This is a genomic window from Pumilibacter muris, from assembly GCF_943193045.1.
In the GTDB taxonomy this organism is placed as follows: Bacteria; Bacillota; Clostridia; order Christensenellales; family Pumilibacteraceae; genus Pumilibacter; species Pumilibacter muris.
Genome location: NZ_CALPCN010000010.1, coordinates 1 through 57,363, shown reverse-complemented (window position 1 = coordinate 57,363; position 57,363 = coordinate 1). Strand labels below are relative to the sequence as shown.

Here is a 57,363-nt window from a genome sequence, read left to right as displayed (position 1 = left end):
TTTTCCGTTTTTTTAAATTGACTGTTTTTTGTTTTGTGTTTTTAATCTTTCTTGCTTATTTTCCGTTGTCAATGTGCGCTTTTAATGCCGCCCTCAAACAGACAGCTTACTAAGAATATCATATCTATATGTTTTTGTCAACCGTTTTTTAAAATGTTTTCAAACTATTTTTCGTTTTTTTGTCTTTTTTTGCATTTTCCGCGCTCGGAACCGAACGCTATTATGCGAACTGAGTTTAAAACGGCTATAACGGTTACGCCCACGTCGGCAAATATGGCGAGCCACATGCTTGTTATGCCGAGCGCCGAGAGCACGAGCACAACGGCTTTAACGAGCAAAGCGAATACGATGTTTTCGAAAGCTATTCTCATTGTTTTTTTCGCAACCTCTTTCGCTTTCGCAATGGAGCCCAAATTATCGTGCATAAGCACCACGTCGGCGGCTTCGATTGCCGAATCGCTTCCGAGCGCGCCCATTGCAATGCCTACGTCGGCGCGGGAAAGCACGGGAGCGTCGTTTATTCCGTCGCCGACGAACGCGACAACAGATTTTTTACTTTTGCCCGCAATGATGGTTTCCAGCTTTTCCACTTTGTCGGCGGGCAAAAGAGACGCGGCGTATTCGCCTACCCCCGTTTGTTCGGCAACCGCTTTCGCGGCGCGCTCATTGTCGCCCGTAAGCATTACGGTGCGCACGTTGTCGCGTCGGAAAGAGTCTATCACGCTCTTTGCATCTTCTTTAACGGTGTCGGATATAACGACCGTTCCGAGAAATTTTCCGTTTTCGGCAACGTATACATGCGTGCCGAACAGCTCGCACGGAACGTATTCCACACAAAATTCCCGCATAAGTTCGGCGTTGCCCGCAAGCACAACCGTATTGCCGCGAGTAGCCTCAACTCCTTTTCCCGCTATTTCGCGGATTGACGCGCCGCTTACTTCGGCTATTCCTTCGGCTTTCGCCGCCGCAAGCACCGACTGCGCTACGGGGTGATTGCTTCCGCTCTCGGCAAGCGCCGCCGCGTTTAAGATATGCTCGCGCTCACTTTCGGGCACAACGTCTGTAACCGAGAATTTGCCGTAAGTTAAAGTTCCCGTTTTATCGAAAACCACAGTATCGAGACGTGCGAGAAGTTCAAGGTAATTACCGCCCTTAACAAGCACGCCGCGAGCCGAAGCCGCCCCTATCCCGCCGAAAAACGCAAGCGGAACGCTTATAACGAGCGCGCAAGGGCAAGACACAACCAAGAACATAAGCGCACGATGCACCCATTCTTGCCACTCGCCTGTGATAATCGACGGCACTACGGCAAGAATAACGGCAAACCCTACAACTGCGGGAGTATAGAACTTTGCGAACCTCGTAATAAAATTTTCCGCCTTAGCCTTTTTGGAAGAAGCGTTTTCCACAAGGTCAAGAATTTTGCTCGCTGTAGACTCGGAAAACGGCTTTGTTGCCGTAATTTCCATAACGCTGTTTGTGTTTATGCTTCCGCTTTTAACCTCGTCGCCTTCTTTAACGAATACGGGTGCGGATTCACCTGTGAGCGCCGCCGTATTGAGCATTCCCGAGCCGCGCGAAACAATTCCGTCGAGCGCTATTTTCTCTCCCGCGCGAACTTCCATAACTTCGCCCACTTCCACTTCGTCGGGCGACACGGTTAAGCGTTCGCCGCCTCTCAGCACGGTGGCAGTATCGGGGCGAATATCCATGAGCGACGAAATAGACTTGCGCGATTTCCCTACGGCAATCGACTGAAACAGTTCGCCCACTTGATAGAACAGCATAACCGCCGCCGCTTCGGGATATTCGCGCACGCAAAACGCGCCCACCGTTGCAACAGTCATCAAAAAATTCTCGTCGAAAACTTGCCCGCCGAAAATACCACGCGCCGCTTTAACGATTACGTCGTATGCCGCAACAAGGTAAATAGCGATATAAACGCTAAGCTCTATGTACCACAGCTTTTCGGGCACGTCTACCGTTGCGAAAACCGCATAAGCCGCAGCGAACAAAGCCGCCGCAATTATAATCCTTGCAAGTCTGCTCTTTTGCCGCGCGTTCATAATTTTATACGGCAGTCCGGCTCTATTTTGCGGCAAACTTTAACCATTTGTTTCTCTATGCCGCTCAAAGCGCTTTCCTCCGCCTCCAACACTATCTTTTGCGCCACAAAACTTACCGACGCCGATTGCACGCCGTTTATTTTTTGAATTGCGCTTTCCATTTTCGCCGCGCAGTTGGCGCAGTCGAGGTCTTCCACTTTATATACTTTTTTCATGATTTTTTCTCCTTTTAAGCGGCAATTTATTTTTCTTTTTCGCAAAGATGTTCGAGCGCTATTTTATACAGCTCGGAAATATGTTCGTCGTCGAGCGAGTAAAGTATTTCTTTTCCGCTTCTGCGCGATTTAACAATCTTCGTTTGGCGCAAAATGCGCAGTTGGTGCGACACAGCCGACATAGACATATTTAAAAGCGCGGATATATCGCACACGCAAAGTTCCTCTATGCTGAGCGCGCTCAAAATTCTTGTTCGAGTGGAATCGCCGAATACTTTGAAAAGTTCGGCAACGTTCAATAAAGTGTCTTCGTCGGGCATTTTCCCGCGCACATTATCGAGCACGTCGAGGTGCACCACTCTCGATTCGCAACCGTTTTCAACCGTGCGTTCGTCGTCCATATTATGTAGTCTCCTTAGTTTTATTTTCTTGAACACTTGAATAATTGTTCAACTGTAATATTATTATATACCGCTTTTTTAAGTTTGTCAACGGTTTTTTATAAATTTTTCGCAATAAAAAAGCTTGCCGCAAAAGCAAGCTTTCTTCCGTTTCCCCATTTATAAATGTCGTAAAACCGAAGCGCAGTTCCGTGTTGCGTTTGGGCGACAGTTCCGCCGAAATACAAACCCGACTTTCTCGGGTTGCCCGAGAAAGGACGCCGAATTAAGTTCGCCCAACACGGATTAAGCAAGGAAGCGGGCGCTTACGCACGCGCGCCGTAGCGCCGTGTTGCGTTTGGGCGACAGTTCCGCCGAAATACAAACCCGACTTTCTCGGGTTGCCCGAGAAAGGACTCCCAATTAAGTTCGCCCAAGTCGGATTAAGCAAGGAAGTGTGCGTTTTCGCACACGCGCCGTAGCGCCGACTTGCGTTTGGGCGACAATTTATGTTTGTATTATAACCTTAGTTTCTATGTTTACAATAACCGAGCTAAGGTCGAAGTTCTCCGCTCCTTTGCGGCAAAATTTATGGAACCACTCGCGTATTCCCAAAAAGTCGATACCCGTTTCTTTCGAAGTTTGAACCGCAAAAGCAAGATTGTTGCGTATCACGCTTTCGAACTCGTCTTCGAGTTTATCTTTAAGCAAGCCGAAAAATCCGGGATTTGCGCATATATGCGAATCGTCGAGTTTGAGTTTTACTTTAATTTTATAGGTGAGAACGTTTTCACCTTTAACAATTTTCGCACTCTTTTTCACGCTTTTGCCCGATAATCGAGCCGCAACCGACGGCACCGTTTGCCCGTCTATAAGCACGTTTCGCAGTTCCACAAGCCCGTAATTAGAGTGAGTGTCTTGCCACACTACGCCGCGCGTCGCAAGAGCGTTGAGCACAGTGGGTTCTTCTCTGTCGCCGCCGTATACGGCAATAGAATCGGCGGCTACGAGTTTTTTCTTTTCCGCAGTTCCCGTTTCTTTCCCCGACTTTTTTCCGTCCGACGATTTGCCGCTTCCGCCGCTCTCTTGTTGCGAACCGTTTTCGGAATTACCGCCGCTTTCCGACTTTGCCTGCGACTCGTTTTCAGATTCCCCTTTGCTTCCGTCGCTCTTTTCCGCCTCTTCGCTTTTTTGCTCTTCCTGCTTTTTTTCGGACTCGGTAGGCAAACCGCCCGCTCCGCTTTGCGACTTTTCGGACGCGGCGCCGCCTCGCCCTTCGCCCACGCTCGAATCGCCCGGATTAGACTCGCTGTTTTCGTCTTCGAGTTGGACGCAAGGCAAACACGCGGCTCCCGAAGTGGAATGAAGCGTTTGCAAAAATTTAAGCGCGGTAGCGGTTGTCACATGATTTCCGCTCTTGTTATATGCAATAAAATTGCCGAGCTCGGCATCCGAACTTTCGCCCATTTTTTGAGCCTGTTCTATAAATTCGGAGGCGGTGGAATGCGAACAGTACACAAGGTAGGCGCCGGGTCCAACCTTTCCCGACGACATAAGATAACTTACAAATTCCTTTATGTCGGAAAGCAGCATGCCCTTTCCCGCCGCGACTGTGGATAGGTGTCCGAAATTAACTCTTCGCCCCATGCCTATTTCAAGGTTTTCGAGCGCTTCGCTTATGCTTCCGCCCGTAGCTTTCGCAACGGTGCTCGCTTTGCCGTCGCCGCTTTGAGCCACAGGCACGGCAAGTTGCGCCGCGACCGTAACGTTGCCGCCCGTGCCGTCTATTCCGAGCACTGTTGCAAGCACTTGAATGTCTGACTGCGGCAAGGCGCGTTGAGGCAACAGCAACAAAACTATTGCGAACAGAAAACAACTCAATTTATAAATGAGAATTTTTTTACTCCGCTTCACATTCCGCTCCTTCACTCTTTACGTCGCACTGCGTATTTGCCGTTTCGGTTTGTAAAGTTCGGTATTCGCCGCATGTTTTACCGCGTTTTTTCTTTTCGCGCCTGCGCGCCACAGCGGTAACGATAATCGCGAAAACGGGCACCGCTATTTGAAACACTGCGGCGGGCACCGAAAAATAATTTATCGCAAACGCTTGCAAATCGCTTGTGGATTGCCAAAGCAGCAAAACCGCAAACAGCAAAACGCCCGCCGACAACGACAGCAACTCTTTTTTTACGGGTATAACTTTTTCAAGACAGCTTACTGTGGTAAACGAATAGAACCCCGCTTCCACCAAAACCGAAACAATCCACATGCAAAACAACATAACGTCGAGCCGCCCTTGCATTACGTCGCCGAGCGCATAGTGAGACATTCCCGTAACGTTTTGCCCGAAACGCAACAAATAGCAAACGTTCGAAAACGAAGCCGTTAGCCCGAGCATATAAAATATAACGGTAAGCGACGCAATAATTCCCGCGATAACTCCCGCAGTAGCGGTGTGTTTTGTGCGCCTAACCGAACCTATAACCGCCACGAGCGAAGAATAATCGCCGAACCACATGGAGTGCTTGAAAGAATTCGTAAACGTGCTTTTAAAGCCGTAATCGCCGAGCGGAAAAATTTCGGAATAATCGACGCCCATGCCTATAAACACAAACAGACACAACATTGCAACCGCGATAAACGGAAAAAGAAACTGCGAAGTTCTTCCTATGGCTCTCAGCGTTCCCATACCCATAACCACGCAAAGCCCGCATAGCGGCAACGAATAAACTGTGCTCGAAAAGTTTTGCAACAGGTTTTCGCTGAAAAACACCCGCACTTCGCCAACCAAAAGCAACAACTTAAAAAAGAAGAACGCGGATAAAAAAGCGAATATAATTTTCGCCGCCGCTTTGCCCACAAGCTCAACCGTCATATCGAAAAAGCTCTTTTCGGGACTTAGCATAACGGCTGCAAGCATTGCCCCCAAACACAAAAGCTCGAGAACGCCCATTCCCGCCAACCCGAGCACCGAATCGCGCCCCACAACTTTAAGCATGAGCACCGGTAGCATGAGTATTTTAAGCCCCATGCCCAAAATAAATATAACTGTAAAAAGCTGAGCGGTGCTTATCCGTTTTTCCGTTTCTACCACCGTAACCTCCTTTTATTCGGCGAACCGAGCGCTTCCGGTCTTGTGCCGAGCGACAAAAGTTGCCGACGAACAATTCCGTCTTTTAAATCGTTTTTAATTAGAGGCGCAAACGGTGCAAGGCAAGGCGCGCCCATGCTGTTTAACGAGCTCAAATAGAATATTAAAACAGTAACGCCTAAAATAAGCCCGTAAAGTCCGCCGAGCCCGCCTATAAGCGTGAACAGCACCCGCAAAAGGCTGCTCGTTCCCACAAGCGCGGGCGCGGTGTACAGCGCTATGGAAGATAGCGCTATAATCATAACGCCGGGCGACGATATAATCCCCGCCTTAACCGCAGTGTCGCCGAGCACGAGCGCCCCCACTATGCTCATTGCCGTACCCAAACTTTTGGGCATTCGTATGCTTGCCTCGCGTATTATTTCGAACAACAAAAGTATGAACAGTATTTCCCACATGGGCGGCAAAGGTATTCCTTTTAGAGCGTTTAAAACGGTAATCAAAAGTTTTAAAGGCACAACCTCGTAATGATAAGTTAAATCCGCCACATATAAACCGGGCAAAAATATAGCGAGCGAAATAGCTATAATACGCAACACGCGCAAAAAAGTGGCGAAGCTCGCGCGTTCGTAGTAGTCCTCGCCCGAATGAAAATTTTCTATCAAAAGAAAAGGCACGGTAAGCGCAATGGGCGAACCGTCAACAATCACAGCCACACGTCCCTCTAAAAGTTTAGACGCCACAACGTCGGGCTTTTCGGCGGTGCCCACTTGCGGAAATATAGAATTAGGGCGCCCTTCGAGGCATGGCACAAGATAGTGGCTGTCGGAAATCGCGTCTATATCGAGCGCTTTTATTTTGCTTATAACGTCTTTAACAAGCTCTTTTTTCGCAATGCCGCCCACATATAGAACGGCAACCGCCGTATTGCCCTCGCGCCCTATATTCAATTTTTCAACCGCAAGCTTTCTTGTGCGCAAACGTTTTTCTATTAAAGTAACGTTCGTTTTGAAATCTTCCACAAAGCCTTCGCGCGGACCGCGCACAACAGTTTCGGTAGGCGGCTCCATAACCGCGCGCTTATCCCACTTTTTGGCGTTCACAACAATGCAGCCGCTCGCGCCGTCTAAAAATATAACCGCGTCGCCCGAAAGAATCTTTTGCGCGGCTTTGGAATCGTCCGAAATTTCGGCTTCCGACACCGCGAGTATTTCGCGCAAAAGTTCTTCGTACCCCGAACACTTATTCGCCGCGACGCACGCTCTCAGCACAGAACGCAAAATAAGCTCGTCGGTCATGTCGGGATGAAACAGCATTGCCGCTTTTTTCTTTCCGACGCCGAACTCCCTCGCTACAAGTGTGCTCGGAAGTTCGAAAGATTCGGTTATGGCTTTTACTCTATCCATAAGTTTTAGTGTGCGGAAAAGGCGTAAAAAAATACCGAAAACACAGCTATCGCATAAAAGCTTTTTTAGCCGCTCGGAATGCCCCGCAATAAAAACTTTGCAATTTAGTGTAGAACGGCGCAAAGTATTCGCTAATTTCGCAAACGTGTCGAAACACTCGCAATACTCGCGTTTTCTTTCAAAAACCGACAAAATAAAAGCAAGCGCCTATTTCGACAAAAACGCTTGCCTTAAAATAAAGTTATTCTCTCGATTTTTTTATTCCACCGAAGTGGAATCTTTCCAAAACACGGGGGCGCCCATGTTGCCCGTATGGTACCCTACGGTAAGCCTAACCATGAGGTCGCTTAAATATTCCACCGTATAGCCGCCCACAACAGGCTCTTCGTGGGAATCGCCTATTCCCGAATCGTCGGTTAAAAAGGCATAAGTGCCGCCCGTTAAAATCGCCGCGCTACGCATAATATACTGCCCGAGAAAATCGAGCCCGCTTGCCGCCACAGGAATTATCCGTATTCCTTTTTGAGCCGCCGAAAGAACCGCAGTTGCAAACCGCTTTTGATATTCCGATTCGTCGTGATACGACGCGTCGAGCACATGAAACAGTATTTTGGTAGAGTCTTGACTCCACTGCAATTTAAGAGCGGCTTCGAGCCCCGCTTCCACCGCTTCGGGAATGTCGCCGCCACCGCCTGCCGATTGGGCGTTTATGTTAGAAAGCGCTGAGAGCATTCCCGCGTCGGAGGTAACTTCGGTAAAGTCGAACGAACGCACAAGGTAAGCCTCTTCTTGATTTATGTTGTAATCGCGGTAAAACACAGTTCCCAAACGCAAAGAATCCGCAAGCGTCGCGTTCGCTACTCGGCGAACAACTCCGCTTATTTCTTTTTTAAGAAATTTGAGTTCGTCGCCCATAGAACCTGTGGTGTCGGTAACAACGGCAAGTTCTATGCGGTTAGGTTGCGGAGCGAAGCCGTCGAGCTGAATTTCGATTTTGCCGCTTTCGGCGGGAACTTCGGCGAAAAACTCGCCGCTTTTCGCCGTAATGCGCGTACCGTCTTGCCCGAACACATAAGCTTTGCCCGCGCCGTCGGTTACCGCAGAATATATAACGGTTTTTCCAAAATACAGTTTTACCGTTGCTCCCGCAACTGCCGACGAACCGCTTTTAACCGTTATTTCGCGCATATAGCGGGTGTCGAGCCCTCTGTTGTCGCGCGCGTATTCTTCGAAAATTCCCGCCTCTCCTTGCTCGGAAGAACTTTGAAAAAGGCTGTTCCAAAATTCGTAGTTCGAAATGTCGTTCCATTCCGCCGCAGTAAGCTGTTTTTTAATAGACTCTTGCAACATTCCGTCGGGCGACGCGCTCGCGTCGGAATCGGATTCGTCGGAATCTCCGCCCGTCGGCGGTCCCATATAGTCGCCGCTCGGCGATTCGCCGTCGTAAGCGGCGCAAGCGGCAACAGAAAAAGCCATAAAAAGCGCAAAAAGTAATAGCAATAAGTTCGCAAATTTTTTCATGAGTTTTCGCCTCCTTTTGCTTATATAACAATCTTCGCCGCGTCGCCGTCCCACAAAATTGTAAAAATTCAGTATTTTTTTTTGTATTTAGTTTACAGCAACGAAAAAAAAATGTATACTGTTAATCAAAAGGCAATATTTTTTAGGGGAATCTTAAAGTGGAAAAAGGCACCGTATACTGCGTTGAATTTGCCATAGCTGACGGAAAAGCGTTCGATAAAATTACCGAACTTCTTTTTTCCGTATCGGACACGGTGTGTCTGCATTCCGAGCCGAGCGAATTAGACGACAAAACGGGCGGATTTGCCGATTTGTCGGGCGTGGTAAACGAAGCCGTAAAGTCGGAAGAACTCTCTATAAAAGGAAAAAAAACGCTTCGACTGTATTTTAATCCGACAGATTCGCTGAAAGATTATTTCCTTTCGCTGAGAACGTTTTGCGCCAACTTAAAAGATTCGTCGCTTACTTACGCGCCGTATATTTATTTTACGGACACGCTTTTTTTGAAAGACGGCAACCCCGTAGTAACATTCAATCTTCGCAACAACACGATAGACACCGACCCCGAAGTGGCGGAAAAAGTCGCGGCAATTTACAGCGACTGTATGTACGACGACCCCAGATATATAAAGATAAAAGAAAACTTTATAGCTATGCCCGAATCGCGCAAACGCTATTTTATAAACACCGGCATTCGTTTGATTAAAAATCTTTACATTTATTTAGAGCGCGAGAAAATAGCGAGCCGCAACACGCGCGACGACGAAAAACTGAAAGCGATTAGCGCCTTTCTTCCCAAAAGAGAATGGCTGAACGCCGCCGCCTACAAAAGTCTTATAAACGAGCTGTTCCCCAACGAATTTACCGACGAACTCGCGTTCGCCGAAGATTTTCTCGACGTGTTCAAACTTCAAATCCGCATAGAAAGGCTTATGCGCAAACTTGAATTTTATCTTGTGAACGAAGCGGGCACACCGCCGAAAGAGCGAAGCTACGTCAGCTGAAAACGCAAATAGCCAAACAAAACGCAACTAAACGCATTTATATCGTTTTTCCTTTTCCGCTTTCTATTTTTGAACCGCACGAAGCGCGAAGTCGCGCACAATTTCGTAAATTTCAAGCTTGTTGGTTTCGTTCACAAGCTCGTGGCGCGCTCCCTCTATTAGCTTTAATTCGGGTTTTAATCCGAAACCCTCGTAGCGCTTACACAGCTTTTTAACAAGCTTGCCGTAGCCGCCCACGCCGTCGCGGTTGCCGGATATTATAAGAAGGGGCAAATCTTTGCGAATATTTTCCCCTTTGTTTGCCGCAATAGACTGCATACCGCCGAAAAAGTAGTAGTAAAAACCGTTGCTGCAAGTAAAATTACACTGCGGGTCAACGTTGAACTTTCCCACTTCGGCACGGTCGCGGCACAGCCAACCGTTTATTCCGTCTTTTATTTTTTTATCGTATTTAACAAAAGTTTGAGCCGCAAAAAAATTGCCGCGAGCGTCTTTTTCGCCCTTTTTCAATTTTTTGGCGGCTATTTTTCTGCCCATGTTCACAACAAAACCTTCCATTGCCGCCGAGCCCATTAAAACGCAACCCGCAATGTCGGAAGTGCCGAGAGTTAAGTAGCGCTGCGTTAAAAAAGAACCGTAGCTGTGCCCGAGCACAACGACGGGCAGATTATAGCGCTCTTTAACAAGCGCCGTTATTCCCTTTTCGTCGGCAACCGTGTTTTCGAACAAGTCGCCCTCGCCCGCAAGCCCGAGCGCGTCGGGGTCGGTGTCGCCGTGAGCGCGGTGGTCGTCGCCCACAACTATAAAACCTTTGGCGTTGAGCCATTCGGCAAACTCGTTGTAGCGCGAAATATGCTCCGCCATGCCGTGAATAAGCTGTATTACTCCTATGGGCGACTCTACCGAATCCCACACTTTGAGCGAAATTTGCTTTCCGTCGTGCGCCGTAAACTGTTCGATTTTCATGATTAAACCCCTCCCGTCGGTTTTATTTTTAAACGCTATTTTATAATTTTCGCAGTTTGGCAAACATATACATATAAAATGATTGCCGCAACGAAAACATTATAATGCAAATCGCGGAGTTTGTCAACCGCGTTTGATTGCAGCCTCTACGATTTGAGCGCGCAATTTATGCGCCGTTGCGGCGAGGAGGTTACACACACAGCCATGACTAACACTATTATTCTTACGGGAGGCGGCACGGCGGGACACATTGCCCCCAACATTGCCCTTCTGCCGTTTTTAAAAAATTATAAAGTGCACTATTGCGGAGAAGCGGGCGGCATGGAAGAAAAAATGCTCGCTCCGTTTAAAGACGTAACGTTTCACGCTTTGCCCTGCATAAAATTCAGGCGTTCGCTTTCGCCCAAAAACTTTAAAGTTCCGTTCGTTTTGGCGAGCGGAATAAGAGAAGCGAAAAAGCTTTTACGCGAGCTTGAACCGCGCGTCGTGTTTTCAAAAGGCGGCTATGCGGCTCTTCCCGTAGCGCTTGCGGCAAACAAGCTTAAAGTGCCGCTCGTTATACACGAATCGGATACCGGAATGGGGCTCAGCAACCGCCTTGTGGCAAAAAAGTGCCGCCACGTTTGCGCGTCGTTCCCGTCGGTTGCCGACAAATACGAAAACGGATTTTTAACAGGCGCTCCCATACGTCAAGAACTTTACGACGGAAAAAAAGAGAACATACAACTGAGGCACAATTTTGCGCCCAACGGAAAACCCAACTTGCTTGTTTTCGGCGGAAGTCAGGGCGCGCTCACAGTGAACAAAACGCTCGAAGGAACTTTGAAAGAACTTTGCGTATATTTCAACGTTTTGCACATAGCCGGCAAACACCCGTTCGACGGCGGCGCCGAAAATTACCGCCGACTTGAATTTTGCGATTATATGGCGGACTGTTACGCATGGGCAGACTACGTTGTGTGCCGCGCGGGAGCGGGCACGCTCGCCGAAATAACCGCCCTGAAAAAGCCCGCGCTCGTAATTCCCCTCCCCAAAAGCGACACGAGCAGAGGCGACCAACAGCAAAACGCCGAATACTACCGCAGTTTGGGCACAATCGAAGTTTTGGAGCAAGAAAATTTAACTTGCGGCACTCTTATGTCCGAAACGTTAGGGCTTTTTAAAAAACGCGACGCGCTTGTTGCCGCAATGAAAGCCGCGCCGTGCTCCGACGGAACGCGGCGCATAGCCGACTTACTCAATTCGTTCGCTTTAAAAGCTTAGCCTGCGGGTGTAGCTTTTCGGGATTAAAAAACGAATTTTGTCTTTATTTGCTCGCGCGTTCAAAACGCGGGTATGCCGTGTTATACTCTTTTATATGAAAAAGATATTACAAAAACGGCAACTTCAAACGGTGATGCTGCTTTTTGCAGTTATATTCATACTGCTGTGCGGCGTTGCCTACACTATTTCAACCCGCGATTCGGGCTCGGCGAGTATTCCCACAGTTTCGGAAAAACCTCCGCACGAAATTTTAAGAGAAGCGCGGGCAAGCGCCAACGAGCGCATAATGTGGGAAACCAACTTGGGCGGCACCGAAAACGAGTCGCCAGTGTCGGTATTTACCAAAAACAACGAAATTTACATATTCGGCAACACAAATTCGAGCGACCTCGATTTTGCCGCAAACTCGCAAGGTAAAACTCGCGGTTTCGGCGCACGGCTGAGCGCGAGCGGACGCACTCTCGGCTTTACGGTGTTCGATTTTACTGTGGCGAAAGCGATTCCCACCCTTTCGGGGTTTGCGGTTGCGGGCAACGAGGGTTCGGTTGCGGGGCTGTATCTTTTATCCGACACACTGTCGGTAACCGCTAAGGTTATGATGCCTCCCACCCACGCGCTGACGGCGTGCGGGCTTTACGTTTTCGACAACAGATATTTTTTGGTTGCGGAGTCGTTCAACGAAATAACTCAAAAGAAAACCCTATTGTTGCACGTTTACACAACGGGGCTGTCGCTCGAGCGCGAAAAAGTTTTTTCGCACACTTACAGCCTTGAACTGCTCGATATTTTGCCGTATAAAGACGGCTATATTCTTGCCGCCGCCGCAGACTTTCAAGAGCTCGGCTACCTTACGCTCGCGCGGTTCACAACAATAAGCGAACCTGCGTATACCGACTTGAATTTAGGCTACGCCTACACCCCCGCCGCGTTTTTGCCGCTCGGCGCCGGCTACGCCTCGATTAGCGACAGAGACGGAAACTGCGAGCTTCTGCTTTTAGACGAAAATCTTACAAAAACGGACGTTAAATTTTTAACCAAAACGCCGAACGCAAATAAAAAGACTTTATTTTACGCCGCAGGAACATTCGCCTACACCGGCGAAAAGCTAATCGAACTTTCAGCCGACGGCAGAAGCGTGGGTTCCGTAGAGTTCGCACCCAAAGAAATCGCCGCATTCGCGAGCAACGGAACGGCGGCGTTCGTAGCGGGAATAGGTAGCGGAAAACTCGATATTGCGTATATAGGAAAACAGTCTACCGAGTTATACTCGCTAAGCGTGGAATCCCCCTCTTGCGGCGCGATTTGCGCCGGCGGAACATCTCTTTTAATAGCTGCCGACACCCGCGCGAAAACCGACGACTGCGCCGACTTTTTCGGCGAAAGCGACGTTTGGCTTGCAAAACTTCCGCTCTTGTAAACGGTGCGGTTTAACCCGCTCGGCAGGGGTATATTCGCACTGTTATCGCGGCAGCGTTCACTATTACGAAACGCCTTTAAGCTTAAAATCGGTAATTAGTGCAATAATTCAGCGGTTTTGTGTATTGAATTCCGTATTATATTATACTATACTGTATGAGTATACGGTATAATTAAAAACTAAATTCGGAGAAAATACATGAAACGAAAATTGCTCACCTCTTTTCTTGTAATGGTTATGTCTTTGCTTACCCCGCTTTCGGTGGGCGCCTGTAACAAACAAACCGAATCTCCCGCTTCGAGTTCAAAAGAAAAAGAGCGTTTTCTTATCGGTTCTTGGGTATCGTATTACGACACAAAGCAAGAAGGCTGTCCGTCTATGAGCGAACAAACAAAAGCGCTTTCGAAAGCGGGAATCAATTTTATTCCGGTAGGAAGTTGGATTCTCGACGTGGGAGAACCGATTAAGCACGACGTAACATCGGCGGAATGGTGGAAACATGTTGACGACGTTATGGCGGAAAACGGAATATATTATAATTTTTCGCAAAATTTCGACCCGAACGGCAACGGCAATTCCCACGACGAACTCGTTCGCGCCGTCGAACTGTCCAACGGCAGCGTCAGTAGAGCCAAAACTATTGTGCCGCAATTAAAAAACTGCATCGGCTGTATGCTGAAAGACGAACCCACCTATGGCGCTATGTTAGACGTAGGATTCTGGGGCGAAAAATATCTCAAAGTCGTGCCCGACACAAAAATATACGTTAATATGAATCCCGGATTGATAATAACGGCTTACGGCGACGTATTCGACATTAAAGGTCCAGGCGGCTACAAAGAATTTTTACAGCATTGGGTGGATTGCGGCGGCGCCGAGAATTTGGAATTTTTAAGCCACGACTTTTATCCTTTCAACGCGTCCGACACCATGATGAGCTACTTCAACGACTTGGAAGATATGCGTTATATCGGCTTAAAAAATAACGTTAAAACACATTCTTTCCTGCAAAGTTGCAGTTGGGCGGGCAAACGCATGCCGAATATACATGAACTGCGTTGGAACGCCAACACCTATCTTGCTTACGGATTTAAAGGATTTTCATATTTCAACTGGGTAATGTGGGACGGCGAAGGCTGCAACGACGGCATAATAGACATGAACGGCAATATTCGAAACGAAGCCCTATATAAAGAACTCATAAACATGAACTGGGAAATCCGCGATATGGAAGACATTATTATGAATCTCGACTGCCTGCACGCGTACCACACTTTAAACCACGCCGATTTCAACTCGGTGGAATTGTTGCCGCAAGGTTGGGTGTTGCAACCTAACGATAGCTCCGCCGACTTGATAATATCGCATATGCAAACCAAAGACACAAAAGAGCCGTACCTCGTAATCACCAACAAGTCTTTTACCGAAGCTCAAACGGTAACTTTCAAAATCAGTCCCGACAGCGGTATACAATCGCTTGCGCGCTACAACGCGAAAACTAAGGAATATGACGAGGTTCAGATTATAAACGACTGCTTCACCCTATCGCTCGATATCAGCGAAGCCGCTTGGCTCAAAATAACGGGAACTAATGTGGCGTTTCCCGACTGAGAACGTAGCGCTACACGTCGACTGAATTTATTTTCTACTACTTTAAAAACAAAAAACTTCCCTTTCGTATTTAAAGAGAAGTTTTTTTATTTATTTTTTCGATTTGGGCGGAGCTAAACGCTCTTGCTCGCGTTGCCCCATGTCGCGCAAAACTTTGCTGCAACGCCTCAAATCCACTTCGGGCGGAGTGCGCCACGCGAACGGCAACAAATCTTCGCAGTCGCACACAAAATGCGGCTCGACTATTTTACGAGTTTTTCTCGGTCTTGTCTTTTTGACTTCTTGCATTTTTTATTCGCTCCAAGAGGTTTGCGGATTTAACTTTACAAAGAGAACTTATTTTTGTTTTTGTTGAGAATAAACTTTAATTTGGGAATATCGTTTTTAGCCACTTTAAGCGGCGGAGTGGTGCCCCTAAGCGTAAAAAACGTGTAGCGGTCGGATGAGAGGATAACGTGCCCGCGTTCCTCGTCTATAATGTAATCGTGAACGTGATACCAGTCGAGATACCGCATACCCGAATATATTCCCCTATCCACAACCGCGCTACGGCTTTTCATGAGAACCACCAAAAAAAACTCCACGCAAAGCAACAGCCCCGAAAGCGCGCCGAGCATAACGTTTGTTTGCCAACGCTTCATGCCCATAACCTCGCGCATTAAAACAGCTTCGGGACCTTGCGGGTCTGCCATTTGCGTTACGGCGTAAAAAATGAAAAACGCGATTATGCCCGCAAACACCAAATAATGCCATTTAAAATTTTTGAGTTCCACAAGAGTAATCGAATTATAAAGTTTTATTTGCCGCCGAATTTGACGCACCGCCGCCGTAACCAAAACGGCGCCTACGGCAACGCAAACTATTCCCACGAGCGTAGGAAGCAAAAACGGCTTTATAGAATTTATTACCTTGTTAGCGCACTCCAACATTAAAATTAGTATACCACATAATTTATATAAAGTCAATCCGTTTTTGTTCGACTACTTTTTACGCGCGCAAAGTTAGGCGAAAAAACAAAAAGAGGCGGCAATACGAACCGTCTCTTTTTGCAATAAAAAGTAAGGATGTATGTATGGGCAATTTTATTTGCGGCGGATACTTTTTTCGTTTTCTCCGCCGTTTGCGGGAACGCGGCTCGAACAGCATCCGCCGCACTGCGAGCACTCACCGCCGCAATCGCACCCGCCTTTATGCTTCACTTTCGAATATATCGCAATCGCCAACGCGCACACGAACGCCGCGCAAACAACTGCAAGAATAACTATTTCCCACCAAGTCATGCCGTAACCTCCGAATGTTTCTTGTTCTTGCGCAATTTAAGTTTGCCCTTGTTGTTCAGCACAATAAGCGTTACCGCCAAAGCCGTAGCCGCAACCCAAACGAACGAAGTCCACCACCAACTTCCGATTGTGTAGACGGCGGCGCCCACAATGTAGCTTGCCGCAACCCAGAACAGAACCGTCCATATAAATTTTCCTTTGGGAAGTTCCGCTCTTGCCGTAGCGCAAGCCGCGAAGCAAGGAATAGTAGTCATGTTAAACGCGATAAACGATATAAGCGCGGGAATAGTTATGCCCGTTGCCTGCATCATAGCAATAGCCGAAGTTATGCCCTCTTCGTCGGCAAGAAGCGCGCCCGACGTTACGCCGCCCACGTTCGCGCCCATAGCTATAAGGCAGGCGCCGAGCGTTCCGAAAGTTGCAATAACGTTTTCCTTAGCGACAAGTCCCGTAACGGCGGCAACGGCAAACACCCAACCGAATGCCCCTATTTGCGAACCGAAGCCAAGCGGCGTGAAAAGCGGCTGAATGAACATGCCGAGTTGCGCGAGAATGGATTCGTTCATGCGCGAATCGTCAAGGTAATGCCAACTCGGGCTTAGGTGCGAGAACAGCCAAATTATAACCGTAGACGCGAATATTATTGTGAAAGCCTTTTTAACGAAGTGCTTCGTTTTATCCCACAAATGAAGCGTAAGGTTTTTAAAGCGCGGCCAATGATACGCGGGAAGCTCCATAATAAACGGCGGAACCTCTCCTTTCATTGTGGTGTTTCGCATTATAAGCACGCTTACAACCGCCGCCACTATCCCGAGCAAATACATTCCGTAGGTTATGAGGTCGGCGTTGCCCACTCCGAAGTGTTGAACTATGCCGCCCGCAATCGCGGTGAGAATGGGAAGTTTTGCCCCGCAAGAAAAGAACGGAATAACGCGAACGGTAGCCACCCTCTCGTTTTCGTCGGCAAGCGTGCGCGTGTTTACCATTGCGGGAACGGAACAGCCGAAGCCCATAATCATAGGCATAAACGAACGCCCCGAAAGCCCGAAACGGCGAAAAATTCTATCGAGCACAAACGCTATACGCGCCATGTAGCCGCTGTCTTCCAAAACGGAAAACCACATAAACAGCATAAGAATTTGCGGCAAGAAGCCGAGAACGGCGAACAATCCGCCCAAAACGCCGTCGGCAACAAGCCCCGAAAGCCATTCGGTGCCGATTGCACCGCCGACCGCGTCGATAATAGTGCCGAAAAGAGTGTCGAACGCGTTAAACAGAATCACACCCGGCGAAAACACCGCGCCGTCGTAAAAAATCCCCACGAACGTTTTCATTCCGTCCGAAATATTAAGGTCGTCGAGCGCGGGAAGCCCTTTTCCTAAGCCCGCCCATGCGCCTATGTAAAGAAAATCTTCCGAAAAGGTGACGTGAAACACCGCGAACAAAATCGCTATAAATATGGGAATCGCAAACACGCGGTGTGTAAGCACTCTGTCGATTTTATCCGACTTTGTAAGCTTTTCTTTTTTTGTTTTGGTTTTTGCAACCGATAAGTTTTGCGATATGTATTTGTATCGTTCGTCGGCTATAACCGCTTCAAAATCTTCGCCGCCCGATAGCTTTTCAAACGTTTCTTTCGCACCTTTGCGCCCGAGTTCGAGCTCGTCGTTTTCAAGCAATTTTATTGCATGGAATAAAGGCGACGAAACTTCTTCGGCTTCGAAAAACTTTTTCGCGCCGTCTATTTTAGCTCCGAGCGCTTGTTCGAGCACGGTTTTGCCTTTGCGCTCGCGCGGCATAGCGGCGGCGCGCCGAACAAGTTCTTTTATTCCCGTTCCATTAATCGCCGACACGGGCACAACGGGAACCCCGAGCGCAAGCTCTATTGCTTTCGCGTCAACCTTATCGCCCGCTTTTTCCACCTCGTCCATCATGTTGAGCGCCACTATAACGGGAACGTCCATTTCGAGCAGTTGCGTAGTTAAATACAAGTTGCGCTCTAAGTTGGTTGCGTCTATTATGTTTATTACGCCGTAAGGATTGCCGTCTAAAATATAGTTGCGCGAAATCACCTCTTCGGGCGTGTAAGGCGACAGCGAATATATTCCCGGCAAGTCCACAATATTTATATGTTCGCTTCCCTTTTTGCAAACGCCCTCGCGCTTATCCACCGTAACGCCCGGCCAGTTGCCGACGTGCGCGGCGCTTCCCGTAAGAGCGTTGAAAAGCGTGGTTTTTCCGCAGTTGGGATTTCCGATTAAAGCAAACGTTTTCATTCTTTTTTAACCTCCGTATTTTTTTAAACCGACTAATTCAGCTATTCAACTTCTACGCATGCCGCTTCCGCTTTTCTCAACGTAAGCTCGTAGCCTCTGAGCGTTATTTCCATAGGGTCGCCGAGCGGCGCTTTTTTTCGCATTGTAAGTTCCGCGCCGGGAGTCACGCCCATATCGAAAAGCCGACGACGTATTCGCCCCTCGCCAGTAACGGCTTTAATTTTGCCGCTCTCGCCCGCAACAAAATCGCTTAGTAGTTTGCTCATGTTTTTTCTCCTTTCTTTGTTTTATTTTTATCTACAATATTTTTTCTACGTTATGGCAAATTTGCAAAACGACAAATCATGATACTAAAATTTTTCCCGCAAGCGTTTTATCAAGGCACAGCCTGCCCTCTTTAACAACTAAAATCACATTGCCGCCCGTCTGCGACAAAAGCGTTACTTTACTGCCCTCGCTAATTCCGAGCTCGCGCAAATGTTTTTTTGTTTGCCCGTCGGCTCCCACCTTTCGCACTTCAAGCTCGCATCCGCGAGGCGCAACAGTTATAGGCATAATTTTAACCTCCGCTAACATTTTTAACTTCGATTAACATTATACTCCCAAAAACCGCTTCCGTCAAGCAAATGTTAACCGAAGTTAAAATATTTTTTAAAAATTTTTGTGGCTTTTCCCGAAAATATATGTTATAATGCTTGTATGAACAAATTCGAACAAAAGCTCACCATTTCGGCTGAGGATTATTTGGAAGCGGCTCTCATACTAACGCTTAACGGAGAGCGTATTAAAGTTACGAGCGTTGCCGAGCGTTTGGGAGTATCGAAGCCCGCCGTTACCAACGCACTCAGTGAACTTGCCGAAAAAGGACTGCTTATTAAGCAGCCCTACGGCGACATAAGCCTTACGGAGCAAGGCAAAAAAGAAGCGGAGCGCATATACGGAAAACACAGGCTTTTGCACGACTTTTTGTTGCGTCTCGGAGTTAGCGAGCAAACTGCGGGAATAGACTGTTGCAAAATAGAGCACGACCTCAGCGATGAGACTGTGGAGTGCATAAAAAAGTTTATGGGAATATAACTGCGGCAGGCGCAACGCGAGCCCCGCAATTTAAATCGCAATTATTTTCATTTTAATAAGCGTTATTCGGAGCGGAAAGTCTTTGTTAAAAAATTCCGACCTTTTGCAATCAAAAGGTCGGAAACTTTTTATTTCGTGCCGAAAAGTCTGTCGCCCGCGTCGCCGAGACCGGGAAGAATATAGCCGTTTTCGTTTAAGCAACGGTCGAGCGTGGCGATATATACGTTCACGTCGGGGTGAGCTTCCGCTACTTTTTTCACCCCTTCGGGCGCCCCTATAACGTTCATAAGTTTAATGGATTTACAGCCGCGCTTTTTCAAAAGAGCGATTGCGTCGCATGCGCTGCCGCCCGTTGCAAGCATGGGGTCTAAAAGCACGACTTGCATTTTTTCGATACCGTCGGGAAGTTTGCAATAGTATTCCTGCGGTTCGAGCGTTTCTTCGTTGCGGTACATTCCTATATGCCCCACTTTCGCTGTGGGAAACAGCGTGTGAACGCCGCTCACCATGCCGAGTCCCGCCCGAAGTATGGGAACGATTGCAACGCTCCCCTCCACAACCATTTCCTGCTCGCATTTTTCGAGCGGAGTGGTAACGTTAACCGTTTTGGTGGGAACTTCCTTAAAACTTTCGAAAGCCATTAAAGTGGTTATTTCTTCAACGAGTTCTCTAAATTGTTTCGTGCCTGTGTTTTTATCGCGCAGTATGGCGATTTTGTGCCTTATAAGCGGGTGGTCGAGCACAGTGACGTTTTTATAGTTCTTCATTCCTTTTCTCCTCAGTATTCAATTTATTTATCGTGTGTTCGCTTTCAGCCGCACCCATAAGCGCGGTAGCCGCAGCTTCGGTAGTGGGCGCTTCCCCGTTCGCGCTCTCCTCGCCGTCCGACGAGTCGGCAACCGTTTGCGTTTGCGCACCGTCGGCGCTTGCGGTTTTTTTATTGCCTATATTCACCAAAAGGTTTGTAAGTATGCCCAAAATAAGCGAGCACGCAACCGACGTTATAACGACCTTGCCTATGTTAAGCACCATTCCGCCTACGCCCGCAATGAGAATAACCGACACGGTGAAAAGATTTCTGTTGTCGCCCAAATCTACCTTTTGAATCATCTTTAAGCCAGACACCGCTATAAAGCCGTAGAGAGCTATACAAACGCCGCCCATTACGCATTTGGGAATAGTTGAAAGAAACGTTACGAACGGCGCGACAAACGCCGACACAATAGCCATTATAGCCGTTACGAGAATTGTGCGCACCGACGCGTTGCCCGATATTGCCACACACCCCACCGACTCGCCGTATGTAGTGTTCGGGCAGCCGCCGAAGAACGCGCCCGCAACCGAACCGACGCCGTCGCCCAAAAGAGTGCGGCTAAGACCCGGCTCTTTAAGCAGGTCGTGCTCTATGATAGACGAAATATTCTTGTGGTCGGCAAGGTGTTCGGCAAACACGACGAACGCAACGGGCACATACGCCACCGCGATTGTGCCTATGTACGCGCCCATGCCGCTTCCCGTGTATCCGCCCTTAAACGCGGTTAAGAACGCGAAATCGGGATACCATTGCATATTCTTGAACAGCCCGAAGTTTATTATTTTAAGCGCGTCTATTTTCGCGCCGTAGCCTATTGCCGTAAAAATCGAGGCAAGCCCGTAGCCCGCGAGTATGCCGATAATAAACGGTATCATTTTCAGCATTTTTTTGCCGAAAACAGAGCACACGATTGTAACCGCCAAAGTAACAAGCCCGCAAAGCAGAGCCAAATACGGCGAGCAAATCATAACCTGAACTTCTTTTTGAACGGGAGAGCCGTTTTCGATTAGCCATTGCAAAACAGGCGTAGTAACGCTTCCTTGCATAAGGTCGCCTATCGCGTTGCCGGCAAGCGAAAGCCCTATAATAGCAACTGTGGGTCCTATTACAACCGCAGGCATAATCTTATCTATCCATTTTACGCCCGCAAATTTAACTATAAGCGCAATCACCACATAAACAAGCCCCGCAAAGCCCGCGCCTATCAGTAGCCCCAAGTATCCGAGCGACATCGAAACTCCGCCCGCGAAAGCCGCGCTCATAGAGCCGAGAAACGCGAACGAACTTCCTAAGAACACCGGACTTTTGAATTTTGTGAAGAGCAAATACACAAGCGTGCCCACGCCGGCGCCGAAAAGCGCCGCGCTCGGCGACATTCCGTTGCCGATAATCATAGGCACCGCGATTGTCGCCGCCAAAATCGCCAAAAGCTGTTGAAGCGAAAACAACAGCAGTTTTCCGAAGGGCGGTTTCCCGTCCACACCGTACACCATTTTCATATAGAATTTTCTCCTTTGAGTCGCGTAAGAGCTTTCCGTAAAAAGCGACATGTACGCGCCGCTTTTTGCGCGCTCCCCAAAGAATAATTATATCAAATAAACTCTCGGTTAGTCAAACGGATTGCGCCCGCAAATCAAAGTATGCGCATATTTTCTTATTGTCATATTTTGGAAAGCCTGTCATTGCGAGCGAGTGCAACGAGCGCGGCAATCACTTATGCCGAACGATAAAAGTTGCAACTTTTTCTCCATGCACGGGATTGCTTCGCCTTGCTCGCAAAGACACTACAACGCAGGAACAACGCGGCAATAACCCTACGCCAACTTATACGCGTAGTTCAGCCGTCCCGCAGGGGCGACATCGCCGTAAAGGTAAAAATCCCATGCGTTGCCATAGAGCTCGCTTCTAAACGGCGTGCCGCTTCCGCCCGCAAGCGAACCGCCAACGTTATCGGTAGCTTTAATTTGAATTTGCTTTCCTTCCGCTTGCCCTATTGCCGAAAGCGGAATTTCGAAAGCGATTGCATTGCCGAAAACACAATAGCGCGCGGTTGCAGAGGCGTCACGCACGGGCTTGCCGCTTTTATCGGCGCTAAGCTTTTCCACCGACGTGGTGCCGTCGGCGTTGGGAGCGCCGTTAATAACGTAATTGTAATTTTCCCAACCGTTTTCGTCGCCCGTAGAAATATACAAGTTCATCCAACTTTTGTCGCCCGACTTATATTCGGATATTTTTTCCTTGCAAACAACTTGCACATATAAATTTTCTCCGTCGTTCACAATCTTTAAATACGAAATATCGTTGCGCGCGGTTGTGTCGGTGTAAGTCAAATCGCAACCCGACGCATAAGTTCGCATGTTGCGTTCCCCTATTTCTCCCACCGCGTCAAGATATTTGCGGCTAAACGAATCCCAAGCCGCGCCGTCGGAAATATTAGGCGACGCGCGAAACCCTACCGCCTCCGACTCCGTCAGTCCTTTAAACGCGCGAATATTCATTGCGGTTTGAAAAGCGTAGTTGTCGCCGTAGACACCCGCTACGGGTTCGAGTTCGCGCGAATACGTTAAGTCGAATTCGTCAACAAACGGCGCGTAAAGAGAGTTCGGCTCTTCAGTTTTGTCTATCTTGCGCATAGCCCATTCGTTCCAACCCGTTACGGTGGCTATTTTTACGTCGCCGCCTTTGCCGCTTATGGCATAGTTCCACTGCTGAGCGTAGTTCGCCCCCGCCGCCACCTTTTCGGGCTCGTAGCCCGTAGTCGTGTCGCCGTAAGTCCAACCGCGAGCGCGATAGACAGGGCTGTCGTATTCCAAATACGCTCTGCTCGACCAGCACGCGTCCAAATGTTGCGACGGCGAAATATTCATTATTCCGTTATGGTTATATTGATATTCGTTCCAATCAATCCACGGCATGGCGTCGGGTTCGGGTTCGTCGGTGGGCCATTGCATTTGTTTTAAAAACAGTTTGTCGTCCCACAGTTCGCGCTCCACCTCTTTAAAGTTCCCTACAACCCACGCTTTGCCCGACGGATTAACGGATTCGTCGCCAACGAACCAAACCTTGCGGTATTTTCTTTCGCCGTAGTAACGGGTGTAGCAACCGTTAAGCATAGTTTTTGCGTATTGCGGGAACGTGGGAAGCACAAGCATGGCTTGCGGCACCGTTACGCCTTCGTCGAGCATTTCCACGAGAACGTCGAGCACCGCCGTAACGCTATCTTGAAAATAATACGGATAGTTCGTTAGGTCAATCATTATAAAGTCTACGCCCATTAAGCCGAGAAGCTCCATTTGCTTGCGTATTACCCACTTGTCGCGGTTTGCATAGTAGCCGAACAGCGGTTCGGCATACCAGTGAGTTTTGCCGTTGGGACTAATTTCGTTATCGTCGGCGCGACTGAAAACGGGATTGTACTCGAAGTATTCTTCAAGCGTCTTTCCCTTTGCGAGCCACTCTTGAATAGAATCGTAGCCTTGCATTATTTTGGTAATATCGTAAATTTCGGGCGTTGTCGAATCGGCTTCGGAATTGTTCACGTTGTAGAACATGCCCACATATTTGCCGTTGCTCTTTTTGTTCGTTGGCATAATCACGCGCCCGAGCGCGTCGGTTCCCGCAAGTTGCGACACCGTGAATTCGTAGTCGTTCATGTCGGGATAAGGGTCGGTATAAACTGCGGAGTTATTGCCGTCTCCTTTATTGCCTCCGTCGCCGTTTTCAGAGCCTTTACCGCACGCGAACGCGCCGAAAGCCATTACCGCCGCCATGAGCGCGACGCAAATCTTTTTTAACGCTCCCATCTTTTTAACGCCCTCCTTTTTAAATGCAGTTTTCGTGCAGTCATTCAAACTGTTTAATCCGCCATAACCTCGTTACGGCGCGCTAAAAAACCGAGCGCCGCCACGAGCAAACAGAAACGGAAAAAGCGTCAGTCTTTGAGACCGCCTATTTTTATGCCGCCTATCATGCGTTGCTGGAACACTAAGAATAAAGCTACGGGCGGCAACGACATGCACACCACCATAGCCATCATTTCGTTGTAATGGTCGGAAAGATATGTGCTGTTCGTGTAATCCACATAGAATTTGAGCGCGAGCGTGTAGCTTTTTTCGCTACCCGACGACAAATACATCAAAGGTCCCTGAAAGTCCATCCACTGCGCTATAACGGTGTTTATGCAGATATAAACGAACACGTTGAACACGAGCGGCATAATTATAACCGCGAAAATTCTGAACAGGCTCGCGCCGTCTATAAGAGCGGCTTCGTCGAGTTCTTTCGGAAGAGTGCGCATAAACTGAATAACCAAAAAGATATTTAAAGCGCCGCCGCCGAAAAACGCCTGAATCCACAAAGACGCAAGTTTACCCGTAAGCCCCACAGTTGCATACAAAGTGTAAGTCGGAATTTGCAGAACGCTTGCGGGCACCATAACGGTTGCGAGAATAACTGCGAACGCAATTTTCTTGCCTATGAATTTTGCGCGCGCGAACGGGAAAGCGGTTATGCAAGCAGTAAGCGGAATAAAAAACGCGTTGATTGCCACAACCAAAAGAGTGTTTCCGAGTTGCGAAAGATACCCCGTTATAATCTTGTAGTTAGAGGGCTGAAAGCTGTGCGGAAACAGGTGCATTTCAAGCCCGCTCGACTCCGTATAGGTCATAACGCTTTGAAAAAGCATGAACACCACAGGCAAAAGCACAATGCACAACAAAAGCACGGCGACCGAGTATTTAACAATATAGTCTACCGCAGTTTTGCGCGCTTTGCGGCGAGCGGAAAGCAAAAGTTGCTCGTTGGAATTATATAAAAGCTTAGTCGTCACCGTAATGCACCCACCCGCTGAATTTAAACATGATTATCGATAAAAGTCCCACTATAACGAACAGCAAATACGCTTCGGCGCACGCCAAGCCGTAGTTGTGGTACGAAAAAGCCATGCGGTATATTTCAACAGCCATAAAGTTGAATTCCTCTTCGGGTCCCGTTCCGTATGCCGCGTAAGTTCCGAACGTCTGCAACCCCGCTATAAGCGAAGTTACAAGGTTATAGAAAACTATAGGAGTGGAAAGCGGAATAGTTATGTGGAAAAGCTGTTTAAAGTAGCCCGCGCCGTCAAGCCGCGCCGCCTCGTAAAGAGTGGGCGGAATGTTGGAAAACGCGGCAAGTAGCATAATCATGCCGCCGCCAAGCCCGAACACGCTCGTGAACACAAGCGTCGGAATAGCGGTGCTCTTTGCCGAAAAGAACGTTAGTTGCGGAAGCCCCAAATTGAGCAACCATGTGTTAATGAGTCCCGTAGTGCCCGACGCGCTGTAACGGAATATTGCCATGTAGATAAAGCCCGAAATAAAACCGGGAATCAAACAGGGCAAATAAAACAGCAAACGCACAACCCCTATGCCTTTCATTTTGCGGTGCAGGAAAAGCGCGAGCGCGTAGCTTAGCACCGTGCAAAAAGCCATGTTCGCAATAACGTATATAAACGTTACGCGCATGGAATTTAAAAACCTTTCGCCCGCCACCGAAGAAAAATCGAAAAGGCGTTTAAAATTGAACGCTCCTATTTGCGAAATAAAAGCGCCGTTGTAGTTGGTGAAGCTGAAAAACAGCGACATAAGAATGGGCGTTGCCGCAAACACGACCATTCCCACAGACACGGGAATTAAAAACACCCAACACTGCAAACTTGTGCGCAACATTCTTTTGCTGTATTTGCGCCTCTTTATTTTGCAAGGAAGCGACGACGAAAGAACACCGACGCTTCCCTTGCTCGAATTGTGTTTTATGCCTATACTCAAATTGCGAAATCCTTTAATTTAGGTTAATTGCCCGAAGCTATCTTGATTGCGTTGTTTATGTCTCTGTGATAAGACCTTAAAAATTTGGGAATACCGTTTTTCTCGTCGAGGTAGTCGGACGAAGTGGTGTTTTGAAGCACATACTTAATGCTGTCTTCGAACGCTTTTGAAACCTCTTTTATTGCGGTAATCGGTTTAATAAGCTCGCGGTAGCCCGTTTGAGCGGTAAGCGAAGCGGTGTCGTATTCGTAAATATACGCGTCGTGGTTAAAACTCGCGTCGCCGTTCACGGTAACGTTGCGCCAAACGGCGTTTTCGTCGTCGAACAGTTTTTTGAGCACGGGAATGTTGTTGCCCGTTGCCGAAATAGCGTTTTGCCCTTCCTCGCTCGCAACGTATTTTTGGAACAGCCACGCCGCAGTGGGATTAGCCGCATGACGGTACATAGCGTAGCCGCTGCACCCCGTTCCCACAAAGTAACGGCTTTCGTCGTCGTGCAGGTTAGGCATGGGAACAACGCCTATGTTAGAAACGTTTGCCGCAAGGTCGGTAAGCGTAGCTCTTACGCCGAACAGGAACACCGAAAGCTTGTTTTTAAAACGCCAATAGTTGCCCGTGCCGCCTTCGGTCATGTAGCCTTTATTGTTGAGCTCTTTAATAAACTTATAGGTTTCGAGCGTTTCGGGGCTGTTGAGCGCGCTCGTGGTTACGCCGTTTTCCTCTTTAACCACCGCGCCGCCGTATGCGTGTAGCAACGGCCACAAAAGCGACTCCCAATTCCAAAACGCGTCGAGCGCGCTAACGTCTTTTCCGTCGTCGTTTTTAACGTTTTTGCATTTTTCCATAAGCGCCAAAAATTCGGACTTTGTGAGAGCGCGGTCGGGATGAAGTTCTTCTTCGCTCACTCCCGCCTTTGCAAGGAAATCCTTGTTGTAATACATAACCATGCGGTCGCTGTCGCGCGGCATCAAATAAACGTGCTCGCCCACCTTGCAATCGTCCACCATTATTTTCACCAAATCGGCGAAATCGAACGATTCGTCGCGCCCGTCGAAATAGTCTACGGGCATGAGCATATCGAGCGACTGATATTCGGTTACGTCGGTGTTGCTCGCCCAGAACACGTCGGGGAACGTATCGTACTTGCCGTTAAGCGTGCAAGCCGAATTCATGTTGGTGAGCGTGTCTTTGTAGCCCGCCGACGGATAGTTTTTGTAGTCTACCGTAATCGAGGGATACTTCTTTTTGAACCCGCCCAAAAGCGCGTTCATAATAGTTATTTGGTCGGGCTCTTGGTTGGTTACTATTCTGAGCGTTCCCGCATACGATTCGTCGGCGGTAAAGTCTACCGTATTGAGCACCTCGTTCATAACCTTATCGAGTTCTTCCTCGTCGAACCTGAAAACGTTACTGTTGCACGCTACCGCCGAAAAGCACATAAGAGCGCAACACAACGCGCACAACACTGTGCGAAACGTTTTTTTAATGCCTTGTTTCATATTCGTTCTCCTTCTTTTTTTAGCCTGCGTGGGGAATTTGCTTTTTATAACGTTATTGCTACGGATTGCTTCGCTTGCGCTCGCAATGACAATCAAAACGAATACAGCCGCACGTTGTCCTTAGCCGAGCGCGCGAAGCGTGCGAACGCCACGAGCCGTAGGCGAGTATTGCGAGCGAGTGTAACGAGCGCGGCAATCCCGAACACAGTTTTACGCTTTTACGGCTTCCGCAACGAATTTTCCGAACGGAACCGTTGCTGTTAAAAATTCGCCCTCGCGCGACGCTTCGACTTTTTCGCCGTCAACAAGAATTTCGTACCCCTCGCCCACTCTGAATTTGATTTTCACTTTTTCGTTTTGCACGGTGCCGCGAACTGAGGATATGCCCACCGAATAGCGCGAAGCAACCATGTCGTATTTAATTCCCGCGAACATAAGGTTTTCCACTTCGAAGTACGACATTTGCGACGGAACGTTAGGCGAAACGGTAAGAACGCCGTCGGCGGAGCCGTTAAGCCCCATAAAACCGAGAGGCAACGCGGCAAATAAAATCGCGCTTTCTATGAATTCTTCGTCGAGCCCAAGTCCGCCGTCTTTGCCGCCGCCCTGCAACGCAAAGTCTTTGTCTTCGAACCAAAGTTCGTCGTAGTAGTCGCGGTAAAAGCTTCTTCCGCTTCCGCCCGCCGCCTTAACTTTTTTGTACCACTCGTTTATTTCTTTAAAGCGCGCCCACGCGTCGTTAGCGCCGTACACTTTTAAGCGCGCGGCAATATCGTAATACGACGCCCAAAGCACGCTGCCGCCGTCTTGCACTTGCCGCCCGAACGGTTGGTTACTCGCTATCCACGGCCAAACGTATTGCATGTTGTTCCGAACGGTGGAAGTTCTCGGAGCGAACTCGAATTTGTAAATATCCGCGCCCTTAGAGGTGTCGCTCTCCACAATCCGCTTGCCGCTAATCCAATCCATAACGCTCTTGGCTTTATCGCCCGTTAAAATGTCTTCGGCAATCGCTTCGAGGTTGAACACAACGTAGCCGAAGTCTACGGGGTTATCGTCGCCCATGTTGTAGCCTATGTGAAGTCTGCCCGTTTTTTCGTTCCAAAAATATTCGTTTATTCTGCTTTTAACGAGCTCGGCAAGAGAAGTCAGCGAAGCGGAATCGTGCGTATATTTAACGTCGGCGCTCCAATCGTCCGCCCCTTTAACTTGCGGCTTTTCAATCTTGATATTTTCGCGCTCCGCCATTATTTCGAGGTCGCGCATTGCGCAAACCGCTTTATAAAAATAAATGTTGGAACTCAAATTTATTTGCGGCAACGAAAGAATATCCCAGTAGTTGTCGCCTATGCCGTGCCCGAGCTTGCGTTGGTAATTTTCGTCGAGCACAAGCCCGTCGTGCCCCGCAAAGTAGCCTAAATCGAGCAAACCGCTCTCACCCTTTAAATGGGTAAGCATGAATTGCAACGCGCTACGGTAGCGGTTTAAATTAGTTTTAAGGTCGTCGTAGTCGTGCGTAAAGCCGTAGTAGTTACGCGCCGCAGTAAGAAGCAAAGCCGCGTTGGCGGACTGCCGCGTGTCGTAATTAAACCGCAGATAATTGAGACGCGAACGGATTTTCATCGTTTTGCCCTCTTGCGGACGGAGCACGATTTTTATTGCCGTTATATCGGTGTCGTTGCCCCACATAGGGTGCAAATACATGGGCAAAAACAAAGTGCGCGAAAAGCTTTCTCCGATAGGCTCGCATATTGTGGCGAACTCGCTTTGCTTAACCATTCGCTCTTCCGAATAGTCGGCGTCGCCCTTACGCTTCCAATAAACGTACAAATCGTCTACGTTCGCGGCGTCGGCGCCGCTGCGCTTATTCACCGCTATGGCAAGTTCCAAAAACGGCGAATGCACTGTGTTCACATTTAGCGTCGTGTTCTCGTAAACCGCGTCTTGCGTGAGCTTATTGCTACTGAACGTGTAAACTCCGTTTTGAACGGTAGCTCCCTCCACGTTGCAAGTAAAGCCTTGTAAATCCGAATCGTTAAATTCGAATCCGGGCGCGTTTTCGAGACTTTCTTTATAGGTGGGAAACGGCCAGCCCTGCCTGAAAAACACGGGTCCCGCCGTAAGGTCGCCCACGTTCACGTTGTCGGACGACCACACATATCCGAATTTATCCACAACAACGCGACTGAACCACTGCTTTAACAGGTTCAAATTATTTTTGGGAAGCGATGCGCTGTCGAACCAACTGAGCGCCAACGAATCCCATTCGCGTTCGAACATTACCGAAGCCGCATCGGCAACCGTGAGGTTGCCGACGCTTTCTTCGTCGTAGCGCAAATGTCTGTGCGCAAAATCGTTCAAAAAGTCGTTAAATTCGTTGTCCGAACTGCCGAAATACACAAGCGAGTCGGATTTCTTCGTGGAAAGTAATTCGTTCATCTTCTCAGACTCAAGCACGAGAGCGGGCGGTTCTTCTTCCTTTTTATTAGGCTCCGAACACCCCGCGACGGCTACCGCGCATACGATAGCCGACAGCAACACGGTTAAAACTTGCGAAAGCCTTTTCATTCGGCTTTCTTCCCGCGTTTGCGCGATAAGCTAAGAACGCCCGCCGCCGTGAGCATGAGCATTGCGCCGGCAACCGACACAGCGCCTACGCTCGACTTGCAGCCTTTTTTCTTTCCCTCTTCGGTTGTGTTGTTATTGTCGCCGCTATTGTCGCCGTCGTCGGGCTTGTCGGTTCCGCCGCCCGCTTTGAGTTCGGCTATTTTCTTTTCGGCAGCCGTAAGTTTATCGAGGTTTGTTACAAGAGCTTTAAGTTCGTCGTCGAGTTCTTCGTAGAAATCGCGAGCATCGTTCACGTCGTATTCGTCGTCAAGCGTGAGCGAATCGACTGCGGGCAAAGCGTCGATTGCCTCTATTACGGGGCGCACTCTTTCCGCCTTGATGTCGTCTACGCTCGTGCCTTTATACCATTTGACCGACTCGTAGTCGTAAATAAAGTTCGCGTCTTCTTTAAGCTCGTAGCCTGCGGGAGTACGGAAGCCCGCTTTGATTGTGAGCGTAAAATTCTGCTTTAAGTTTTTAACGCGGAACGGCCAGTTCACTTCTTTCTTTTCGGTTAAGGGGTTGCCCTCTTCGTCTAACACGGGGTTGCCGTTTTCGTCCGTAACGTTAACGATTTTATCTTCGCGGAAGCCGCCGATTGCAATGCGGTTGTCGCCCTTAACAAGGTGAAGAGCTGCAGCATAGGGTCTTTCGAGAATACCCAAATTCGATTCCGTCATCATTTCGGCGATAGACATTGTGCGGAACTCGGTGCTGTCGCCGAACACGCCGCCTAAAATTATGCTGTTGCGGGCAATATCGAACAAGCCGTTTTGCACAAATTTTTCTATTTCTTCGGAAGTATATGCACTATGATGAACAGCATTGCTCGGAAGACTTCTCATATAATTGTTCTGTCCCGTAAAATAAACCCTGTTACCGTCCGACGGGTCTTTATCGAATTGAAGTCTGAAAATAAGCTCGGTGTTTTCAAGCACGGGAGCGTCTATTCCGAGCAACTTGATTTCTTCGAATTCCATTTCTTCGCGCGCGCTGTCGTATTCGCCGTTTTTGGTGTTCAAAGTAAGTTCGTCGCCGTCGGTGAGCTTAATGAGTTTGCCTACAAAGCCGGGAAGAATTTTAACGTTTAAGCTCTCGCTAAGGTCGGGCAATTCCCAACTTATTGTCTTAGTTGCGGGTTGTTCGTTTTCGTCGGTGTAATTATACACAAAGGAATTAGTCTTATTTAAATAAATCTTTATTTTATCGCCTTGAATATAAACGTCGTTGCGTCCGTCGAAATCTTTTAAGGCTGTTGCAAAACCGTGAAGTTGTGCGTCGGTAGTAAGTCCCGCTTCGTAAGCCGCTTGAAGCGGAAGAGTCATCCAATCGGACAGTGCCATACCGTTTATCGTGATAAGCTTGCCGACCGAGTAACGCAATCCCAATTTAGTAATTACTTCAAACAGTGATTGTTCGTTAAATCCTTGCGCCTTTTTATATTCCGGTTCTCCCGTATACACAGTTGAGTCATACCAAGTATTGTTGTCTTTAATCGTAGACTTAGAACGACGCATCATATACTTTAATTCGTTCGTTTCATCAAAAATGTATCCGGTTTCGCCGTCTTGCGTTTGAAGTTCGATTGTTATTTCATGTTTGTTTATATCTTCGGGACCGTTTTCATAATACACGCGGGAAATTTTGCCTTCGGGTGCGCTGTCAGCCCATTTGCGAACACCCAAATGCAATCTGTTTTGCCCCGCATATACATATGTGTCCTTCGAAAGCGTCTTTTCGGTGGAAGGCGCATTGTCGCCCCACAAAGGGAGCCCTTCTTTAATTACTATTTCGCTTATCCAAGTCGTTTTTGAATCGGTGACCTTATTCGGGCGAGTCCAATCGAGGTCAAGCTTATTGAGCACAATTTCAAGCACATATTTGGTTTGATATTTAACCGTTTTGTCGGTGTTGCCACTAACCGCAACTTTCTTTTGAACAAAATTCAAACTGAATTCGGAAAGCTGTTCTATCGGTTTCCCGTTTACGGTAATTTTATTTTTATAAGCCTCATACTGTTGCAAATTTTCAACAGGTGCGGCAGAAGCATCGATATAACTGACGGCAGTGCCATTATCTTCGGCAAAAAGCACATGTGCTTTAACCTTAGAGGCATCGTCCATATCCTCTCTTACCGTTTTTACGATTACCGCCACCGCAGGCGTTTCCTCTGCGGGCGGCGTCGTTTCATCGGCGCGGGCGGCTAAAAGGCTCCCCCCCCCGCACACTACTGCGGTTGCAAGCGCCAACACAAGCATGCACACAAGCGCGAACGCCGATATGCTTTTTTTGGTTGTTGTTCTCATTACATTTACTCCTCCTGAAAAGTTTTTTCGGAAATTATATATATTATACGCAAGTCGCTTTTTCGGTAAGTTCGGAGCGTTTACGCGCGTTACGGTTTGCGCGCGGACTCCTTAACACGAAAAAGAATATTGCGGGAATTTTTATGTTTTGGCTTTGCCCAAACTGTTTCTGAAAACGGGCGACGCCTGAACCTTTTGCACAAACCGCTCCATGTCGGGATTTTTGATTTTGTCTATAATCGTTTTGGCAATCTGCCTGCCGTAAGCAAATTTGTCGAATCCCAGAGTTGTAAGCGACGGATGCACATATTTGCATATAGAAATGTCGTCGCACCCAACAACCGAAATATCGTCGGGCACTCTTATTCCGCTTTCGTGCAAGGCGGTTATGGCTCCGAGCGCCGACATATCGTTTATGCAAAACAGCACCGTGAACTTTTTGCCCGACGCAAGCAATTTTTTGGTGAGCAAATAGCCCATTTCTTCGCTTGTGCGCTTGCCGCCCAAATCGTTGCCCACAAGCAAACCGTCGTCGGTGTTAAAACCGCACTGTTCGCGCAGTTCTATAAATTTGGCGGCGCGGGAATCGAGAAGCATATATTGCGGTTCGAGAGTTGAAAGAATCGCGGCGTTTTTGTGCCCGAGCTCCGCCGCTTTGCGAACGAGCGCGTCCATACCGTCGGAATAAACGGCGTCTATTCTGAAACTCTGCTCGCACTCGAAATTCACCATTACAACGTTGTCTTGAATAAAGTAGCGCACATATTCGTCGGGGTAGGTATCGGACACGAAGTTCACCACTCCGCCGAGCCTGCGCGACGCGATAAGTTTGAATTTGTTTTGCGCGTTGTTATCGAGGTCGAAAACCGAAACGGCAAAATCCTGTTCGGCGGCATACGAGTCTATTCCCTTGATAACCTCGATATGATACGGGTTTGTAAGCTCCGACACCGCCACGCCTATGTGCTTATTTATACCCGACGCGAGCCGTTGAGCCGACGAATCGGGAATATATTTAAGCGTTTGAGCCGCCGCAAGCACGCGCTCGCGCAAATCGGCGCCAACCGGTTTTCTTCCGGTAAGCGCGTTAGTGACGGTTGCCACCGACACGTTCGCAAGTTTTGCCACGTCTGCCCTATTTGCCATTTTACCTCCCTGCCCCTTATTATTTGCGCGCGCATTTTTTAAGAGTTACGCGCGTAAAACCTTGATATAATCATAACACACATTTTTGGCTTTGTCAATACCTTTTGGAAAAAAAATTCAACTTTTTACTGTGCGACACATATCAAACAAAAAAATTCCCGACAAGGAAAAAACCTTATCGGGAATTTGAATTTTAAAATTTTTCGAGCACTAAAAAAAGTTAAACTTTGGCGTGGTTTCAGTTTGTAGCCAAATCTTCGTCTTTAAGGCAAAGAACAAGTATTCCGCCTATAAGACTGCAGAAAAAGATATCTAAGATGCCCCAAACCATAAGGTCGGATTTCGAAGTCGCCTTTTTCATTTTCGAAAGAGTGAGTCCTCCGAAGATGAGCGGCAAAATCGCAATACATCCGAATATCATTCCCAAAATGATAAACACTTTAGCTGCCGTTTTCACTTTCTCTCTCCTTTAAATTTTTTTCGAACTTATGTTCGTCGTATATATTATAAAACGAACCCCCCCCCGCTTGTCAAGCGAAAAACACGCCTTTTTTACCTATATTTCTACACACGTGCACTCGTAAAACACAATACGAGAAACGAAAAGCCGCCGCCCGTATACTTTATTCGCGCAATGGGAAAAATATGCTTATCTTAAAAAAAGGAGAAAATTATATGTCTTTTAACCCGTTCGGCATAAAGCCTATGCCCATTAACAAGTGTTTTGCGGATTGGAACAAACTCTACCCCAAATCCTACGACAAAAACGAAGTTGACCCCTACACTAAGGTACGCATTATTCTAATGAACGGCACCGAGTTCGAAGCGCAGTGGTTTTTGCACAATTTTTCGCGCCACTGCAACAACAACGATATTCGCCGCGAGCTTGCGCTCACCCGCAGAATAGAACAACAGCAACAGAAAAAAATAAGCATGTTAAAGCCTATTAACGAAAGCACGCTCGAAACTACAATATCTTACGAGCAGCTCGCGGTAGACCTTACGGCGATTATGGCGCAGAACGAGCCCGACCCGTATGTTAAGGCGGCGCTCGACTTTGCGCTACTCGAAGACTTCGACCACCTCTACCGTTACAGCGACTTGCTCGAAATGGAGCAAGGGGTTCGCGGCGAGCGTCTTGTTGGCAGCTACACCGAAATTATGCCGGGCAGACCCACCATATCGGAACACCGCTATCCGTTCGACGACGTGCGCAGATTCGCCCCGCGCGGCAGTAGCGACATGCTCACCAACCTGCACACTATGATAATAACCGCCGCCGAACAGCAAACCATGAACTACTATATGAACATAGGGCAAACTCACACCTCAGAGCTTGGGCGCAGACTTTACAGCGAAATCGCCATGATAGAAGAACAGCACGTTACGCAGTATGAAAGCCTTATCGACCCTAACGCAACTTGGTTAGAGTCGGCGCTGTGCCACGAATACGCCGAATGCTATCTTTACTACTCTATGATGGAAGACGAAACCGACCGCTATGTGCGCGACGTATGGGAAGAACACCTCAATATGGAAATAGCGCATTTGCACGCCGCCGCCAACATGCTCAAAAAGTATGAGAAAAAGGAATGGCAACAAGTTATTCCCGTAGGCGAATTCCCCATGCTGTTGTCGTTTAACAAAAACATTGCGAACAACAAAAAGTATGTGCGCGACGTGCTCAAAAACACGGTGAACAATACGTCGGTGCTCGAAGAATACACCGAAGTGTGCTCCGTTCCAGAAAATTACGAGTTCTTTAAGTATAACGACGCCGTGAACGGTTCGAGCGGCAACGTTGCCAGCCATAACGTTATCGAACAGTATATTACCGAAGCGGGCGAAGATTACCGCTTTGAAGAAAGCAAACACCCCGTTAAAGAATTGCAATGCCGCACCTGCGACAACACCGACGTGGGCAGAAGCTGCTAAAACGTTCGCGCTCGCTTCGCTCGCAAAGATACAGCAACAAAAAAGAGACTTATTCAAGTCTCTTTTTTGTTACGCGTTTTTATGTGTTTTCTGCGGATTCTAAACGCTTCGCTTGGCGTCAAACGCCCTTATCCGCAATCGTTTATTTAAAGTATTTTACGCCGCTTTCGAAAATTTTCATGTCGGCGTCGCCGGGAACGTTTTTCATAAGGAATTCGCCTATGCGCTCGCTATGCCCCATTTTGCCGAATATTCTGCCGTCGCGGCTTGTGATTCCCTCTATTGCCATAACCGAGCCGTTGGGATTAAACGGACTTTGCATTGTCGCGTTGCCGTGCTCGTCGCAATATTGCGTAGCAATCTGCCCGTTTGCGATAAGTTCCGCGATTTTGTTTTCGGGCGCTATGAATTTGCCCTCGCCGTGACTCACCGCAACTTTGAACACGTCGCCCGTTTTAACGCCCGCAAGCCAAGGCGAAAGATTGCTCGCCACGCGCACGTTCACAGCTGTGGAAACGTGGCGGGATATGTTGTTGAAAGTAAGCGTGGGCGAACACGAATCGAGCTCGCAGATTTTTCCGTTCGGCAAAAGTCCGAGTTTTACGAGAGCCTGAAAACCGTTGCAAATTCCCAAAATCAAGCCGTCGCGCTTATACAAAAGCGAATCGATTGCGTCCGCGATTTTTCCGCAACGGAAAGCGGTTGCAATAAACTTGCCGCTTCCGTCTGGCTCGTCGCCGCCCGAAAATCCGCCGGGAAAAGCTATTATGCGGCTGCTCTCAATGCACTTTGCCGCCTCGTCGAGCGAAGCCGAAAGCTCCTCTTGCGTGCGGTTGCGTATTACGCAAATCACGGGTTCGGCGCCTGCAAGAGCGAAACGCTTGGCTGTGTCGAACTCGCAGTTCGTGCCCGGAAATACGGGTATGAAAACTTTAACTTTCTTGCTCTTTTTCGCGGGGAACGCGGTTATGCCGCCCGTATAGCTAAGATTTTCGGCTTTGCCGCTCGCCGCCGCCGTAGTTGGATAAACGTTTTCGAGCTTACCCACAAAAGCCGCTTCCGCTTCGTTAACGCTTACGCTTGCGTTGCCCGCGCCCGCGAACGTGAATTTGCCGTCTTGCGTCGTTTCGCCTATATAGTCGAGCTCATAGCCCACAAAGTCGTCGGGCGATTCGAGCGCCACCAAAATATCGCCCAAATAAGGCAGGAACAAATTTTTAACGTCTTTATATTCGAATTTGAAGCCGAGTTTGTTGCCGAGCGCGCTCTTGATTACAGCCGCCGCAGAGCCGCCCTCTTCTACAACCGTTGCGAACTTAACTCTGCCGCGAGCAATCTCGCCCGACAAAAGCTTTAACAGCTCAACCGCGTAGTTAAAGTCGGGCATTCCGAAAGCGTCGGTTTTGAGTTTTAGCCGATAAACCTTTTCGCCGCCGCGCAAAACGTTGTCTATAACGCCGCTTGCGCGCGTGACGCCGAGAGCAAACGATATGAGCGTGGGCGGAACGTCTATTTTCTCGAAGCTTCCGCTCATGGAGTCTTTGCCGCCTATTGCGCCGAGCCCGAGTTCGAGCTGCGCGGTGAGAGCGCCCAAAAGAGCCGCCGTAGGTTTTCCCCAGCGCGAGGGTTCTCCGTTCATTCTCTCGAAAAATTCTTGCAAAGTCAGCCGAACGCTGCCGAGCGGCGCGCCCGCGCTAACAGTTTTTATAACCGAAAGGAGCACCGAATAAATCGCTCCCACAAACGGCGATTCGCTCATAAGCGAGGGGTTAAACCCGTAGGCGCACACGGTTGCGGTGTCGGTTATGCCGCTTGTGGGCAACAGCGCCGCCATTGCTATGCTCGGAGTGAGTTGGTATTTGCCGCCGAACGGCATTAAAACCGAGCCCGCGCCTATCGTTGAGTCGAACGTTTCGCCGAGCCCTTTTTGCGAGCAAACGTTGAGTTGCGAAAGAGTTGCGCGCACAGCCGAAGCCATATCGCCTTTTTTAATTGCCGAATCGGTTTCTTTGGGCAAAGTTCCGAAGAATTTAACTTCGCCGTCGCGTATTACAACGTCGGTGTGTTGGCGAACGCCGTTGCTATCGAGGAATTTTCTCGGAAGGTCCACAACAAGCTTGCCGCCGTAGAACATCCGCATACTCGCGCGGTCGGTAACGGTGGCAACTTTGGTTGCCGACAGATTTTCTTCGGCGCACAGCGCGAGCATTTTTTCTTCGTCTTGCGCGCGCACCACAACCGCCATACGCTCCTGACTTTCGCTGATGGCAAGTTCGGTTGCGTTCAAGCCGTAATACTTTTTGGGAACGGCGTCGAGGTTTATATCGAGTCCCGGACTGAGCTCGCCTATCGCAACGCTGACGCCGCCCGCTCCGAAGTCGTTGCAACGCTTAATAAGGCGTGTAACTTCTCTCTTTCGGAAAAGTCTCTGAATTTTGCGTTCGGTGAGTGGGTTGCCCTTTTGCACTTCGGCTCCGCAGGTGTCTAAGCTCTTTTCGGTGTGAGCTTTGCTCGAACCCGTCGCCCCTCCGCAACCGTCGCGCCCCGTAGCACCGCCTATAAGAAGCACAATGTCGCCGCTCTCGGGAACGGAACGCACCACGTTTTCGGCGGGAGCCGCGCCCACAACAAAGCCCGTTTCAAGGCGTTTAGCAACATAGCCCGAATGGAAAACCTCGTGAACGCCGCCCGTAGCAAGCCCTATCTGGTTGCCGTAGCTCGAAAAACCCGCAGCGGCGGTTTTGGATATAACGCGCTGAGGCAGTTTTCCTTTGAGCGTTTTTTCGTACGGCTCGGTTATATCCGCCGCGCCCGTAACGCGCATAGCCTGATAAACGTATACTCTGCCCGAAAGAGGGTCGCGGATAGCCCCGCCCAAGCAGGTGGCGGCGCCGCCGAACGGCTCTATTTCGGTGGGATGATTGTGCGTTTCGTTTTTGAACATAACGAGCCATTGCTCCGGCTTGCCGTCTACTTCGGCGGTAACTTTAATCGAGCACGCGTTTATTTCGTCGGACGCGTCGAGGTTATCGAGCTTGCCTTGCTTTTTAAGCTCACGCACCCCTATCGTTGCAATATCCATAAGGCACGGATATTTGTCGGGACGACCTTTGTGATGCTCGTTGAAAAGTCGCAAATAGCGTTCGTATGCCGCTTGCAGAGCGGGGTTGTCGCTCTTTATTTTAACCGATTGCAAATGCGTTAAAAAGGTGGTGTGGCGGCAATGGTCCGACCAATAAGTGTCTATAACTTTAAGTTCGGTTTCGGTGGGTTCGCGCAACTCCGAACGGAAATGAGCCTGCACAAACATGAGGTCTTCCACGCTCATGGCAAATCCCATGCGCGCATGGTAATCTTTTAAATTCGACTCGGAAAACTCCAAAAATCCGCTAACCATTTTCGCGGGACCGGGTTCGTCGTAGGTCTCTTTGAGCGTTGCGGGCTTTGCTTCGCTCGCCGCTCTCGCCTCTACGGGGTTTATTAGGTAAGACGCTATTTTCTCCTTTTGAGCCGCGTTTATGCCGCCGAAAGCGTATACCGTTGCGCAACGAATCAAAGGGCGCGCCGCAAAAGTGAGCATTTGCACGCATTGAGCCGCGCTGTCGGCGCGTTGGTCGTACTGTCCGGGAAGATACTCCGAAAGTATAAGCTCGCCGTCCGTTTTCGGGAGTTCTTCGAAATATACGTCGTCTACGGGCGGTTCGGAAAATACCGAAGTTACGGCGCGGTCAAAATCGGCGCCCTCTAACCCCTCTACGTCGTAGCGAAGAAACACGCGCACCCATTCGGCGCGGATTCCGAGCACTCCTTCAACGTCCGACTTGATTTTGTCGGCGCTGTGCCGCAATCCTTCTTTCTTTTCAACAAACAGTCTTTTAATCATACTCACGTTTCCTTAAAATATTTATTGTTGCGACGCGCCGCAACTTACGGCGCAAAAAAACCTTTACAAAACTATTTACCGGCATTTTGAGCGCCAATTTAGGACTGCCGCGCTTCGCTCGCAGTGACACCCCGACCGCTTAAAAGCCGTCAAGGGCGCAGCCTTTGTCGTTGCGGGGTAGGGTTTCAAAAGGGAAGGGACACAGTCGAAAGTGTCCCGCCCTTTTGTCGTTTTCGCCTAAGCCTTTTGCGACCAAAAGGCTGGCTCTACTTATGCCTCTTTGCAAATATCGTTGCGGTAGAACATGCCCTCGAACGATATTTTCTTTATGTTGTCGTAAGCTTTCTTTTTAGCCTCGCTCAAATCTTTGCCGAGCGCGGTAACTCCGAGCACTCGCCCGCCGCTCGTAACGATTTCGCCGCATTCGGGGCAAATCGCGGTGCCCGCATGATACACGGTAACGTCTTCGTCTATATCGCCGAAAGTTATTTTTTTGCCCTTTTCGTATTTGAGCGGATAACCGCCCGACGCCGCCACAACGCACACTGCGGCGCGTTCGTCCCATTCGAGCGCGATTCTGTTCAGCGTGCCGTCTATGCACGCGTTGAAAACGTCGAACACGTCGGTTTTGAGTCGGGGCAAAATAACCTGCGCTTCGGGGTCGCCGAAACGGGCGTTGTATTCGAGAACTTTAATGTCGCCCGCAGAGGTAATCATAAGCCCGAAATACAACACGCCTTTAAACGGTCTGCCCTCTTTTTCGAGAGCGCGAACGGTGGGCAAAAACACCGTTTTCATCGCGCGTTCCGCCATTTCGGGAGTGTATTTGTTTTGCGGGCTGAACGTGCCCATGCCGCCCGTGTTCAGTCCCGTGTCGCCGTCGTGAGCGCGCTTGTGGTCTTGGCTCGACGCCATAGGCACAACGGTTTTACCGTCGCAAAAAGCGAGCACGCTAACCTCGAAGCCCGTTAAAAATTCCTCTATAACCACTTCGCTTCCCGCAGAGCCGAAAGCTTTATCGAGCATGATTTCGCGCAGTCCCGCTTCCGCCTCTTCGCGCGTGTTCGCAATAATAACGCCTTTGCCGAGCGCAAGCCCGTCGGCTTTTATAACGGTGGGAATCGGGCAGGTTTGAACGTATTCGAGTGCTTTTTCATACGACGAAAAAGTTTCGTACTTTGCGGTAGGAATGTCGTATTTGCGCATAAGATTTTTGGAAAAGACTTTGCTCGCCTCTATTATCGCGGCGTTCGCTCGCGGTCCGAAAGCGCGGTGCCCCGCCTTTTCGAGCTTATCCACAAGTCCCATTGCAAGGGGATCGTCGGGCGCCACTACGGTTAGTTCTATGTCGGGGTGCGAATTTACGAACTCGACTATTTTTTCAAGTTCGGTAGCTTTAACGCTCGGCACGCATTCGGCAATCTGCGCAATGCCGGCGTTGCCCGGAATGCAATACAGCTTTCCAACTTTGTCGCTTTTTTTGAGAGCGCACGCGATTGCGTGTTCTCTTCCGCCGCCGCCCACTATAAGCACGTTACTTTTTTTCATATTTTTTAATTAGGGGTTGCCCCTCTCCCATCCTCAGTGTTTAAAATGCCTTTGCCCAACGAAAATCATGGCAATGCCGTACTTGTCGCAAGCGTCGATACTCTCTTGGTCGCGCACCGAGCCGCCCGGCTGAATTATTGCGGTTATGCCCGCCTTAGCCGCCGCCTCCACGCAGTCGGAGAACGGGAAGAACGCGTCGGAGCCGAGCACCGCGCCTTTCGCGCGTTCGCCCGCGTGTTCGATAGCCTGTTGAGCCGCCCAAATGCGGTTAGTCTGTCCGCCGCCAACGCCGATTGCCGCGTTGTTTTTCGCAAGAGCAATGGCGTTGCTCTTTGCGTGCTTAACCACTTTATACGCAAATTCGAGCTGTTTCATTTCCTCTTTTGTGGGCGCGCGCTTTGTAACGACTTTCACGTCTTCGCTATTAAACAGCGTGGCGTCTTTATCTTGCACAAGCAAGCCGCCGTACACCTTTTTCATATCGTAAGCGTTTGCGGCGTAAGGAGCGCTAATATCTTTAAGGCGAAGCACGCGAAGATTGGGCTTTTTCTTAAAGAGTTCGAGAGCTTCGGGCGTAAAGTCGGGCGCAATAACGATTTCAAGGAATATTTTTATCATCTCTTCCGCCGTCGCGCCGTCTACCGTGCGGTTCACCGCAACTATGCCGCCGAAAATACTGACGGGGTCGCACTCGTAAGCCGTTTTATATGCCTCGCACACCGTTTTGCCGAGCCCTACTCCGCACGGGTTGGCGTGTTTGCACGCGACAACCGCCGTTTCGCCGAACTCGCGCAAAAGTTCGAGAGCGCCGTTGGTGTCGTTTATATTATTGTAGCTAAGCTCTTTGCCTTGCAACTGCTCGGCAAGAGGCAACGAGCCCGCAACGGGAAGAGCCTCGCCGTAGAAAGCCGCATTCTGCTGAGGGTTTTCGCCGTAGCGCATGTCTTGCTTTTTCTCGTAGGCGAAAGTGATTTGTTCGGGAAAACGTATGCCGAGTTTTTCGCGCATATAGGTGGAAATCATGGTGTCGTATACTGCGGTATGCTGAAACACCTTATACATGAGTCCGAATTTGAACTCCACGCTCAAATCGTTCGCTTTAAGGCGCGACACAACTTCCGTATAGTCGGCGGGGTCTACAACCACGCAAACGTCGCGGTAGTTTTTTGCAGCGCTTCTCAGCATTGTGGGACCGCCTATGTCTATGTTCTCGATAGCTTCTTCGAGCGTTGTGCCCTCTTTTAAAATCGTTTGCTTAAACGGATAAAGATTGACGACAACAATATCTATGGTGTTTATTTTGAGCTTTTTAAGTTGCTCCATGTGCTCGGGCAAATCACGGCGAGCCAAAAGCCCTGCGTGCACCGCAGGGTGCAACGTTTTCACTCTTCCGTCGAGGCACTCCGGAAAGCCCGTTACGTCGCTGATGCCTATGTTCTTCACGCCCGCGTCCGAAAGCGCTTTCGCAGTGCCGCCTGTGGAAATGATTTCGTAGCCGAGCGAGCTAAGCTCGCGGGCAAATTCCACCACTCCCGTCTTGTCGCTTACGCTGATTAGTGCTCTTTTTTTCATATCTTCTCCTTATGCGCCCGCACAAACGGCGGCGCTTTTACGTTTTTTTGCTCATATGTATGTTCTTCGCACCTATGTATGCGAAACATAACAACCGAATACCTTATGCGAAAGCCTATTTAAAGTTTCCATCTTTAAAAATAACTTTGCCGTTTTCCACCTTTATTTCGTTGTTGCACAGAGCGCGCACCACTTCGGGGAACAGCTTGTGTTCTATATTGCTCAATATGCGCTGTTGAAGCGAATGCGGAGTGTCTTCTTCCAAAACCTTTAAACTCCGTTGCGCGATAATAAGCCCCGTGTCGGTGCCGCTATCCACAAAATGGACGGTTGCGCCGCTTTCCTTTTCGCCCGCCGCTATAACCGCCTCGTGAACGTGAATGCCGAAAAAGCCTTTGCCTCCGAATTTGGGCAAAAGCGCGGGATGAATATTCACGATTTTATACGGATACGCGTCTATTAAAAACGGCGATATTATTCCCAAATAACCCGCGAGCAATATGTAGTCGGCGTTATGCTCGCGCACAATGCGCAAAATTTCGCGGTCGCGCGCCTCGTTGTTTTCATAATCTTTTCGGGCGCAAACGTAGGCGGGTATGCCGCGCTCGCGCGCACGGGTTAAAGCGAAAGCTTCGGCGTTCGACGAAATGACGGCAACGACTTCGCCGTTAATGTCGCCGCCGTCTATGCGCTCCGTAATCGCGGCGAGGTTGCTCCCCCCGCCCGACACAAGCGCTACTAATTTTTTCTTGTCGGAATTTTGAGTCATGCAGTCGCTCTCGTTATTTCGCGCCCAAAAGGGTAACGCCCTCGCCCGCAACGGTTTTGCCTATAACGTAAGCTTTGTCGCCGAGAGCTTCGGCGGCTTGCATAACGTCGCGTTCCGTTCCTTTGGGCACGCAAAGCACAAGCCCTATGCCCATGTTAAACGTGTTGTAAAGCTTTGAATCGGGCAACTCCGATTTTTCTTTGAGCATGTCGAACACGGGAAGTCTATCATACGAATTTATATCGATTTCGGCGCCCACCCCTTTGGGGAATATGCGGGGAATATTTTCTATAAAGCCGCCGCCCGTTATGTGAGCCACGCCTTTAACGGTATGGTTTTTTATAAGTTCGAGAACTGTTTTCACATATATGCGAGTGGGAGTGAGCACCTCTTCGAGAAGCGTTTTGCCGAGTTTGGGTTGGAAAACGCTTAAAGCGGTTTTGTCCTCTCCGAACAGCTTGCGCACAAGCGAAAAACCGTTGCTGTGTATGCCGCTGCTGCGGAGCCCAACGAGCACGTCGCCCGCCTTTATGTCGGCGCCCGTAATCGCTTTTTTCTTATCCACTATGCCAACCGAGAAACCCGCGAGGTCGTATTCGCCCACGCTGTAAAATCCCGGCATTTCGGCGGTTTCGCCGCCTATGAGCGCGCATTCCGATTGTCTGCAACCTTCCGCCACGCCCGACACTATTTTTTCGGCTTGCTCGGGGAACAGCTTGCCAACCGCCATGTAGTCGAGGAACAAAAGAGGCTTCGCCCCCTGACACACAACGTCGTTTACGCACATTGCAACGCAGTCTATTCCGACGGTGTCGTGCTTGTCGGCAATAAACGCGTATTTCAGCTTAGTGCCAACGCCGTCCGTTCCCGCAACGAGCACGGGCTCGCCGCCAACATAGTCGGCAATGGAATAGAACCCGCCGAACGAGCCGAGCCCTCCGAGCACGTTTTTATCGAACGTGGATTTAACGTGCTTTTTCATAAGCTCAACCGCTTTGTAGCCTGCGGTAACGTCTACGCCCGCTTCTTTATAATCCATAATTTTTCTCCTTTTGTTGCCGTTGAGCAACGGTTCGCTTTTTGTTGCCTCTTGAAGCAACAAGTTCGCTTTTAATATTATCAGCCTTTTTGAGCGCCAAAAGCGTGGCGGCTTTTTGGTCACAAAAAGCCTTGCAAAAACATTTACCAGCCTTTTTGAACGCCAAAAAGGCTTAGGCGAAAAAGCGTGCAGGGGGAACACTTTCGGCTGTGGCGCTCAGGTCGCGGGCATAGCCGCTCCCCGCTTAGGCTAACAACAGCACACTGTGCTGTTGTTACGGCTTCGCCGCCGCGCCGCGCCCCTATCTAAGCCCCCCTCGCAACGATAAGGGGCTTCGCCCCTTAACCCCTCTTTACGGTTGGGGAATAAAACACAATCGACTTATTAACTATGTTACGGATTTAAAATGCCTAAGGCGGCGAAGAAGGGTTGCAGATTTTCGCAACAGTCGGCACGCCGATGAGGGCGCGTATTCACACATACGCAACCGAGTCGGCGTGCCGAGCGTAGCGGAAAGATGCGCCCTTATTCGCCGTCGTTAAATACCTAAGCGGCGCATCATTTCGGCATACGCCTCTTCCACTCCGCCCATATCGCGGCGGAAACGGTCTTTATCAAGTTTTTCTTTTGTGGTGCTATCCCAAAAACGGCAGGTGTCGGGGCTTATTTCATCGGCAAGAATAATTTTACCGTGATACTTGCCGAATTCTAATTTAAAATCGACCAAATCAATATTCAGCTTTTTAAAATAGTCGAGCATGAAAGCGTTCACTTTAAACGCAAGTTCGGCTATTGTGTCGATTTCTTCGCGGGTGGCTATTCCCATGCCCATAGCGTGGTAATCGTTTATCATGGGGTCGCCGAGTTCGTCGTTTTTATACGAAAATTCGAGCACAGGGCATTTGAGCGCCGTTCCCTCTTCTATGCCCAAACGCTTGCTCATACTGCCCGCCGCAATATTGCGAATAATAACTTCGAGCGGCACGATAGAAACTTTTTTAACAAGCGTTTCGCGGTCGGAAAGTTCCTCAACGTAATGAGTGGGCACGCCCGCCTTTTCGAGCTGACGGAACATGTGGTTGCTCATGCGGTTGTTCACAACGCCTTTACCTATAATAGTTCCTTTTTTAAGTCCGTTGAACGCTGTGGCGTCGTCTTTATAACTCACCAACACGATGTCGGGGTCGCTCGTTGCGAAAACCTTCTTCGCCTTGCCCTCGTAGAGCTGTTCGCCTTTTGTTACTTTCATACCTCTTATATTCTCCTTTCGGCGCTTTCTCGCCGTAGTCTACTTATATTCTTCCGCGAGCTTCTTTTGAAGTTCTTCGTCGTCATGCCCTATTTTTTTGCGCATTTCCTCTTTGTAGTCGGCAAGCTTTTTGGATAGCGCGGGATATTTAAGCGCCAACATTTGCACGGCGAGAAGCCCCGCGTTTTCGCCCGCGTTCACCCCCACCGTAGCTACGGGAATGCCTGACGGCATTTGCACCATACTCAAAAGGCTGTCGAGCCCGCCCATCATAGAAGTTTGAACGGGAAGCGCTATAACGGGAAGCGTCGTGCTTGCCGCAAGCACTCCCGCAAGGTGGGCGGCTTTTCCCGCCACCCCGACTATAACCTCTACGCCGCGCGAACTTGCGCAAGTTGCGAATTCGTGAGCCTCTTCGGGCGTGCGGTGCGCGCTAATCACCCGAACTTCGGTTTCCACCCCGAATTTTTTAAGCGCCGAAATACAAGGCTTAACCACTTCGAAATCGGACTTGCTACCCATTACAACCGCTACTTTCATTCGTGCATTCTCCTAATAAACAAATACGTCAATATTGTATCAAATTCAGCGCGAAAGGTCAATTAAAATAACGCCGCCTAAGCTTCTTTTTACAAAACCCGCACGGCGTTTTTCGTTGGAATTATTTAGTTGCTTTTTATGCGGATTTATAGTAAAATATATTATTATAGAAAACTGCAAACGGAGTTATAAATGAAAATTACGTTAGCAAGTATTTGCAAACAGGGCGGCAGAGAATACAACCAAGATTTTCTTGCAAGCAAGACGAACGGAAAAGAAGCCTGCCTTGTGGTGTGCGACGGGCTCGGCTCGTATGTGGGAAGCGAGGTTGCGAGCAGACTGTGCGCCACGAAAATAGTGGAGCTTTTCGAAAAGGTGTATAACGCCGACCGCGAAAAGGCGTTTTTGCCCGAAACGGTTCAAGCTTACGTTCAGAACTCGCACAACTTTGTTTCGGCATACAAGGAGCAGAATCCCGTATTGCATTCGAGTTGCACAACTGTGGCGTGTTTCGTAACCGACGGCAACGCTTCGGTAATGAGCCACATAGGCGACACCCGCATATATTTGTTTAAGCAAGGGAAACTCGCGTATCAGAGCAAAGACCATTCTTTAAGCCAGCTCGCGGTTGAACGCGGCGAAATAGCGTTGCGCGACATTCGCACGCACAAAGACCAAAATAAACTTACGCGCGTGCTCGGAAACGACTACTATATTCCGCCCGACTGCGAAATAACCCGCACGCCGTTAGTGCCGGGCGACTACGTTATTCTTTGCACCGACGGCTTTTGGGAATACGTTTACGAGGAAGAAATGGAGCACGACCTCGTTACTTCCCCCACGCCGCAAGACGCGCTTGCGAAAATGGAGCAAAGGCTACTTATGCGTGTGAACAAATTCAACGACAATTATTCGGCTATTGTGGCTTTCGCCACAGAAGACGGGGAGGCGATTTAAGTGGAAGCGAACAAAGTTAGAACAAGCAGAAACATTTGCTTGAACTGCTTCGGCACGCTCGACGCGCAACGCGTGTGCACTACGTGCCGCAAAAAAGCGGAGGAGCTCCAAGCCCCGCCTCACCACCTTGCGCAACGCACGGTGCTCGCCAACAAATATCTTATCCACCGCGCGCTCGGCGAAGGCGGTTTCGGCATAACGTATTTGGCGTGGGACATGAGTTGCGGCGTTAAGGTTGCAATTAAAGAATACTACCCGTCGGGCTACGTTAACCGTATGCCCAAAAGCAACCAGGTTATAATAAACTCCAAGCAAAACCAAGCGGCGAGCAACAGAGGGTTAAAACGGTTTATCGACGAAGCCAAAACCCTCGCCAAAATAAAAAATCTGCCCGGCATAGTTTCGGTGCGCGATTTCTTTTCGGCGAACGGCACCGCGTATATAGTAATGGAATACCTCGACGGCATTTCGCTTAAAAAATATTTGCAAAGAAAGGGCGGCAAAGTGCCTTGCGACGAAATCTTAACTATTTTGCGCCCCATAATGGATTCGCTCGTGTCGGTGCACAAACTCGGGCTAATTCACCGCGACATTTCGCCCGACAATATTCTTTTAACCAAAACCAACGAAGTTAAGCTAATCGACTTCGGCGCGGCAAAACAATCAAACCTCGACGGCAAAAGTCTTTCGATAGTGTTAAAGCAAGGGTTTGCGCCCGAAGAGCAATATCGCACGCACGGCGAACAAGGCGCTTGGACGGATATTTACGCGCTCGGCGTTACGATTTATTATTCCATAACGGGTTCGCTTCCGCCCGAAAGCATTCAACGGCTTCACAAAGACACCATTGTGCGCCCCAGCGAAAAAGGCGCTATAATATCGCCGACGCAAGAGAGCGCGCTCATGAAATCGCTTGCGGTATATGCTCAACACCGCTACCGCGACGTTACGCAAATGATAGCGGGGCTATACGGCTCGCGCAGAACGGAAGCGGTGCGCGCCGCAGTTATGGCGCGGCAAGCACGCATAAGCGACGACGGCGCGGCGTACTCTTCTTCAACGGCGAAACAAACGGCGCAACGCCCTACGTCTCCCGCTTCGCGCCAAACGCTCGGACACACGGGAACGGGCGCGCAGTCCGTTTCGGAAGCTCGCCGACAGTCTCTTGCGGAACGGGTTGAGGCGCAAAGGCAATCTCAAACGCACGGCGCCGCGCAAATGTCGCGCCCCTCCGTTTCGCAAAGCGCCAACGAAACGAACGAGCAAAAAGAACATGAGTTTAAGCCGAGCACAATAGGTCGCACAATCACGTTCACCCGCGAACGCAAACCCACCTTTATGGAACGACTTTTCGGCAAAAGAAAAAAATAGACGAGCACATAAAAACACCGCTTGCGGATTATGCAAGCGGTGTTTTTTAGCGCGTTATTTATTGCCCTTTGCCCTATTGTGCGTTTTACACAGCATTTGACAGTTGGCTATATCGGTTGCGCCGCCCTTACTCCACGCTGTGATATGGTCGGCGTCCATTTCATTGAGCTTCCATATACGCGTTTTGTTCGCGTCCGAGCCGAGCGCGCACAGCGGACAGTTGGAAACATTATGCGCCGTAGCGTCCGCAGTTTGCTTACGATACACCGATTGTTTTGTAGCCTCGTCGAACACGCGAACGTCCAACAGTTTTCCGTCCACACAACCGCCCAATATATACTCGAATATGCCTTTACGGTTTTTAACGTAGGGGTCGGAATACAACTTCTTTACTTGCTCGGACACGGTTTGCGGATTATACGCCGTAGTGTGATATTGTTCGTAAAGTCTGCCCCACTCCAAGCCGCGCATTTCTTTTTCGTCAGACACAAAGACGCTTTCTATCCAATCAATAACCGTATTAAAATAGGTTTGCAATTCGCTTATGTCTGTATCGTAGCGGTGCAAACTCATATATTCGTCTATATGCCCTTTACTCACCCATTCGAGCGCGGTACGCAAATAGTCTTGACGGTTTACCGAACCCGACACATAAGCGCTCCATTTTTGAATATTCGAGTTTTGAGTGTTACTAAATACTTCTTTTGCTTTCGTAACAAAAGGTCCGCTGTGTATTGCATTCGACAGTTCCTGTTCGTTAAGCGGAACACCCGCTATATTTATAGTTTTGAACCATTCTTTTATTTCGCTTTCCGTTCCTTCGCACTCATATATTAAAAGTTTCGTTTGCAAAATCTTATTTTGCAAATCGGCGGCAAGACCGCTAAAATATATATCGCGCTCTATATCTTTCATATAAATAGAAAATTTATTTGTTAAAAATCTGCCCAAACTTGTAATACGCTGTTGCCCGTCCAAAACTTCGAACTTCTCTTCAGCTACTTGGGTAAAATAAAAAAGCCCAAGCGGATAGCCTTTTAATACCGACTCTATAACGGCAACGTCGCGCTTACCGTCGGCATATATGTAGTTACGTTGGTATTCGGGCTGTATAGTGAGTTTGCCCGAAAGTCCGAACAAGCCTTTGCCCTCGTACTCGTTATATACGAACCCTTTGCAAATTTCTTCTACCGTTATATCCGTTTTAAGCGTGGTTTTCATTTTTCTATCCTCTCTTAAATCTTATAAATATGCGTTTATATTGCCGCTCTCCATTTACAAGAGGTTGCGTAACCTTACTTTCTTCATTCCACAGCCCAACCGAAAAGCCCCTTCCTTCGCTTTCCGTTGCCCCTAATATTTCAAATTGTTCGGGGTTATATTTATCCAAAAAACTTATAGGCACACCCATTATACCATCATAATCACTCGGTATGGCATCTGTAAAAGGAACCTCTATCGCGTCGTAATTATCAAAGTTTTTATATCCTATTCCTTTTATTTCCTTATGCTTACTATGTCGTATATTCTCAGCCATAGTCATTAACATTAACGGTTGGTGGCGGCGTCCGTGTTCAATATTACTAAACCACACCACGCCGGATACTCGTATCATGCCCTCCTTATGGTCTGACGCAGTTGCATAATCCTCATAATACTTGTTTATAAAATGCCCGGCGCCGCCTTTAAATCCATTACCAAGCCATATTTTATTTCCCTTGATAAGAGGAAAAATTTCTTTATATGTAATTGCATTTTGATTGCCTACAACTATAAATTTCTTATCCGCTTCCCCTATCCACGCCAAGAACTCACGAAACAACGAAAACGGCGGATTAGTGATTATAATATCCGCCTCGTCGCGGTACTTCTTTATTTCGTCGCTTCTAAAATCCCCGTCGCCCTCTAAGTAGTCCCACTGCAAGTCGTCAATATCAATTCGCCCCGATTTGTTAGTATCATGTGTGAGCGTGAATATTTTTCCGTGCGAGCGCGTCTTTTTCTCGTCGAATTTCGGACTTTCCGTTTCAAACATAGACAGTTGATAAGGAATATCCGCAGGCTTACTGTCGGCGGCATAGCTTGTGCTTATAAGTTTTTTGAGTCCGAAAAACTCGAAGTTTTGCGCAAAAAATCGTGTAAAGTTGCTCCATTCGGGGTCGTCGCAAGGAAGCAAAACCGTCTTTCCTCTAAATACATCGGGATTGTATTCAATGTATGCGTTTACTTCGCGTTGTATATCGTCATACTGCGTGTAAAACTCGTCCTTTTTTGCGCGTTTTGCATCCGATAAATTCGTATTTGCCGCCATACTTGCCCCTTTGTCTTTTGTGTGTTTACCATATTATACCATTTATCTTTCGTATTTTCAAGCGAACAACTAATATACATCTTTTGTTTTGTTTAAAAAGTTGTTGCCGTTTATTTTAAAGCCCTAAAAAAGCGGCGCCATAAAAATGGCGTCGCTTTTATTTCTATAATTTTGTTTTCTCTTCTCCTTTGTCTTGTTTTTCGTCCGTTTCTTCTTTTTCGTTATTCTTCGCAGGCGACACGGCTATGCCGAACACAAGGAGCACTCCGCCGATTGCGTTTATTATTTTTTCGACGAGCGCCGACATATCTATTCCCGCACGGGAAAGAATAAGCGCCGCCGCGCCCGCAAGAGTAACCCAAAAACTCTTGGAGCGGAGCTTTGCCGCAAGTTTTTTCATCGGCAAAACTCGTCATACAATTTATAATAATAAGTGTTGTTCAGGCTTTTGCGCACGCTTGGGTTATTTAGCACTATGTCGCGCGCGTCGTGCGCGTTTAAGCCGCGCAGTTTTTGCGCGATTTGAGAGTATATATTTTGATAGTCCGATTCGGTTATGCCGCTCAGTTCGTTTTCTTTCTTTTTCTGCGAAAGAGCGTCGTTATACAGTTCGCTCTCTTTCATTTGCTTGTCCACTTTGGCGCCGTGCTCCTTTTCGGCAAGCGTGTTGTTGTATTTGAGCGCTTCGGCAACTTTTTTGTCGCGCTCGGATTTCAGTTCTGTAATTCTTTGCGTAAGTTTTGCCGCATAAGCAAGGTTAAAATCGTTTAAAGCTTCTTCGCGTTTAGCCGAAAGTTCTCCGAGCTTTCCGCTTATTTCGTTTAGCTCGCGCGAAAGCGACGCGTCGAGCCCCGCCTTTGCCGACGCCTCTTCCGACTCGATTTCCGCCTTGCTCAAAGCGGCTATGCTCGAACGGGCAAGCCCGCGTTTCAACATGTCGGAATCTGTGTTGCGTTTTGCCGCCTCGTAGCCGAGCTCAACGCTTTTTTTCGCGTTTTCGTTATTCTCGCGCGCGGCTTCCGAGTCGGACGCGTATTTTTTTTCGAGCGCCGCGATTTCTTTTTCTATGCCGCTTTCGCCCTGCGCCTTATACGATTCGAGTTCTTTTTTCGCCGTTTCGCCTATTGCGTCGTCGGTGGGCGCGTCGTACTCCATTCGTTCGTATTCGGGAACGTCGGGCAGTCGCGGTTTTTCGGGCAGTTGGTTTTTGCCGTATCCCGAAATAAAGTTTTCGATTTCTTCCGTTACTTCGTCTTTTTTATTTTTGTTGCTTTTTCCGTTTTTAAGCGAACTCCATGTTTCGCGTATGTAGTCTGCTCCCGTAGACATTTCTAATTCTCCTCCCCTTTACTCTTGTTTCCGTTTTCGGCGTCGCATTCCGTAAGTCCGCGACTGCGCCGCATAACGTTTGCTTTCGCAAGCCTGAATTTTATTTTTTTAATTCTCTCGCGTCTTGACGTCATAAATAATTTCCTCCCCCAAAATTTCCACAGTAGAGTCGACAAACTCGAAATATGCGTCGGCGTAGCTAACGGCGCGCGCGCCGAAAATCTTTCCGCTCGGCAACGCTATTTGTCTCCGCACCGTTTTGCCGCCCTCTCTTGTGAACAGCAACACGCCGCCGTCGGTTTTAACCGAATGGCAAAAAGCGCCGTTGCACACCGAATATAGCGCTCTTTTATACACGCGCCACCTCGCCGCCCAAGTCGCTCGGCTCCGCTTGTTTGCGCGGCTTACCATCGCGCCGTTTTAAAATACTCACCGCCTCATTCACTCCCTTTTCCACGCTTTCGAGCGTTCCGAGACGCTCAAGCAAAGTGTTTATCGTTTCGCGGTACTTGTGCTCGCGCGTTCTTCCGTCGCGCAGTTGATACATTAAAAGCACGCAAAACAAAACCGCCCACAGTCCGTTAGAAAGCGCCGTTTTTAAAATTTCTTCCCACATATTCGTTTCTCTTTTTCCTCCTTGTTTAAAATATTTCGGTTGCGCAATTCAACGCGTCGCCTCAATTCAAACCAACGGCGAAGCTTGCTCCTCCGCCCAAGTTTTTTAATTTGCGCTCGCGGTAAGCGCACAAATAATTTTTGCCTTCGCTCCCCGCTTTGAGCCTTAGCGTCATGCCGTTTCCGTTGCAATAGTAGCAACACAATTTTCCGTCGCGCACAGCCCAAATTCTGTCGCCCGCAAGGCAAGCCGACGTTATGCCTTTTGCGGAAATGTCGGTTTGTATTCTGCGCACGCCGTTGTAATGGTCGTAAACGTAAAAGCCGTTGTCGCCGTACAAAAGCCTGCCGTTAGCGCCCTTAATTTGAGGCGCGTCGATTATAACGTTGTGCACAAAGTCGAATATAAGCGGCTGTCCGCGTTCCGCAACCGCGCAAAAACAGTCGCCTATTCCCAAAACGGCGCGCTTAACGCGATGATTTGCTATTTCGCATAGATTAAAATCGGCGCTAAGGTCACTGTCGCTCGTTTTAACATACAAAGTTCTGTCGCCCCACGCTATTGCGTTGCCGCACCTGCCGAGAAAGAAAAGCGCGCTCGTAACCGTCGTTTTTTCGAGAACGGTTTCGGTAATTTTATCGAACGTAAAGCGGTAAACCATGTTTGAATTGCGGAAAAGCGCGTGATAAATATTTCCTTCTCTCAATATTATCCGCTCGTCGCCGCATTGCGCGCTTCCTAAGTATTCAACGTAATTTCCGTACTCGTCCGGTTCGTATATTTTCATCCCGCTTTTATTCCACAGCACGAGCGAACCGCCGCTGCAAACGAACACATATTCGTTAGTGCGCGGCACTCTGAATTTCAGTTCGGGTTCCGCGCCCGTAACCTTATAAACTTCGGCAAACGACGAATTATACACCGCTATGTATTCCCCCGTAGGCTCGCTTGCAATGTTTCCCGCAACTCCCACCGAAAGAACTTCGCCGCCGAGAGGCACAATCGCGTCATACACGCGGTGGCAATCCATGCGCAACATATCCGCGCCGCCGACTTGAGCCGTAAGTATTGCCTCCACATAGTTTTCGTCGAATAAAACGGCGCAATGCTCGTCCGCTTCGCCCGCCTTTAATCCCGCGTTAAGTTCGTAAGGGCGCAATCCCCTAACAAGCGGCGTGTCGTTTTCGTCGTAGAGCACAAGTTCGCTTCCGTAAGTAGGCGAAACGGAGGTAAACTTAAAGCCGTTTTCGTCCGCCGTAAAATTTGCGGGAAGTTTTTCTTTTATCAACGCTTCGGACGGAACGCATGTATAGTTGGGAAAGTTGCAATCTCCCCAACCTATTCGCGCGGAAAACTCTTTGCCGCAACCGAGCAAACGCCTTATAAGCGGATTGTCGCCGCCGCAAAATTTAACGCCCGATTCCGCAACTTCCAAAAATATTACCGCCGTAATTTCAACGGTTTCGCCGCTCCCCGTATAGTTTATAGCGGCGCCGCTAACCTCCGCTTTCTCGCCGTTGCAAAGCGACACGCGAGTATAGCGCTTTAACTGCGGGCACAAAACCGAAGCGCGGTACGCAGCGCGCAAAGCCCCGCCCCGCATGGGGTCGGCGTTTATATATTTAAGTTCGGCTTCCGCATGCAGCCGCGCGCCGTCCGACTGCGTAAGCGTGAGAAACCTTGCCCACTTAGGTTCCGCCGCCGCGAGCAAGCTAAAATTTTCGGATAAAGAATTGAGAGCGGTAGCCGTTCCCGACGCGCCGCGCACGGTAAAACAATTATGTAATTTCATATATCCCCCCTAATACGGATTTTTCTACAACAATTCGAGCGACGCGAACACTCTGACGCAATCGCGGGTTGAAAGCGCCTCTATGGGAATTTTTGCGTAAAGCGTGCCGTTGCGACTGAAAAACAGCACGGGAAAATCCGTTTGTTTGGATAAAAAAACGTCGTCGGCTTCCGCCTCGAAATCTGACGGAGCCCACTGCGTTAAGCCCGTAAAGTCTTCGTCGCTTTCGGCAAAATACAGCTTTTTCGCTCTAATGCACACAATAGTCAGTCCGCCCGCGCCACTGCCGAGCGCCACTTTATCGGCGCCGTCGCCGAGTAAAATTCGAGAAACCTCGTTTAAATCGTTGTCGTATCGCACGCCCCAAAGATTACGTTCGTTATCGCAACACAAAACGCTAACGCCGAGCTCGGTTGCGGCAATGTCGAAAACGCCGCCGTGCGAAACGATTACGCTTAAATCGGTACCGCACTTTAACAAAACTATGTAGCCGCGCGAATCCTCTTTCGCCAAAAAAACGCCGTTGCCGCACGAATCGCATTTGTATCCGCCGCCGTCAAAAATAATCTTAGCTCCGCCGCCGTCGGCAAGAACGCTAAATTCGTCGAGCAACAATTTGTTAGTGTCAGCCTTGATTTTCAGCTTCTCGCCGTCGCCCGGCGTAACCGACGCAAACATAGCATATCGCCCTTTTCCGTTCTCGGGCAAAGCTACGGCGACGTAAGCCGCAAGTTTATTGCCGCAATAAAGCCTTATTTTATCGTCCGTCGCGCCGAGCGGCGCGCTTATCTCAATCGCAACGCTTAACCCCACGCTTCCCCCATGCGCCGACAGCGTGCAAGGCTCGTAACCGCCGTCGAAAGCCGCGTGAGGATAAAAAGACGCGCTCGACGCCGTTCCTATTTGTTTGGAAGTTGCGGCGCGACGCAAATACTCTTCTATTTCCTGCACTTTAACGTAGGCAAGTTGCCCGTAGTCCATAAAACCGTCCCCCCCTTTAACTCAACAGTTTTTTACGCTATGTTGGTGAATTTCAGCGCGGGCCTTGCCACGCTTATGTCGCCCTCCGCTCTTATTTCCATTTGCACCTTAGTGCCTATAAGATTCACTCGTTTTCGCTGAGCCTCGTTTTTGCCCGAAAAACGCAAAAGCTTACTGCCCTTTTCGGTGGTTATTTTAACGGTGCAATCGTATTTTGTATCCAAATAAATTTCGGCTATCAACTTGCGGGTGTCGGGATAGCCTAAATCGCCGAAGCCGCTCCGCCACAACCTTTCGGGTTTTTTACCGAAATGATTTAATCCCTTTTCGAGCAATCCCATAAACATTTTAGGCGTGTGAACCCAAAGTTTTTCTCCGCTAATTTCGGTTACTGCCGAAAACGATATAACGTTTAGCCCTTTGTTCACCGACAAAAATTGCGTTCGAGGGTCGAGCGCAACCAAAATGTCGTTTACGTCTTCCGCACACTCGCGCGAGCGCGCGGAAAGATAATATTTCCCCGCCGAGTAACATCCCGTAGAGCCGCCGTCCGCGCGTATAAGCCCGTCGAGACTACGAGCTATTCGGCGCGAACTCAATCCGTCGAACGAATACAGCCCGTCCTCCGCCAAAAATATAATTCTGTCGCCGCAAACAGCAACGGTGTCGCCGTAAATTTTGCCGCTCGACACAAAAAGATTCGCCACCGAAAATTCGCGTTGCTCGCCGTAGGCTGTGAGCCGCGCTATTCCGTATTCGCGGAAAACGTAAACATATCCGCCGAAAGACACAACTTTGTTTAACCGCCCTTGCTCGCCCTCTAATTCTATAAAACCGCCCTCGTCAAGCTCGGGGTTCCAATTCGTGGGGTCGAGGTCGTCGCTGAACCACACCGCGTTTCGCCGCCCGCCTATTGTAACGAACATCCGCTCGTTGTGCATGGCTATGCTCGTTATGCTCGGAGCCGTAGGAACGGTTATTACGCGCAACGACGAATCCACCACCGCCATGCCCTCTTCGCCGCACAAAAGAAACACGTCTTCGCCGAAAAGTTTATAGTTCACGCCTAACGGCGCTTTCGCAAACTGCGCGCCGTCTAATTCTCGCCAAGCGTTAGGACCTCCCGCGCCGCCGTGAATCTTGCCCGTATCTTTGTTGTGCGCAAGGTAGCACCCTTTCATTTTTTGTTCTCTTTCGTCGTAAACCTTGTAGTAATACACTTTATGAAACCGCGAAAGCGCGTCGGTAGAAATCACGCCGTAACCGTTTTCGAGAGCGCCCGACTCCACGCACACGTTATATGCCGCCTCGCTCTGAGAAAAAGGCAGCACGCGGCTGTCGGTTACGCTGTTCATTCCGCTTTGTAAGTTAGGCGCGAAAACTCTCGCATATCTTCTTTTCGGCGCTTTAAACGCTTTTCTCATATTTTAACCTCCTATTTTTTGCATAACAAGTGCGTCGCATTTTCCGTTTTTGGGTTGCATTGCAAGCAACTGCAATAATAGAAAAGCAACCGCTTTTCGACGGGCGCGTACTCTTTTGTACGCAACCGAGAAAACGCGATGCCTTGACGCCGCAGAGCGTGATGAGTGCGCCTTTTTTATTTTGAGGGCACAATCGCGCGCTATGCAAGAAAAGCAAGCGTTTTTCGACGGGCGCGTACTCTTTTGTACGCAACCGAGAAAACGCGATGCCTTGACGCCGCAGAGCGTGATGAGTGCG

50 protein-coding genes are annotated in these 57,363 nt (G+C 49.0%); 8 read left to right on the top strand and 42 right to left on the bottom strand.

What is annotated here, in order from left to right:
* Positions 1-164: 164 nt before the first annotated feature.
* From NFR62_RS09720 to NFR62_RS09690, 7 genes are all read right to left on the bottom strand, one after another.
* On the bottom strand, positions 165-2,066 hold the full coding sequence (locus NFR62_RS09720; RefSeq protein WP_251617897.1) for a heavy metal translocating P-type ATPase: 1,902 nt from the start codon (positions 2,064-2,066) through the stop codon (positions 165-167).
* The gene (locus NFR62_RS09715) at positions 2,063-2,281 is read right to left on the bottom strand and encodes a cation transporter (protein WP_251617890.1); all 219 of its coding nucleotides are present in this window, start codon (positions 2,279-2,281) and stop codon (positions 2,063-2,065) included. Before NFR62_RS09715 ends, NFR62_RS09720 begins: the two co-directional genes overlap by 4 nt.
* Before the next feature lie 26 nt (positions 2,282-2,307).
* A complete protein-coding gene (locus NFR62_RS09710) occupies positions 2,308-2,682 on the bottom strand; it encodes an ArsR/SmtB family transcription factor (protein WP_251617888.1) in 375 nt (124 codons plus the stop codon).
* Positions 2,683-3,168: 486 nt separating this feature from the next.
* The gene (locus NFR62_RS09705; protein ID WP_251617880.1) at positions 3,169-4,575 is read right to left on the bottom strand and encodes a Ger(x)C family spore germination protein; all 1,407 of its coding nucleotides are present in this window, start codon (positions 4,573-4,575) and stop codon (positions 3,169-3,171) included.
* Positions 4,562-5,755 (bottom strand): GerAB/ArcD/ProY family transporter, encoded by a 1,194-nt coding sequence (locus NFR62_RS09700; protein ID WP_251617878.1) that lies wholly within the window; start codon positions 5,753-5,755, stop codon positions 4,562-4,564. The genes NFR62_RS09705 and NFR62_RS09700 overlap by 14 nt, the downstream gene beginning before the upstream one ends.
* Positions 5,749-7,158: a spore germination protein gene (locus NFR62_RS09695; RefSeq protein WP_251617877.1), complete on the bottom strand. Its 1,410-nt coding sequence runs from the start codon at positions 7,156-7,158 to the stop codon at positions 5,749-5,751. The genes NFR62_RS09700 and NFR62_RS09695 overlap by 7 nt, the downstream gene beginning before the upstream one ends.
* Positions 7,159-7,416: 258 nt before the next feature.
* Positions 7,417-8,679, bottom strand: coding sequence for a vWA domain-containing protein (locus NFR62_RS09690; protein ID WP_251617876.1), 1,263 nt, complete (start codon positions 8,677-8,679; stop codon positions 7,417-7,419).
* A gap of 158 nt (positions 8,680-8,837) precedes the next feature.
* Between NFR62_RS09690 and NFR62_RS09685 the strand changes: the two genes are divergently transcribed.
* Positions 8,838-9,683 carry a hypothetical protein gene (locus NFR62_RS09685; RefSeq protein WP_251617875.1) on the top strand — a complete coding sequence of 282 codons (846 nt, stop codon included), beginning with the start codon at positions 8,838-8,840 and terminating at the stop codon, positions 9,681-9,683.
* Positions 9,684-9,746: 63 nt separating this feature from the next.
* Here the strand turns inward: NFR62_RS09685 and NFR62_RS09680 are convergent, their stop codons facing one another.
* Complete coding sequence (locus NFR62_RS09680) at positions 9,747-10,649, bottom strand: alpha/beta hydrolase (RefSeq protein WP_251617874.1); 903 nt, start codon at positions 10,647-10,649, stop codon at positions 9,747-9,749.
* 204 nt (positions 10,650-10,853) lie between these two features.
* Here NFR62_RS09680 and NFR62_RS09675 point away from each other — a divergent pair, with 204 nt between their 5' ends.
* From NFR62_RS09675 to NFR62_RS09665, 3 genes are all read left to right on the top strand, one after another.
* A complete protein-coding gene (locus NFR62_RS09675) occupies positions 10,854-11,912 on the top strand; it encodes a UDP-N-acetylglucosamine--N-acetylmuramyl-(pentapeptide) pyrophosphoryl-undecaprenol N-acetylglucosamine transferase (RefSeq protein WP_251617873.1) in 1,059 nt (352 codons plus the stop codon).
* Between the two features lie 94 nt (positions 11,913-12,006).
* The gene (locus tag NFR62_RS09670; protein WP_251617872.1) at positions 12,007-13,329 is read left to right on the top strand and encodes a hypothetical protein; all 1,323 of its coding nucleotides are present in this window, start codon (positions 12,007-12,009) and stop codon (positions 13,327-13,329) included.
* A 198-nt stretch (positions 13,330-13,527) separates the two neighbouring features.
* Positions 13,528-14,940, top strand: a complete 1,413-nt coding sequence (locus tag NFR62_RS09665; protein ID WP_251617870.1) for a hypothetical protein — start codon at positions 13,528-13,530, stop codon at positions 14,938-14,940.
* Between the two features lie 90 nt (positions 14,941-15,030).
* Here the strand turns inward: NFR62_RS09665 and NFR62_RS09660 are convergent, their stop codons facing one another.
* The 6 genes from NFR62_RS09660 to NFR62_RS09635 all read right to left on the bottom strand — a co-directional run bounded on the left by NFR62_RS09660 (position 15,031) and on the right by NFR62_RS09635 (position 19,051).
* Complete coding sequence (locus NFR62_RS09660) at positions 15,031-15,228, bottom strand: hypothetical protein (protein WP_251617868.1); 198 nt, start codon at positions 15,226-15,228, stop codon at positions 15,031-15,033.
* Between the two features lie 35 nt (positions 15,229-15,263).
* Positions 15,264-15,869 (bottom strand): hypothetical protein, encoded by a 606-nt coding sequence (locus NFR62_RS09655; protein WP_251617866.1) that lies wholly within the window; start codon positions 15,867-15,869, stop codon positions 15,264-15,266.
* Between the two features lie 153 nt (positions 15,870-16,022).
* On the bottom strand, positions 16,023-16,220 hold the full coding sequence (locus tag NFR62_RS09650) for a hypothetical protein (protein ID WP_251617864.1): 198 nt from the start codon (positions 16,218-16,220) through the stop codon (positions 16,023-16,025).
* A complete protein-coding gene (gene feoB, locus NFR62_RS09645; RefSeq protein ID WP_251617862.1) occupies positions 16,217-18,496 on the bottom strand; it encodes a ferrous iron transporter B in 2,280 nt (759 codons plus the stop codon). The genes NFR62_RS09650 and feoB overlap by 4 nt, the downstream gene beginning before the upstream one ends.
* A 41-nt stretch (positions 18,497-18,537) precedes the next feature.
* Positions 18,538-18,762 (bottom strand): FeoA family protein, encoded by a 225-nt coding sequence (locus NFR62_RS09640; protein WP_251617860.1) that lies wholly within the window; start codon positions 18,760-18,762, stop codon positions 18,538-18,540.
* Between the two features lie 76 nt (positions 18,763-18,838).
* A complete protein-coding gene (locus tag NFR62_RS09635) occupies positions 18,839-19,051 on the bottom strand; it encodes a FeoA family protein (RefSeq protein ID WP_251617858.1) in 213 nt (70 codons plus the stop codon).
* A gap of 144 nt (positions 19,052-19,195) precedes the next feature.
* Between NFR62_RS09635 and NFR62_RS09630 the strand changes: the two genes are divergently transcribed.
* Positions 19,196-19,573, top strand: coding sequence for a metal-dependent transcriptional regulator (locus tag NFR62_RS09630; RefSeq protein ID WP_251617856.1), 378 nt, complete (start codon positions 19,196-19,198; stop codon positions 19,571-19,573).
* A gap of 128 nt (positions 19,574-19,701) precedes the next feature.
* Here the strand turns inward: NFR62_RS09630 and upp are convergent, their stop codons facing one another.
* The 10 genes from upp to NFR62_RS09580 form a co-directional block, all read right to left on the bottom strand.
* On the bottom strand, positions 19,702-20,340 hold the full coding sequence (gene upp / locus NFR62_RS09625) for a uracil phosphoribosyltransferase (protein WP_251617854.1): 639 nt from the start codon (positions 20,338-20,340) through the stop codon (positions 19,702-19,704).
* The gene (locus NFR62_RS09620) at positions 20,327-21,886 is read right to left on the bottom strand and encodes a uracil-xanthine permease family protein (protein WP_251617852.1); all 1,560 of its coding nucleotides are present in this window, start codon (positions 21,884-21,886) and stop codon (positions 20,327-20,329) included. Before NFR62_RS09620 ends, upp begins: the two co-directional genes overlap by 14 nt.
* A gap of 315 nt (positions 21,887-22,201) precedes the next feature.
* Positions 22,202-24,190, bottom strand: a complete 1,989-nt coding sequence (locus NFR62_RS09615; RefSeq protein ID WP_251617850.1) for a hypothetical protein — start codon at positions 24,188-24,190, stop codon at positions 22,202-22,204.
* A gap of 128 nt (positions 24,191-24,318) precedes the next feature.
* Positions 24,319-25,215 (bottom strand): carbohydrate ABC transporter permease, encoded by an 897-nt coding sequence (locus NFR62_RS09610; RefSeq protein ID WP_251617848.1) that lies wholly within the window; start codon positions 25,213-25,215, stop codon positions 24,319-24,321.
* On the bottom strand, positions 25,205-26,191 hold the full coding sequence (locus NFR62_RS09605) for a carbohydrate ABC transporter permease (protein WP_251617846.1): 987 nt from the start codon (positions 26,189-26,191) through the stop codon (positions 25,205-25,207). The genes NFR62_RS09610 and NFR62_RS09605 overlap by 11 nt, the downstream gene beginning before the upstream one ends.
* A 23-nt stretch (positions 26,192-26,214) precedes the next feature.
* Positions 26,215-27,690 carry an ABC transporter substrate-binding protein gene (locus NFR62_RS09600; protein ID WP_251617844.1) on the bottom strand — a complete coding sequence of 492 codons (1,476 nt, stop codon included), beginning with the start codon at positions 27,688-27,690 and terminating at the stop codon, positions 26,215-26,217.
* Positions 27,691-27,900: 210 nt separating this feature from the next.
* Complete coding sequence (locus NFR62_RS09595) at positions 27,901-30,258, bottom strand: glucosidase family protein (protein WP_251617842.1); 2,358 nt, start codon at positions 30,256-30,258, stop codon at positions 27,901-27,903.
* The gene (locus NFR62_RS09590) at positions 30,255-32,603 is read right to left on the bottom strand and encodes a hypothetical protein (protein WP_251617840.1); all 2,349 of its coding nucleotides are present in this window, start codon (positions 32,601-32,603) and stop codon (positions 30,255-30,257) included. Before NFR62_RS09590 ends, NFR62_RS09595 begins: the two co-directional genes overlap by 4 nt.
* A gap of 141 nt (positions 32,604-32,744) precedes the next feature.
* A complete protein-coding gene (locus tag NFR62_RS09585; RefSeq protein WP_251617838.1) occupies positions 32,745-33,749 on the bottom strand; it encodes a LacI family DNA-binding transcriptional regulator in 1,005 nt (334 codons plus the stop codon).
* 238 nt (positions 33,750-33,987) lie between these two features.
* Entirely contained in the window at positions 33,988-34,206 is a 219-nt protein-coding gene (locus tag NFR62_RS09580; protein WP_251617837.1) for a hypothetical protein, read from the bottom strand.
* A gap of 218 nt (positions 34,207-34,424) precedes the next feature.
* Here NFR62_RS09580 and NFR62_RS09575 point away from each other — a divergent pair, with 218 nt between their 5' ends.
* Positions 34,425-35,684 (top strand): hypothetical protein, encoded by a 1,260-nt coding sequence (locus tag NFR62_RS09575; protein WP_251617835.1) that lies wholly within the window; start codon positions 34,425-34,427, stop codon positions 35,682-35,684.
* Positions 35,685-35,826: 142 nt separating this feature from the next.
* Here NFR62_RS09575 and NFR62_RS09570 read toward each other — a convergent pair whose 3' ends face one another.
* The 7 genes from NFR62_RS09570 to purE all read right to left on the bottom strand — a co-directional run bounded on the left by NFR62_RS09570 (position 35,827) and on the right by purE (position 46,284).
* The gene (locus NFR62_RS09570) at positions 35,827-39,567 is read right to left on the bottom strand and encodes a phosphoribosylformylglycinamidine synthase (RefSeq protein ID WP_251617834.1); all 3,741 of its coding nucleotides are present in this window, start codon (positions 39,565-39,567) and stop codon (positions 35,827-35,829) included.
* A gap of 270 nt (positions 39,568-39,837) precedes the next feature.
* Positions 39,838-41,115, bottom strand: a complete 1,278-nt coding sequence (gene purD / locus NFR62_RS09565) for a phosphoribosylamine--glycine ligase (RefSeq protein WP_251617831.1) — start codon at positions 41,113-41,115, stop codon at positions 39,838-39,840.
* A gap of 33 nt (positions 41,116-41,148) precedes the next feature.
* Positions 41,149-42,687: a bifunctional phosphoribosylaminoimidazolecarboxamide formyltransferase/IMP cyclohydrolase gene (gene purH / locus NFR62_RS09560; protein ID WP_251617829.1), complete on the bottom strand. Its 1,539-nt coding sequence runs from the start codon at positions 42,685-42,687 to the stop codon at positions 41,149-41,151.
* Between the two features lie 115 nt (positions 42,688-42,802).
* Positions 42,803-43,456 carry a phosphoribosylglycinamide formyltransferase gene (gene purN / locus NFR62_RS09555; protein WP_251617827.1) on the bottom strand — a complete coding sequence of 218 codons (654 nt, stop codon included), beginning with the start codon at positions 43,454-43,456 and terminating at the stop codon, positions 42,803-42,805.
* A 13-nt stretch (positions 43,457-43,469) separates the two neighbouring features.
* Positions 43,470-44,495 carry a phosphoribosylformylglycinamidine cyclo-ligase gene (gene purM, locus NFR62_RS09550; protein ID WP_251617825.1) on the bottom strand — a complete coding sequence of 342 codons (1,026 nt, stop codon included), beginning with the start codon at positions 44,493-44,495 and terminating at the stop codon, positions 43,470-43,472.
* Between the two features lie 538 nt (positions 44,496-45,033).
* On the bottom strand, positions 45,034-45,744 hold the full coding sequence (purC, locus tag NFR62_RS09545; RefSeq protein WP_251617823.1) for a phosphoribosylaminoimidazolesuccinocarboxamide synthase: 711 nt from the start codon (positions 45,742-45,744) through the stop codon (positions 45,034-45,036).
* A 39-nt stretch (positions 45,745-45,783) separates the two neighbouring features.
* Positions 45,784-46,284 carry a 5-(carboxyamino)imidazole ribonucleotide mutase gene (gene purE, locus NFR62_RS09540; protein WP_251617821.1) on the bottom strand — a complete coding sequence of 167 codons (501 nt, stop codon included), beginning with the start codon at positions 46,282-46,284 and terminating at the stop codon, positions 45,784-45,786.
* 192 nt (positions 46,285-46,476) lie between these two features.
* On the opposite strand from purE, the gene NFR62_RS09535 reads away from it, so the two are divergent.
* On the top strand, positions 46,477-47,241 hold the full coding sequence (locus NFR62_RS09535; RefSeq protein ID WP_251617819.1) for a PP2C family protein-serine/threonine phosphatase: 765 nt from the start codon (positions 46,477-46,479) through the stop codon (positions 47,239-47,241).
* The gene (locus NFR62_RS09530; protein WP_251617817.1) at positions 47,242-48,612 is read left to right on the top strand and encodes a serine/threonine protein kinase; all 1,371 of its coding nucleotides are present in this window, start codon (positions 47,242-47,244) and stop codon (positions 48,610-48,612) included. It begins immediately after the preceding gene.
* A 54-nt stretch (positions 48,613-48,666) separates the two neighbouring features.
* Here NFR62_RS09530 and NFR62_RS09525 read toward each other — a convergent pair whose 3' ends face one another.
* The 11 genes from NFR62_RS09525 to NFR62_RS09480 form a co-directional block, all read right to left on the bottom strand.
* Positions 48,667-49,833, bottom strand: a complete 1,167-nt coding sequence (locus tag NFR62_RS09525) for an HNH endonuclease family protein (protein ID WP_251617815.1) — start codon at positions 49,831-49,833, stop codon at positions 48,667-48,669.
* A 4-nt stretch (positions 49,834-49,837) separates the two neighbouring features.
* Positions 49,838-50,923: an adenine-specific methyltransferase EcoRI family protein gene (locus tag NFR62_RS09520; protein ID WP_251617813.1), complete on the bottom strand. Its 1,086-nt coding sequence runs from the start codon at positions 50,921-50,923 to the stop codon at positions 49,838-49,840.
* Positions 50,924-51,086: 163 nt separating this feature from the next.
* Positions 51,087-51,323: a phage holin family protein gene (locus NFR62_RS09515; protein WP_251617812.1), complete on the bottom strand. Its 237-nt coding sequence runs from the start codon at positions 51,321-51,323 to the stop codon at positions 51,087-51,089.
* Entirely contained in the window at positions 51,320-52,252 is a 933-nt protein-coding gene (locus NFR62_RS09510) for a DUF7934 family protein (RefSeq protein WP_251617810.1), read from the bottom strand. The genes NFR62_RS09515 and NFR62_RS09510 overlap by 4 nt, the downstream gene beginning before the upstream one ends.
* 2 nt (positions 52,253-52,254) lie before the next feature.
* The gene (locus NFR62_RS10160; protein WP_275556892.1) at positions 52,255-52,386 is read right to left on the bottom strand and encodes a hypothetical protein; all 132 of its coding nucleotides are present in this window, start codon (positions 52,384-52,386) and stop codon (positions 52,255-52,257) included.
* Complete coding sequence (locus tag NFR62_RS09505) at positions 52,361-52,609, bottom strand: hypothetical protein (RefSeq protein ID WP_251617808.1); 249 nt, start codon at positions 52,607-52,609, stop codon at positions 52,361-52,363. Before NFR62_RS09505 ends, NFR62_RS10160 begins: the two co-directional genes overlap by 26 nt.
* Positions 52,602-52,868 (bottom strand): BhlA/UviB family holin-like peptide, encoded by a 267-nt coding sequence (locus tag NFR62_RS09500; RefSeq protein WP_251617806.1) that lies wholly within the window; start codon positions 52,866-52,868, stop codon positions 52,602-52,604. Before NFR62_RS09500 ends, NFR62_RS09505 begins: the two co-directional genes overlap by 8 nt.
* 61 nt (positions 52,869-52,929) lie before the next feature.
* Positions 52,930-54,660: a hypothetical protein gene (locus NFR62_RS09495; RefSeq protein WP_251617804.1), complete on the bottom strand. Its 1,731-nt coding sequence runs from the start codon at positions 54,658-54,660 to the stop codon at positions 52,930-52,932.
* Between the two features lie 24 nt (positions 54,661-54,684).
* Positions 54,685-55,641, bottom strand: a complete 957-nt coding sequence (locus tag NFR62_RS09490; RefSeq protein WP_251617803.1) for a hypothetical protein — start codon at positions 55,639-55,641, stop codon at positions 54,685-54,687.
* Between the two features lie 32 nt (positions 55,642-55,673).
* Positions 55,674-57,065 carry a hypothetical protein gene (locus NFR62_RS09485; protein WP_251617802.1) on the bottom strand — a complete coding sequence of 464 codons (1,392 nt, stop codon included), beginning with the start codon at positions 57,063-57,065 and terminating at the stop codon, positions 55,674-55,676.
* Positions 57,066-57,068: 3 nt separating this feature from the next.
* A partial coding sequence (locus NFR62_RS09480; protein ID WP_251617801.1) for a hypothetical protein occupies positions 57,069-57,363 on the bottom strand: 295 nt, incomplete at its 5' end.

What these genes read in the sequence shown, in the direction of transcription:
- NFR62_RS09495 (WP_251617804.1), bottom strand. Translation starts at nt 54,660, where the DNA reads ATGAAATTACATAATTGTTTTACCGTGCGCGGCGCGTCGGGAACGGCT.
- NFR62_RS09690 (WP_251617876.1), bottom strand. Translation starts at nt 8,679, where the DNA reads ATGAAAAAATTTGCGAACTTATTGCTATTACTTTTTGCGCTTTTTATG.
- NFR62_RS09670 (WP_251617872.1), top strand. Translation starts at nt 12,007, where the DNA reads ATGAAAAAGATATTACAAAAACGGCAACTTCAAACGGTGATGCTGCTT.
- NFR62_RS09620 (WP_251617852.1), bottom strand. Translation starts at nt 21,886, where the DNA reads ATGAAAATGGTGTACGGTGTGGACGGGAAACCGCCCTTCGGAAAACTG.
- NFR62_RS09640 (WP_251617860.1), bottom strand. Translation starts at nt 18,762, where the DNA reads ATGAGCAAACTACTAAGCGATTTTGTTGCGGGCGAGAGCGGCAAAATT.
- purN (WP_251617827.1), bottom strand. Translation starts at nt 43,456, where the DNA reads ATGACTCAAAATTCCGACAAGAAAAAATTAGTAGCGCTTGTGTCGGGC.
- NFR62_RS09680 (WP_251617874.1), bottom strand. Translation starts at nt 10,649, where the DNA reads ATGAAAATCGAACAGTTTACGGCGCACGACGGAAAGCAAATTTCGCTC.
- NFR62_RS09490 (WP_251617803.1), bottom strand. Translation starts at nt 55,641, where the DNA reads ATGGACTACGGGCAACTTGCCTACGTTAAAGTGCAGGAAATAGAAGAG.
- NFR62_RS09525 (WP_251617815.1), bottom strand. Translation starts at nt 49,833, where the DNA reads ATGAAAACCACGCTTAAAACGGATATAACGGTAGAAGAAATTTGCAAA.
- NFR62_RS09720 (WP_251617897.1), bottom strand. Translation starts at nt 2,066, where the DNA reads ATGAACGCGCGGCAAAAGAGCAGACTTGCAAGGATTATAATTGCGGCG.
- purC (WP_251617823.1), bottom strand. Translation starts at nt 45,744, where the DNA reads ATGAAAGTAACAAAAGGCGAACAGCTCTACGAGGGCAAGGCGAAGAAG.
- purM (WP_251617825.1), bottom strand. Translation starts at nt 44,495, where the DNA reads ATGGATTATAAAGAAGCGGGCGTAGACGTTACCGCAGGCTACAAAGCG.
- NFR62_RS09655 (WP_251617866.1), bottom strand. Translation starts at nt 15,869, where the DNA reads ATGTTGGAGTGCGCTAACAAGGTAATAAATTCTATAAAGCCGTTTTTG.
- feoB (WP_251617862.1), bottom strand. Translation starts at nt 18,496, where the DNA reads ATGAAAACGTTTGCTTTAATCGGAAATCCCAACTGCGGAAAAACCACG.
- NFR62_RS09630 (WP_251617856.1), top strand. Translation starts at nt 19,196, where the DNA reads ATGAACAAATTCGAACAAAAGCTCACCATTTCGGCTGAGGATTATTTG.
- NFR62_RS09485 (WP_251617802.1), bottom strand. Translation starts at nt 57,065, where the DNA reads ATGAGAAAAGCGTTTAAAGCGCCGAAAAGAAGATATGCGAGAGTTTTC.
- NFR62_RS09535 (WP_251617819.1), top strand. Translation starts at nt 46,477, where the DNA reads ATGAAAATTACGTTAGCAAGTATTTGCAAACAGGGCGGCAGAGAATAC.
- NFR62_RS09510 (WP_251617810.1), bottom strand. Translation starts at nt 52,252, where the DNA reads ATGTCTACGGGAGCAGACTACATACGCGAAACATGGAGTTCGCTTAAA.
- NFR62_RS09520 (WP_251617813.1), bottom strand. Translation starts at nt 50,923, where the DNA reads ATGGCGGCAAATACGAATTTATCGGATGCAAAACGCGCAAAAAAGGAC.
- NFR62_RS09585 (WP_251617838.1), bottom strand. Translation starts at nt 33,749, where the DNA reads ATGGCAAATAGGGCAGACGTGGCAAAACTTGCGAACGTGTCGGTGGCA.
- NFR62_RS09635 (WP_251617858.1), bottom strand. Translation starts at nt 19,051, where the DNA reads ATGCCTATAACTGTTGCGCCTCGCGGATGCGAGCTTGAAGTGCGAAAG.
- upp (WP_251617854.1), bottom strand. Translation starts at nt 20,340, where the DNA reads ATGAAGAACTATAAAAACGTCACTGTGCTCGACCACCCGCTTATAAGG.
- NFR62_RS09710 (WP_251617888.1), bottom strand. Translation starts at nt 2,682, where the DNA reads ATGGACGACGAACGCACGGTTGAAAACGGTTGCGAATCGAGAGTGGTG.
- NFR62_RS09595 (WP_251617842.1), bottom strand. Translation starts at nt 30,258, where the DNA reads ATGAAAAGGCTTTCGCAAGTTTTAACCGTGTTGCTGTCGGCTATCGTA.
- NFR62_RS09615 (WP_251617850.1), bottom strand. Translation starts at nt 24,190, where the DNA reads ATGGGAGCGTTAAAAAAGATTTGCGTCGCGCTCATGGCGGCGGTAATG.
- NFR62_RS09660 (WP_251617868.1), bottom strand. Translation starts at nt 15,228, where the DNA reads ATGCAAGAAGTCAAAAAGACAAGACCGAGAAAAACTCGTAAAATAGTC.
- NFR62_RS09500 (WP_251617806.1), bottom strand. Translation starts at nt 52,868, where the DNA reads ATGTGGGAAGAAATTTTAAAAACGGCGCTTTCTAACGGACTGTGGGCG.
- NFR62_RS09515 (WP_251617812.1), bottom strand. Translation starts at nt 51,323, where the DNA reads ATGAAAAAACTTGCGGCAAAGCTCCGCTCCAAGAGTTTTTGGGTTACT.
- NFR62_RS09570 (WP_251617834.1), bottom strand. Translation starts at nt 39,567, where the DNA reads ATGATTAAAAGACTGTTTGTTGAAAAGAAAGAAGGATTGCGGCACAGC.
- purD (WP_251617831.1), bottom strand. Translation starts at nt 41,115, where the DNA reads ATGAAAAAAAGTAACGTGCTTATAGTGGGCGGCGGCGGAAGAGAACAC.
- purE (WP_251617821.1), bottom strand. Translation starts at nt 46,284, where the DNA reads ATGAAAGTAGCGGTTGTAATGGGTAGCAAGTCCGATTTCGAAGTGGTT.
- NFR62_RS09575 (WP_251617835.1), top strand. Translation starts at nt 34,425, where the DNA reads ATGTCTTTTAACCCGTTCGGCATAAAGCCTATGCCCATTAACAAGTGT.
- purH (WP_251617829.1), bottom strand. Translation starts at nt 42,687, where the DNA reads ATGAAAAAAAGAGCACTAATCAGCGTAAGCGACAAGACGGGAGTGGTG.
- NFR62_RS09590 (WP_251617840.1), bottom strand. Translation starts at nt 32,603, where the DNA reads ATGAGAACAACAACCAAAAAAAGCATATCGGCGTTCGCGCTTGTGTGC.
- NFR62_RS09695 (WP_251617877.1), bottom strand. Translation starts at nt 7,158, where the DNA reads ATGGATAGAGTAAAAGCCATAACCGAATCTTTCGAACTTCCGAGCACA.
- NFR62_RS09650 (WP_251617864.1), bottom strand. Translation starts at nt 16,220, where the DNA reads ATGACTTGGTGGGAAATAGTTATTCTTGCAGTTGTTTGCGCGGCGTTC.
- NFR62_RS09600 (WP_251617844.1), bottom strand. Translation starts at nt 27,690, where the DNA reads ATGAAACAAGGCATTAAAAAAACGTTTCGCACAGTGTTGTGCGCGTTG.
- NFR62_RS09715 (WP_251617890.1), bottom strand. Translation starts at nt 2,281, where the DNA reads ATGAAAAAAGTATATAAAGTGGAAGACCTCGACTGCGCCAACTGCGCG.
- NFR62_RS09665 (WP_251617870.1), top strand. Translation starts at nt 13,528, where the DNA reads ATGAAACGAAAATTGCTCACCTCTTTTCTTGTAATGGTTATGTCTTTG.
- NFR62_RS10160 (WP_275556892.1), bottom strand. Translation starts at nt 52,386, where the DNA reads ATGACGTCAAGACGCGAGAGAATTAAAAAAATAAAATTCAGGCTTGCG.
- NFR62_RS09675 (WP_251617873.1), top strand. Translation starts at nt 10,854, where the DNA reads ATGACTAACACTATTATTCTTACGGGAGGCGGCACGGCGGGACACATT.